The 54,091-nt window shown below is 60.8% G+C and carries 59 protein-coding genes and 1 pseudogene (2 of these 60 cut by a window edge); 41 read left to right on the plus strand and 19 right to left on the minus strand.

Translation table 11 applies throughout. From position 1 onward, the window contains the following. The 6 genes and pseudogenes from ACSBPU_RS17480 to ACSBPU_RS17505 all read right to left on the minus strand — a co-directional run. Positions 1 to 693, minus strand: the 5' portion of a protein-coding gene (locus ACSBPU_RS17480; RefSeq protein WP_125902098.1) for a lytic transglycosylase domain-containing protein. It extends 240 nt beyond the left edge of the window; the window shows 693 of its 933 coding nt (coding positions 1-693); the start codon lies at positions 691 to 693; its stop codon lies beyond the left edge, outside the window. Next, positions 690 to 1,025, minus strand: a complete 336-nt coding sequence (locus tag ACSBPU_RS17485; protein WP_029076831.1) for a DUF736 domain-containing protein — start codon at positions 1,023 to 1,025, stop codon at positions 690 to 692. The genes ACSBPU_RS17480 and ACSBPU_RS17485 overlap by 4 nt, the downstream gene beginning before the upstream one ends. 34 nt (positions 1,026 to 1,059) lie before the next feature. Next, positions 1,060 to 1,632, minus strand: a complete 573-nt coding sequence (locus ACSBPU_RS17490; RefSeq protein ID WP_442593125.1) for a S26 family signal peptidase — start codon at positions 1,630 to 1,632, stop codon at positions 1,060 to 1,062. After that, positions 1,602 to 2,120, minus strand: a complete 519-nt coding sequence (locus tag ACSBPU_RS17495; protein WP_125902099.1) for a DUF2840 domain-containing protein — start codon at positions 2,118 to 2,120, stop codon at positions 1,602 to 1,604. Before ACSBPU_RS17495 ends, ACSBPU_RS17490 begins: the two co-directional genes overlap by 31 nt. Before the next feature lie 301 nt (positions 2,121 to 2,421). Next, positions 2,422 to 3,255, minus strand: a pseudogene (locus ACSBPU_RS17500) (replication initiator protein A); the annotation flags it as partial. Then, on the minus strand, positions 3,256 to 3,525 hold the full coding sequence (locus tag ACSBPU_RS17505; RefSeq protein ID WP_018426335.1) for a helix-turn-helix transcriptional regulator: 270 nt from the start codon (positions 3,523 to 3,525) through the stop codon (positions 3,256 to 3,258). A gap of 455 nt (positions 3,526 to 3,980) precedes the next feature. Between ACSBPU_RS17505 and ACSBPU_RS17510 the strand changes: the two genes are divergently transcribed. Beyond that, entirely contained in the window at positions 3,981 to 4,274 is a 294-nt protein-coding gene (locus tag ACSBPU_RS17510) for a DNA -binding domain-containing protein (RefSeq protein ID WP_442593126.1), read from the plus strand. Positions 4,275 to 4,292: 18 nt separating this feature from the next. On the opposite strand, the gene ACSBPU_RS17515 is transcribed toward ACSBPU_RS17510, so the two are convergent. The 3 genes from ACSBPU_RS17515 to ACSBPU_RS17525 all read right to left on the minus strand — a co-directional run bounded on the left by ACSBPU_RS17515 (position 4,293) and on the right by ACSBPU_RS17525 (position 5,800). Next, positions 4,293 to 4,928: a DUF2285 domain-containing protein gene (locus ACSBPU_RS17515; protein ID WP_244519412.1), complete on the minus strand. Its 636-nt coding sequence runs from the start codon at positions 4,926 to 4,928 to the stop codon at positions 4,293 to 4,295. Then, positions 4,861 to 5,181, minus strand: coding sequence for a transcriptional regulator domain-containing protein (locus tag ACSBPU_RS17520; protein WP_342665076.1), 321 nt, complete (start codon positions 5,179 to 5,181; stop codon positions 4,861 to 4,863). The genes ACSBPU_RS17515 and ACSBPU_RS17520 overlap by 68 nt, the downstream gene beginning before the upstream one ends. A 91-nt stretch (positions 5,182 to 5,272) precedes the next feature. Next, positions 5,273 to 5,800, minus strand: coding sequence for an antirestriction protein ArdA (locus ACSBPU_RS17525; protein ID WP_029076836.1), 528 nt, complete (start codon positions 5,798 to 5,800; stop codon positions 5,273 to 5,275). A 701-nt stretch (positions 5,801 to 6,501) separates the two neighbouring features. Between ACSBPU_RS17525 and ACSBPU_RS17530 the strand changes: the two genes are divergently transcribed. The 8 genes from ACSBPU_RS17530 (at position 6,502) to ACSBPU_RS17565 (ending at position 12,456) form a co-directional block, all read left to right on the plus strand. Further along, the gene (locus ACSBPU_RS17530) at positions 6,502 to 8,040 is read left to right on the plus strand and encodes an ATP-dependent nuclease (RefSeq protein ID WP_243637709.1); all 1,539 of its coding nucleotides are present in this window, start codon (positions 6,502 to 6,504) and stop codon (positions 8,038 to 8,040) included. After that, a complete protein-coding gene (locus tag ACSBPU_RS17535; RefSeq protein WP_442593127.1) occupies positions 8,027 to 8,437 on the plus strand; it encodes a hypothetical protein in 411 nt (136 codons plus the stop codon). The genes ACSBPU_RS17530 and ACSBPU_RS17535 overlap by 14 nt, the downstream gene beginning before the upstream one ends. An 88-nt stretch (positions 8,438 to 8,525) precedes the next feature. Continuing rightward, positions 8,526 to 8,864: an IS66-like element accessory protein TnpA gene (tnpA, locus tag ACSBPU_RS17540; RefSeq protein ID WP_138141849.1), complete on the plus strand. Its 339-nt coding sequence runs from the start codon at positions 8,526 to 8,528 to the stop codon at positions 8,862 to 8,864. Between the two features lie 5 nt (positions 8,865 to 8,869). Then, on the plus strand, positions 8,870 to 9,208 hold the full coding sequence (gene tnpB / locus ACSBPU_RS17545) for an IS66 family insertion sequence element accessory protein TnpB (RefSeq protein ID WP_442593128.1): 339 nt from the start codon (positions 8,870 to 8,872) through the stop codon (positions 9,206 to 9,208). A gap of 79 nt (positions 9,209 to 9,287) precedes the next feature. After that, positions 9,288 to 10,997: an IS66 family transposase gene (tnpC, locus tag ACSBPU_RS17550; protein WP_442598399.1), complete on the plus strand. Its 1,710-nt coding sequence runs from the start codon at positions 9,288 to 9,290 to the stop codon at positions 10,995 to 10,997. Next, positions 10,997 to 11,362: a DUF3024 domain-containing protein gene (locus tag ACSBPU_RS17555; protein ID WP_442593129.1), complete on the plus strand. Its 366-nt coding sequence runs from the start codon at positions 10,997 to 10,999 to the stop codon at positions 11,360 to 11,362. Before tnpC ends, ACSBPU_RS17555 begins: the two co-directional genes overlap by 1 nt. Before the next feature lie 48 nt (positions 11,363 to 11,410). Continuing rightward, positions 11,411 to 11,659 carry a UvrD-helicase domain-containing protein gene (locus ACSBPU_RS17560; RefSeq protein ID WP_442598401.1) on the plus strand — a complete coding sequence of 83 codons (249 nt, stop codon included), beginning with the start codon at positions 11,411 to 11,413 and terminating at the stop codon, positions 11,657 to 11,659. A 32-nt stretch (positions 11,660 to 11,691) separates the two neighbouring features. Continuing rightward, positions 11,692 to 12,456: an IS6-like element IS6100 family transposase gene (locus ACSBPU_RS17565; RefSeq protein ID WP_001389365.1), complete on the plus strand. Its 765-nt coding sequence runs from the start codon at positions 11,692 to 11,694 to the stop codon at positions 12,454 to 12,456. Between the two features lie 450 nt (positions 12,457 to 12,906). Here the strand turns inward: ACSBPU_RS17565 and intI1 are convergent, their stop codons facing one another. Then, positions 12,907 to 13,920 carry a class 1 integron integrase IntI1 gene (gene intI1, locus ACSBPU_RS17570; RefSeq protein ID WP_000845048.1) on the minus strand — a complete coding sequence of 338 codons (1,014 nt, stop codon included), beginning with the start codon at positions 13,918 to 13,920 and terminating at the stop codon, positions 12,907 to 12,909. 250 nt (positions 13,921 to 14,170) lie between these two features. Between intI1 and ACSBPU_RS17575 the strand changes: the two genes are divergently transcribed. The 14 genes from ACSBPU_RS17575 (at position 14,171) to ACSBPU_RS17640 (ending at position 24,895) form a co-directional block, all read left to right on the plus strand. After that, a complete protein-coding gene (locus tag ACSBPU_RS17575; protein WP_032492097.1) occupies positions 14,171 to 14,503 on the plus strand; it encodes a quaternary ammonium compound efflux SMR transporter QacF in 333 nt (110 codons plus the stop codon). Between the two features lie 88 nt (positions 14,504 to 14,591). Next, a complete protein-coding gene (gene aac(6')-Ib, locus ACSBPU_RS17580; protein ID WP_012695458.1) occupies positions 14,592 to 15,146 on the plus strand; it encodes an AAC(6')-Ib family aminoglycoside 6'-N-acetyltransferase in 555 nt (184 codons plus the stop codon). Between the two features lie 69 nt (positions 15,147 to 15,215). Next, entirely contained in the window at positions 15,216 to 16,007 is a 792-nt protein-coding gene (locus ACSBPU_RS17585) for an ANT(3'')-Ia family aminoglycoside nucleotidyltransferase AadA2 (RefSeq protein ID WP_001206356.1), read from the plus strand. A 163-nt stretch (positions 16,008 to 16,170) separates the two neighbouring features. Beyond that, positions 16,171 to 16,518, plus strand: a complete 348-nt coding sequence (locus ACSBPU_RS17590; protein WP_000679427.1) for a quaternary ammonium compound efflux SMR transporter QacE delta 1 — start codon at positions 16,171 to 16,173, stop codon at positions 16,516 to 16,518. Continuing rightward, positions 16,512 to 17,351, plus strand: a complete 840-nt coding sequence (sul1, locus tag ACSBPU_RS17595; RefSeq protein WP_000259031.1) for a sulfonamide-resistant dihydropteroate synthase Sul1 — start codon at positions 16,512 to 16,514, stop codon at positions 17,349 to 17,351. The genes ACSBPU_RS17590 and sul1 overlap by 7 nt, the downstream gene beginning before the upstream one ends. Positions 17,352 to 17,478: 127 nt before the next feature. Further along, complete coding sequence (locus ACSBPU_RS17600) at positions 17,479 to 17,979, plus strand: GNAT family N-acetyltransferase (protein WP_000376623.1); 501 nt, start codon at positions 17,479 to 17,481, stop codon at positions 17,977 to 17,979. Between the two features lie 355 nt (positions 17,980 to 18,334). Then, positions 18,335 to 19,099, plus strand: coding sequence for an IS6-like element IS6100 family transposase (locus ACSBPU_RS17605; protein WP_001389365.1), 765 nt, complete (start codon positions 18,335 to 18,337; stop codon positions 19,097 to 19,099). A 196-nt stretch (positions 19,100 to 19,295) separates the two neighbouring features. Next, positions 19,296 to 19,616, plus strand: a complete 321-nt coding sequence (locus ACSBPU_RS17610) for a hypothetical protein (protein WP_210319217.1) — start codon at positions 19,296 to 19,298, stop codon at positions 19,614 to 19,616. Beyond that, positions 19,616 to 20,194, plus strand: a complete 579-nt coding sequence (locus tag ACSBPU_RS17615) for a hypothetical protein (RefSeq protein WP_156912080.1) — start codon at positions 19,616 to 19,618, stop codon at positions 20,192 to 20,194. The genes ACSBPU_RS17610 and ACSBPU_RS17615 overlap by 1 nt, the downstream gene beginning before the upstream one ends. After that, complete coding sequence (locus ACSBPU_RS17620; protein ID WP_029076839.1) at positions 20,191 to 21,882, plus strand: hypothetical protein; 1,692 nt, start codon at positions 20,191 to 20,193, stop codon at positions 21,880 to 21,882. The genes ACSBPU_RS17615 and ACSBPU_RS17620 overlap by 4 nt, the downstream gene beginning before the upstream one ends. Before the next feature lie 254 nt (positions 21,883 to 22,136). Beyond that, positions 22,137 to 23,174, plus strand: a complete 1,038-nt coding sequence (locus ACSBPU_RS17625) for a hypothetical protein (protein ID WP_139208202.1) — start codon at positions 22,137 to 22,139, stop codon at positions 23,172 to 23,174. Positions 23,175 to 23,236: 62 nt separating this feature from the next. Beyond that, the gene (locus ACSBPU_RS17630; RefSeq protein ID WP_029076841.1) at positions 23,237 to 23,953 is read left to right on the plus strand and encodes a toll/interleukin-1 receptor domain-containing protein; all 717 of its coding nucleotides are present in this window, start codon (positions 23,237 to 23,239) and stop codon (positions 23,951 to 23,953) included. Positions 23,954 to 24,323: 370 nt separating this feature from the next. After that, the gene (locus tag ACSBPU_RS17635) at positions 24,324 to 24,602 is read left to right on the plus strand and encodes a type II toxin-antitoxin system RelE/ParE family toxin (protein WP_442593130.1); all 279 of its coding nucleotides are present in this window, start codon (positions 24,324 to 24,326) and stop codon (positions 24,600 to 24,602) included. After that, entirely contained in the window at positions 24,602 to 24,895 is a 294-nt protein-coding gene (locus tag ACSBPU_RS17640) for a HigA family addiction module antitoxin (protein WP_442593131.1), read from the plus strand. The genes ACSBPU_RS17635 and ACSBPU_RS17640 overlap by 1 nt, the downstream gene beginning before the upstream one ends. A 306-nt stretch (positions 24,896 to 25,201) precedes the next feature. On the opposite strand, the gene ACSBPU_RS17645 is transcribed toward ACSBPU_RS17640, so the two are convergent. After that, positions 25,202 to 25,522, minus strand: a complete 321-nt coding sequence (locus ACSBPU_RS17645; protein WP_442593132.1) for a DUF1330 domain-containing protein — start codon at positions 25,520 to 25,522, stop codon at positions 25,202 to 25,204. A 321-nt stretch (positions 25,523 to 25,843) separates the two neighbouring features. On the opposite strand from ACSBPU_RS17645, the gene ACSBPU_RS17650 reads away from it, so the two are divergent. After that, entirely contained in the window at positions 25,844 to 26,224 is a 381-nt protein-coding gene (locus ACSBPU_RS17650) for a nuclear transport factor 2 family protein (RefSeq protein ID WP_442593133.1), read from the plus strand. Positions 26,225 to 26,266: 42 nt separating this feature from the next. Then, a complete protein-coding gene (locus ACSBPU_RS17655; RefSeq protein ID WP_442593134.1) occupies positions 26,267 to 27,130 on the plus strand; it encodes a helix-turn-helix domain-containing protein in 864 nt (287 codons plus the stop codon). A 576-nt stretch (positions 27,131 to 27,706) separates the two neighbouring features. On the opposite strand, the gene ACSBPU_RS17660 is transcribed toward ACSBPU_RS17655, so the two are convergent. After that, the gene (locus tag ACSBPU_RS17660) at positions 27,707 to 28,963 is read right to left on the minus strand and encodes a glycosyltransferase (protein ID WP_442593135.1); all 1,257 of its coding nucleotides are present in this window, start codon (positions 28,961 to 28,963) and stop codon (positions 27,707 to 27,709) included. Between the two features lie 71 nt (positions 28,964 to 29,034). On the opposite strand from ACSBPU_RS17660, the gene ACSBPU_RS17665 reads away from it, so the two are divergent. From ACSBPU_RS17665 to ACSBPU_RS17675, 3 genes are all read left to right on the plus strand, one after another. Then, entirely contained in the window at positions 29,035 to 29,625 is a 591-nt protein-coding gene (locus tag ACSBPU_RS17665) for a helix-turn-helix domain-containing protein (protein WP_442593136.1), read from the plus strand. A 180-nt stretch (positions 29,626 to 29,805) separates the two neighbouring features. Then, positions 29,806 to 32,751, plus strand: a complete 2,946-nt coding sequence (locus tag ACSBPU_RS17670) for an MHYT domain-containing protein (protein WP_442593137.1) — start codon at positions 29,806 to 29,808, stop codon at positions 32,749 to 32,751. 11 nt (positions 32,752 to 32,762) lie between these two features. Beyond that, positions 32,763 to 33,797: an HD domain-containing phosphohydrolase gene (locus ACSBPU_RS17675; protein WP_442593138.1), complete on the plus strand. Its 1,035-nt coding sequence runs from the start codon at positions 32,763 to 32,765 to the stop codon at positions 33,795 to 33,797. Here ACSBPU_RS17675 and ACSBPU_RS17680 read toward each other — a convergent pair. Then, on the minus strand, positions 33,787 to 36,147 hold the full coding sequence (locus ACSBPU_RS17680; protein ID WP_442593139.1) for an NADP-dependent malic enzyme: 2,361 nt from the start codon (positions 36,145 to 36,147) through the stop codon (positions 33,787 to 33,789). The genes ACSBPU_RS17675 and ACSBPU_RS17680 overlap by 11 nt on opposite strands. 132 nt (positions 36,148 to 36,279) lie before the next feature. On the opposite strand from ACSBPU_RS17680, the gene ACSBPU_RS17685 reads away from it, so the two are divergent. The 3 genes from ACSBPU_RS17685 to ACSBPU_RS17695 all read left to right on the plus strand — a co-directional run bounded on the left by ACSBPU_RS17685 (position 36,280) and on the right by ACSBPU_RS17695 (position 39,329). After that, on the plus strand, positions 36,280 to 37,254 hold the full coding sequence (locus ACSBPU_RS17685) for a LysR substrate-binding domain-containing protein (RefSeq protein WP_442593140.1): 975 nt from the start codon (positions 36,280 to 36,282) through the stop codon (positions 37,252 to 37,254). 236 nt (positions 37,255 to 37,490) lie between these two features. Continuing rightward, a complete protein-coding gene (gene bioB / locus ACSBPU_RS17690; RefSeq protein ID WP_442593141.1) occupies positions 37,491 to 38,474 on the plus strand; it encodes a biotin synthase BioB in 984 nt (327 codons plus the stop codon). Between the two features lie 6 nt (positions 38,475 to 38,480). Further along, complete coding sequence (locus tag ACSBPU_RS17695) at positions 38,481 to 39,329, plus strand: EamA/RhaT family transporter (protein WP_442593142.1); 849 nt, start codon at positions 38,481 to 38,483, stop codon at positions 39,327 to 39,329. On the opposite strand, the gene ACSBPU_RS17700 is transcribed toward ACSBPU_RS17695, so the two are convergent. Beyond that, the gene (locus tag ACSBPU_RS17700; protein WP_180066633.1) at positions 39,261 to 40,607 is read right to left on the minus strand and encodes an MFS transporter; all 1,347 of its coding nucleotides are present in this window, start codon (positions 40,605 to 40,607) and stop codon (positions 39,261 to 39,263) included. The two genes, ACSBPU_RS17695 and ACSBPU_RS17700, sit on opposite strands and share 69 nt — an antisense overlap. A 45-nt stretch (positions 40,608 to 40,652) precedes the next feature. Continuing rightward, positions 40,653 to 41,159: a peroxiredoxin gene (locus tag ACSBPU_RS17705; RefSeq protein WP_442593143.1), complete on the minus strand. Its 507-nt coding sequence runs from the start codon at positions 41,157 to 41,159 to the stop codon at positions 40,653 to 40,655. Between the two features lie 303 nt (positions 41,160 to 41,462). On the opposite strand from ACSBPU_RS17705, the gene moaC reads away from it, so the two are divergent. The 5 genes from moaC to ACSBPU_RS17730 are packed head-to-tail and all read left to right on the plus strand — an operon-like array spanning position 41,463 to position 44,391. Then, positions 41,463 to 41,960 carry a cyclic pyranopterin monophosphate synthase MoaC gene (gene moaC / locus ACSBPU_RS17710; protein WP_442593144.1) on the plus strand — a complete coding sequence of 166 codons (498 nt, stop codon included), beginning with the start codon at positions 41,463 to 41,465 and terminating at the stop codon, positions 41,958 to 41,960. Beyond that, positions 41,953 to 42,192, plus strand: coding sequence for a MoaD/ThiS family protein (locus ACSBPU_RS17715; RefSeq protein ID WP_442593145.1), 240 nt, complete (start codon positions 41,953 to 41,955; stop codon positions 42,190 to 42,192). Before moaC ends, ACSBPU_RS17715 begins: the two co-directional genes overlap by 8 nt. Positions 42,193 to 42,195: 3 nt before the next feature. Then, positions 42,196 to 42,681 (plus strand): molybdenum cofactor biosynthesis protein MoaE, encoded by a 486-nt coding sequence (locus ACSBPU_RS17720; protein ID WP_442593146.1) that lies wholly within the window; start codon positions 42,196 to 42,198, stop codon positions 42,679 to 42,681. Next, a complete protein-coding gene (gene moaB / locus ACSBPU_RS17725) occupies positions 42,678 to 43,196 on the plus strand; it encodes a molybdenum cofactor biosynthesis protein B (RefSeq protein WP_442593147.1) in 519 nt (172 codons plus the stop codon). Before ACSBPU_RS17720 ends, moaB begins: the two co-directional genes overlap by 4 nt. Further along, on the plus strand, positions 43,189 to 44,391 hold the full coding sequence (locus tag ACSBPU_RS17730) for a molybdopterin molybdotransferase MoeA (RefSeq protein WP_442593148.1): 1,203 nt from the start codon (positions 43,189 to 43,191) through the stop codon (positions 44,389 to 44,391). The genes moaB and ACSBPU_RS17730 overlap by 8 nt, the downstream gene beginning before the upstream one ends. 145 nt (positions 44,392 to 44,536) lie before the next feature. Here ACSBPU_RS17730 and mobA read toward each other — a convergent pair whose 3' ends face one another. Genes mobA through ACSBPU_RS17745 form a run of 3 tightly spaced genes read right to left on the minus strand, consistent with a single transcriptional unit; the run spans position 44,537 to position 47,456 of the window. Beyond that, the gene (mobA, locus tag ACSBPU_RS17735; protein WP_442593149.1) at positions 44,537 to 45,250 is read right to left on the minus strand and encodes a molybdenum cofactor guanylyltransferase MobA; all 714 of its coding nucleotides are present in this window, start codon (positions 45,248 to 45,250) and stop codon (positions 44,537 to 44,539) included. Next, positions 45,247 to 46,332, minus strand: coding sequence for a GTP 3',8-cyclase MoaA (gene moaA / locus ACSBPU_RS17740; RefSeq protein WP_442593150.1), 1,086 nt, complete (start codon positions 46,330 to 46,332; stop codon positions 45,247 to 45,249). Before moaA ends, mobA begins: the two co-directional genes overlap by 4 nt. Positions 46,333 to 46,349: 17 nt before the next feature. Further along, entirely contained in the window at positions 46,350 to 47,456 is a 1,107-nt protein-coding gene (locus ACSBPU_RS17745) for a substrate-binding domain-containing protein (RefSeq protein WP_442593151.1), read from the minus strand. Between the two features lie 187 nt (positions 47,457 to 47,643). Between ACSBPU_RS17745 and ACSBPU_RS17750 the strand changes: the two genes are divergently transcribed. The 5 genes from ACSBPU_RS17750 to ACSBPU_RS17770 are packed head-to-tail and all read left to right on the plus strand — an operon-like array spanning position 47,644 to position 53,784. Continuing rightward, a complete protein-coding gene (locus ACSBPU_RS17750; RefSeq protein WP_442593152.1) occupies positions 47,644 to 48,150 on the plus strand; it encodes a formate dehydrogenase subunit gamma in 507 nt (168 codons plus the stop codon). After that, the gene (locus tag ACSBPU_RS17755) at positions 48,147 to 49,718 is read left to right on the plus strand and encodes a formate dehydrogenase beta subunit (RefSeq protein ID WP_442593153.1); all 1,572 of its coding nucleotides are present in this window, start codon (positions 48,147 to 48,149) and stop codon (positions 49,716 to 49,718) included. The genes ACSBPU_RS17750 and ACSBPU_RS17755 overlap by 4 nt, the downstream gene beginning before the upstream one ends. Positions 49,719 to 49,729: 11 nt before the next feature. After that, positions 49,730 to 52,654: a formate dehydrogenase subunit alpha gene (gene fdhF / locus ACSBPU_RS17760; protein WP_442593154.1), complete on the plus strand. Its 2,925-nt coding sequence runs from the start codon at positions 49,730 to 49,732 to the stop codon at positions 52,652 to 52,654. Positions 52,655 to 52,660: 6 nt separating this feature from the next. After that, complete coding sequence (fdhD, locus tag ACSBPU_RS17765) at positions 52,661 to 53,530, plus strand: formate dehydrogenase accessory sulfurtransferase FdhD (RefSeq protein WP_442593155.1); 870 nt, start codon at positions 52,661 to 52,663, stop codon at positions 53,528 to 53,530. Beyond that, positions 53,527 to 53,784: a formate dehydrogenase subunit delta gene (locus tag ACSBPU_RS17770; protein WP_442593156.1), complete on the plus strand. Its 258-nt coding sequence runs from the start codon at positions 53,527 to 53,529 to the stop codon at positions 53,782 to 53,784. The genes fdhD and ACSBPU_RS17770 overlap by 4 nt, the downstream gene beginning before the upstream one ends. Positions 53,785 to 53,823: 39 nt before the next feature. Here the strand turns inward: ACSBPU_RS17770 and ACSBPU_RS17775 are convergent, their stop codons facing one another. Continuing rightward, positions 53,824 to 54,091: the 3' portion of a universal stress protein gene (locus tag ACSBPU_RS17775; protein ID WP_180066665.1), read on the minus strand. The gene runs 194 nt beyond the window's last position; only the last 268 of its 462 coding nucleotides appear in the window; its start codon lies off the right edge, out of view; it ends in the stop codon at positions 53,824 to 53,826.

The raw sequence follows: 54,091 nt of genomic DNA on the forward strand, positions 1-54,091 counted from the left end.
CGGGGCGAGCGCGGCGACATAGGCGCGTGTCTCGGCGGGAAGCGGTCGGCCCGTCGCGTGGTGCTCGTCGTAGCGGCCGGGACCGGCATTGTAGGCCGCAAGCATCGCGCCGACATTGCCGTAGCGGTCGAACATCTCGCGCAGATAGGCCGTGCCTGCCATGATGTTGTCGCGCGGGTCGTAGGGATCACGGCCGAGGCCATGGCGGACGCGCAGGCCCGCCCATGTGTCGGGCATCACCTGCATCAATCCCATGGCCCCGGCCGACGAAATCGCGCGCACGTCGCCCGCGCTCTCGGCGCGCAGCACCGCGCGAATCCAGTGCTCGGGGATGCCGAAACGCTGCGACGCCTCGGCGATGTGCGCCGCATAGGGATGGGCGGCGGCCGGGCGCTCGACCGACGCGGATTGCGCGACAGCGACGCCCGATCCGATGCAGACGGAAAGCGCCCCCGCCAGCAGCAGGACGGCATAATGCCATGCCGGCCTGTCTCCGCTTCGCCGCCAGCCTGCCAGCGTGCTCGCTGCGGTCAAGGGCAAGGCGCAAGCGCCGGCCGATGGCCGCCCCTGACCTTCGCTGCGCGCGCCGGCCGTCTGGTCGCCGAGCGGGACGAAGGGATGAGACGGCTTTTCCGCGAACAAAGGGATGCCGATCTTTGACCGGATGACGGGCCGGACGCGCGCGGCCGTCATTCCTCATCCTCGATCTTCCGGGCGTGCTTCCAACGCAGGGTCCAGACCGAAGGATTGTCGTTGGACTGGAACAGTTTGGCGCGGATGGGGAACGGGAAAACCGGCCCCTCCAACCGCATCGACACGAAGTCGCCAGCGTTGTCGCTGGAGTCTTTCCATGCGGGGCCGGCGTCAGGGCCGTCCTCGCTATCGAGGCGCACGCGGTAGTCGGGCGCGTTTTTCACATCGCTCGGTTTGGCCGGGACGATGAACAGCTTTTCGTGGAGGCCGAACGAATGAAGCTCCCCCGCATAGCCGGTTTCGGTGCGGGTGAAGGTGCCTATCTCTGCCATGGAAATCTCCTGCGGTTGGTTTTTTTTGGGGGGGTCAGTACGTCGGCACGCGCCACTCGTAGCGGCCGACGCCTTCCTCATCGGTCCAGAGCGGAACCGCTCGGCCGATGACGGAATCTGCGGGGATGGGTCCGAAATAACGGCCGTCGAGGCTGTCGCGGACTTCCCAATTCATGAGGAAAAGCTGGTCGCCGCCGATGACGCGGCAGCCCTTCCAGACGGGCAGATCGCGACCGAGGCTGTCGCGCTCCAGCGCCTCGCCCATCTCGATCCCGTCAACCGTGATCGTGCGGCCGGCTCGGCAAACCCGCTGTCCGGGCAGGCCCAAGACGCGCTTCAAGAGCGGGACGCCTCGCGCGATATAGCCGCGCTCGACCATGAAGCTGGCGAGCGGTTCGGGCGGCATGATGGCGACCAGCTCGGGCACGTCGATCCGGTCTGCCGGCTCGACGGTGTAGAACCCGACTGGCGCGCTGGCGGTGGCGTTCCATATGAGTTTCGTCGGCGTCTTGACCGCGCTTGCGGCGGCGATGCCGATCACCGCCAGCGCCGTCACCGTAAGGGTGCGGCGGCGCGTCATGGCTCGATCCTTCGACGGTGAAGCCAAGCGGCATGTCGCTCAGGCGTGTAGGCGTGCGGTTCCAGATTGGCGGTCAAACGGTTGTGGACGTGCCGCCAGTGATCCGGCGAGGCGTCGGCCGGATCGAGGCCGAGCGCATCCACGGCGTCGATAGCTACAAGCGCACGCTGCACCTTGGGCCAGCCGTCGAGGCGCAACAGGATTTCGCCACCGGGGCGCACGAAGGGCAATGTCTGGAACGGCTCGCCGCGCCCGATGGCGCGCACAATGTCGATGCGCGAAATGACAGTGCCGTGCTCGCCAGATGCCCAACGGACGAAGGCGAAGACGCTGCCCGGCGCGAAGCCGACGACGCTGCGGCGGCGGTCGATGATCTGCTCGTAGCTCTTGCGGCCGAAGCGTATCCAGTGCTCGACCTTGCGTTTCTCGAAGGTCAGCTCGACCAATGTGGTGAAGGGCGCAGGTCCGTCCGGCAGCGGACGGCCGTGCGCGCTGCGGTGGGCGCGACGGGTCATTGTTCGTCTCCGGGGATGTGCTGGGGGCTGCGCGGGCACAGCGCGTCGAGCGCGGCCCTCATGGCTCGCCCCTTCGGGCAGAACCGGCACCACGCTTCGCCTGCGCGCGCGTCAAAGAAAAAGAGTTAGATTCTCTGTTAGATAAGTTAGCGGTCGGATTCCGCGTTTCAGGCCAAAGCGTTAGCTGCGGTTCGTGCGCCTGATCTGCCGATAGTGCTGCGCCTGATGTGCCGATACCCCGTGCGCCTGATCTGCCGATGGCATTAACAGGGTTATCAACAGTGCCTGTTGATGAGCTTTCGGGGCGGATGCGCAGCAGTTCGCGGTCGTCTTCCCGCTCGATCTGGAGCAGGTAGCCGGGAAGTTGCTGGCGGGCCGCGATCCGGCGCAGGTCGAGCGCGAAGTCGGACGGCCGGGCGAGGCTGCCGGATTTCTGGTGGAGGTGCGCGACCTCGAAAACCCAGCCGTGGCGCTGGTGCCCGGCGTGCTTTCGGGCGACGCGGTAAAGCCATCGCTCGATGCCGCCAGTCAGGCGGAAATAGGCCGGGTCGATGGTCAGGACCAGCGAACGGTCGATGACGCTGTTGTAGAACCATTCGGGCAGGACGAACTCCATGCCCTCGACGCGGCCGGCGCGCGTCGTCATTTCCTCCCACTCGTTGATCCATGAGAATTGCCGGCGACGCCAATGCGGGCCGTTGCGGATGGTGGTGGCGATGACGGTCGATTGCAGCCGCGCCAGCGCGGCTTTCAGAAGCCGGTATTGATGATTGCCGGTCGGCCGCCCGATGGCGCGCAACAGATGGTAAGGCGTAAACCGGACAAAGCGCGAAGTGGTGAGGCCGTTGTTCTCGGCCGCAACGATCTGCGAGGCCGCCCATATCAGCACATCGGCGTCCCATATGGTCGCCATGCCGTGCTCGGGCATCCCGAACACCTGCACCTCTATGTCGGCGGCCTTGTAAAGAATCGGCTTGGTGCGCGGGGTCTTCGCCAGCGAGAAGAACGGCCGTTCCATCAAGTCGCGCTGGTCGCGCGGCGGCGCGTCGCCGGTTGCGACCACGAAGGGGTCTAGGCGGCTACGCTCGCTGTCCTCGGTCGGCTGTGCGGGATCGTGGTCGTCCTCGCGCAGCATCTAGCAGTCGCCCCGTTCTTCGGGCGTAAGCGGACGCGCGGGAAAGACGGTGCCGGCGGTCTTGTCGCGGGTGGATTTGCGCTCGCCCGCCGCGCTCCAGTCTTCCAGATCGCGGACGGTGTAGAGGACGCGACCGCCGACTTTGCGATAGGTCGGCCCGGTGCCATAGGTGCGATGCTTCTCAAGGGTGCGGATGGATATGCCGAGGAAGCGCGCGGCTTCCTTGGTGCGCAACAGGCGCGGCGGCAGGCCCGCAAGTGGGTTGGGCATGGATCACCTCCAGTCGGGATTGGGCTGCCGGGGGCGGCAGCGGACTGTGGCGAACCATGGCGAGGGATCGGCGGCGCGTAGCGTGCCGCATTTGCGCCTATGCGCTGGCGGCACCCCCTTCGGGGCGGTGCGCGGCCAATAGATGAGGGATTTCAGCGGCTCATTGCCTGCTGCGCCGAAAAGCCAGAGACATTCCCACGCGGTTCGGTTAAGAATCGCAGCGGAGCAGACGCGCTGCTCTGGGGCGTAGTAACCCCTCACGAATGGCCGGTGCCAGCCAGAACGGCACCAACTCCTTGACCTATGGTCGGGGAGCCTGTGGCGTATACAACAGGCTTTCCGAGCTAAAGGCCATGGGGCCGTTTCGTGACGGTTACTAACTCCCCGATCACCAAGAGTCAGAGAGAATCGTTTGCGGGGGCGCACCGCAGACAAAGCTCTCTCGGATACGGGGAATGACTATGCGGGTTCCCGTCGAACTCGATCCAGATGTGGACGATGAAGCGCCGACCGGCGACACCATAACCGTCTATGACGAACAACATTACGTCACATATCTGCGTTTGCTGGATGCGAAGGCCGAGGGCGCGGACTGGAAGGAAGTCGCGCGGATCGTGCTGCACCGTGATCCGGCCGCTGAGGAACTGCTGACCCGCCGTTGCTGGCAAAGCCATCTCGAACGCGCGCAATGGCTATCGCGTGAAGGCTATCGGAAGATTCTGGAGCAGGCGGCAGCCAATAGGGCGTGAGGTCGATGGCCGTGCCCATCAACGCTTGTCGGGCTTGATCGGATAGTGGAGCAGAAGGCGATAGCCCCCGCGCATCATCTTGATGCCGTGCGCGACCAGGCGGCGGGCTTTGTTCTTGCGCGGATCGCTCTCGAAATCCTCCTTCGTGCCGCGAAAGCCGAGCAGGACTTCAGCGATGGTGCGATAGCTTTCGCCGCGCAACCGCGCGTCAAGCGCGCGCAGGGTCAAGATATGCCATTGCCGGAGTTGGGCAGGCACGGCTCGGAAATCAGGACCGGGCGCGCGACCGTTGAGGGACCGCCAAAATCGGCGGGCCGCGTGAGCACGCAGTTCCAGAAACGAATCCATCGGCAACGTGACGGCGTAGAATGCGGCGGCATCGGGCACGGCATCGGGCAGCCAGAATTGATGCGCGACGCCATCCACCTGCCAGATGCCGTGCCAACCATCGGCGGCGCGGCGCAAGTCAAGGCCATCGAGATGCGCCAGCGTCAATATTGGTTCGGTATCGCCGTTCTTGTGATCGACCGGCGACAACATCACCGCTTGCGGGTGAAGATTCGGATTCCAGATCGGCGATTGCGGGTCATGCTGCGCGTCGGGATCGCACGGGAAATCGCAAGCCCCAGCGATGTGCAAACATTTCGAGGTCACTGCCGGTCGGTTCCCCGGTCCTAGCGATGGTCTCGAAGTCCTGACGATAATCGTCATTCCGGCGCAGGTATTCCCAAGCGAAACCGGCGGCCGGAATTTGCTTCGCGTGTCTGTATGCCGCCGGCAAACGCCAGTCGATGCTTAGCATGGCGTCACCTCTCAAAGCCGGGGCGCGCGAGGCTGCGCCCGGACAAGAGAGATTCAAGTATCTATTCAAGTAATATAAGATGCTCAAAGCAGATATATTGATCATCTAACGCGATCAATATTGGTTATTTTCTTCTTAACACTATCTCGTTGAGTTTTACAGTCGTCGCCCGCATGTGCGAGCAAGCGACCGGCCTTCATCTGCTGGAAAACACATGGACCTCATCATGTGCGGTCTCTACGGTGAAAAGGTCGCCACTCATTTCAGCGTCTCGCGCCATTGCCTGCCAATCGACATAGTAGCGTAGCGCCTCGGGAATCGTGATGCTCTCGGTGGTCAGTTCCTCCATGTAATCGGCGAGACTGCCAAACTGACCATGATAGCAGTCCTGCAAGGCGGTTTCGGCTTGGTCCATGTCGCCGATGAACTGCTCCAGCAAGCCCGCGCCGAGTGCGCCATGCTCTGAGATGAAAGCGCCTATACGCGCCACGGTGTCGATGCCGGCATATTCGCTGATCGTGATGCCCTCGAAGCCTTCAAAGTCGTGGATGGCGTATTCCTCTGCGTGCGCGATGGGGGACCGTGCCAGCATGGTCACAATCTTATCCCTGATTTGGTCCGCGTCCTGATCCGCGTCGATCCAAGCCCCATGCAGATAGCCGCTATTGTAGGCGGCAAGGCAGGCCACATAGATGCGGGGGCTGCTCTCGGATATGTTGGTCATGTCTCTGATCCTCGGGTCTGAAGGTCAGCGAAGCGGAACGCCGCGCCTGACCTTCTGGCCGTCGCCGAGACTGGGGTAGCAACGAGCAAGGGCGACCGGGGTGGAGGGGGATCACCCGGCATGCACAAGCCCCTCGGGGTGCGGAAGGCTGGGGATGCCGCCCCGGACGGTTCCACTTACCTTGCTGGCGCGAGGGCAAGGCCCTTAGCAAAATTGTTGAGGATCGCGCGGCGGCGGCCGTGCCGGCCCGGAGGCGAACGCGCTTCCACATTGCGCTGTAGAGAGCCGGAGGGCAGCGAGTGGCAAAGCCACGCCACCACCTTTTCTCCGTCGCAAACATCCTGCAACAGACTGAACAGAAAGGATATTTCAGCGGTTCAAACGGCATCGAGCCAGTTCCGCGCCAATGGGGAGACTTCGGCCCTCCCCAAATCCCATCGACAAGGAAGCGTTCCTGCTCCCATTGACCCATAACCGAGGAGCTTTCGAGCTCCTCTGGACACTCCCGGTCAACCCTGAGCGGATTGGATGCCTTCAGGAGTTTCGCGCTCTGAACCATGGCCGAGCAACCAACAGGCGGATATTGACCTTTTGCTTCAGGGAGTCTCGATGCTATTCTAGGACACAGGGGGAGTGTCAAAGTGTTCATACATCGCGTCGTTATTCAAAATTACCGCTGCCTAAAAGCAGCGGATGTCATAATGAACGACAATCTAAACGTGATCGTCGGAAACAACGAATGCGGAAAATCTACGCTTCTTGAAGCCGTTCACCTCGCGTTGTCCGGTCAGCTCAATGGCCGACCGCTTGTGGTGGAGATGCACCCGTATCTGTTCAATCTCGACCTTGTACGCAAATACATCGATAGTCTAGCAGCAGGCGAGAAACCACACCCCCCGCACATCCTCCTTGAGGTTTATCTCGCCGACGACCCGAACCTGACTAAGCTCAAGGGCGATCACAATTCGCTTAAAATAGACCGCCCCGGCGTATCGCTCAGCATTGAGCTTAATCCATCACATGCCGAAGACTTCATTCAGTATGTCAGCGATCCCGCAGAAATTCGCACCGTTCCGATTGAATATTATCGTATCGTATGGCGCAACTTTGCAGGCAACGACATTGCCCACTCTCGCGACATTCCACTTCACGCGAGCCTCATCGACGCCAGCACGCTCAAGAACAATGCTGCCGCAAGCAGGTATGTCGTGGACATTGTTAAAGAGAGCCTGTCGGCACAAGAAAAAGTCGATCTTGCTCTCACTTATCGTCTGATGAAGGACCGCTTTCTGGAGCAGCCCAAGGTCAAAACAATCAATGACGCGCTTGCTCTAAAAAAAGGGAAGATCAGCGAGAAAACCATATCTGTTTCGCTCGACACGTCGGCCCGTGCGAGTTGGGAGGCAGGGGTAATGCCCCACCTCGACGACATTCCGCTCACGCTTGTCGGCAAGGGTGAGCAGAACGCCGTCAAGATCAAGCTCGCGATGGAGACGTCCGCCAAGTCCCACATCATCCTGATCGAAGAGGCGGAAAACCATCTCTCCTACGCCAGCCTCAACGAGTTGATCGGGCATATTTCCGCGAACGCGGGCACGAGACAGATTTTTATTACGACCCATAGCAGCTTTGTGCTGAACAAACTGGGCGTAGAGTCGGTGCTCCTGTTCCAGCGAGGCAGCGGCGTTCGGCTTTCTGATTTAGCAAATACGTCAACACAAGACTATTTCATGAAGCTGCCGGGCCACGACACGCTGCGTCTTATTCTCGCTAAGCGGTCCATTTTGGTCGAAGGCCCATCCGACGAGCTGATTGTGCAGCGCGGCTACCAAAAAAAGCACGGAAAGATGCCACTGGAAGATGGAGTCGACGTGATTTCCGTCAACTCCCTCGCCTTTAAACGCTTTCTCGAAATTGCGGTTCTGCTAAAAACCGAGACCGATGTCGTGACCGACAATGATGGCAGCGTGGCCGGGCTGCTGGCGAAATATGCTAATTACCTCACCTCGGATGTTGTCAAAATCCGGTACGACACGGACGAGACGGCCAAGACCCTTGAGCCACAGCTCGTCAAAAAGAACGGGCTGACAACCATAAATGCGGTACTCGGCAAGACTTTCACCGACGAAGCGAGCGCCATCGAATACATGGTCAAGAACAAGGCAGATGTAGCCTTGAGGTTCTTCGAGACCACCGTGGATTGGTCCGTGCCGGACTATATAGCCGATGCCATCCGCTAGCCGCATCGTTATAGCCGCCGCCGGCGGCGGCAAGACCACCCGCGTCGTCGATCAGGCGCTAGGTGCTGACACAGGCATTACGGCGCTTGTGACATACACGCGGAATAATATCCGCGAGATCGGGCTCAAGATGCATGAACGCTCAAGGGCGATCCCTCCGCATGTCGAGGTGATTTCGTGGTACACGTTCCTCTTGCATGAACTGGCCCGCCCCTACCAGTCAGCAATGCACTCCCGCAGGATCGATGGATTTTTTTGGACCGAAGGAAAGTCGGTCATTTATGCGCCGGAGGCCAACACGGCAGCACATTATTTTTCCGATGGCCGCCTAATCTACTCCGATAAAATCTCGAAGTTCATCTGCGCGTGCGACGCCAAATCCGTACCCCTCCGGTGAAGGCCGCCTTGTTCGGCTGAGCCCATCGGCGATCCTGGACTCTTAAGTGCGGTCTTAAGACCGGTCATAAGAGCAGGCGTGAGAGCGGATGAGCCAGATCACCCTCCTGACAGGTCCGGAGCGGCGACGTCGCTGGACGGATGAGGATAAGCGCCAGATCCTGGAGGAGGCTTTCGGGCCAGGCGGCAATGTCGTCGATGCAGCGCGCCGACATGATGTCTCGAGCGGGCTGATCTACACTTGGCGCGCCAAGGCGCGGGCATCGATGATCCCAGGCTTCGTCGAGGCGGTCATCGCCGAGGAGTCCGTGGTGACCGACGCCGGCGGGGGAGCGGTGATCCAGGTCGAGCTGGCTTCGGCGCGGGTGAGCATCAGCGGAACGGCGTCGCCGGTCCTGGTCGACGTGGTGCTGCGGGCCCTGCGATGATCCCGATGCGATCTGGCGTGCGGGTATGGCTCGCCACCGGCCATACGGACATGCGCAAAGGCATGCAGGGCCTGACCTTGCTCGTTCAGGAGCACCTCAAGCGCGATCCTCATGGCGGAGATCTCTACGTCTTCAGGGGGCGTGGCGGTGGCCTGGTGAAGATCGTCTGGCACGACGGCATCGGCCTGTCGCTCTACGCCAAGCGGCTGGAGCGAGGGCGTTTCATCTGGCCGGCGACCGAGGGCGGGGCCGTGTCGCTGACGATGGGCCAGCTCGGCTATTTGCTCGAAGGGATCGACTGGCGAAATCCCCAGCATAGCTGGCGTCCGACGAGCGCCGGCTGAGTGAAAAAAGATTGGCGAGACTGCATTTTGGGGCGCCACAAGCGACGCAAATTATGATTCAATTCTCGCCATGGAAGTCATGGCCGCCCCCGTTCCGGACGACGTCGCAGCGCTGAAAAGGGCGCTGGCGGCGGCCGAGCTGCGGGCCGACCAGGCTGAGGCAGGGGCTGTCCGAGCGGAAGAGAAAGCGACCCGAGCGGAAGAGAAAGCCGCCCTGGCCGTCGCCGAGGCGGCGGCCGCCAAGGCCGACCGCGCCGAGGACCAGGCGCTGATCGCCCACCTGCAACTGCAGATCGCCAAGCTGAAGCGTGAACGCTTCGGCGTCACGTCAGAGCGCAGCAGCCGGCTGCTGGACCAGCTCGAGCTGCAGCTGGAGGAACTGGAAGCTTCGGCGACCGAGGACGAACTGGCGGCCGAGAAAGCCGTCGCCCGCGCGACCACGACGGTGAAGGGGTTCGAGCGCAAGAAGCCTTCCCGCCAACCCTTCCCGGAACACCTGCCGCGCGAGCGGGTCGTGATCGAGGCGCCCACGGCCTGCGCCTGCTGCGGCGGGTCGCGCCTGTCGAAGCTGGGCGAGGACGTGACCGAGACGCTGGAAGTGATCCCGCGCCAGTGGAAGGTGATCCAGACCGTGCGGGAGAAGTTTTCCTGCCGCGACTGCGAGACCATGGCCCAGGCCCCGGCGCCCTTCCATGTCCTGCCGCGGGGTTGGGGCGGACCGAACCTTCTGGCCATGATCATGTTCGAGAAGTTCGGCCAGCATCAGCCGCTGAACCGCCAGGCCGAGCGCTACGCCCGCGAAGGCGTGCCGCTGAGCCTGTCCACCCTGGCCGATCAGGTCGGCGGCGTCACCGCATTGATGGCGCCGCTGTTCCACCGCCTCGAGATCCATGGCTTCGCCGCCGAGCGGTTGCATGCCGACGACACGACCGTGCCGATTCTGGCCAAGGGCAAGACCGACATCGGTCGGCTCTGGACCTATGTGCTGGACGACGCGCCGTTTGGCGGGACGGGGCCGCGGATCGCGCTTTTCTACTATTCGCGCGACCGCAAAGGCCTTCACCCCCAGGGCCACCTCAAGAACTGGAGCGGCGTGCTGCAGGCCGACGCCTATGGCGGCTACAACGAGCTCTACAAGCAGGGGCGGCCGCCCGGCCCTATCCTGGAGGCGGGCTGTTGGGCGCACGCCCGACGAAAGTTCTTCATTCTGGCCGATCTCGAGGCCGCCGCGCGTAAAAAGGCGCGCGGCGAGAAGCCCCAGGCCGTCTATCCCAAGGCCCTGGAAGCGGTGCGTTTGATTGACGCCCTGTTCGCCATCGAACGCGAGATCAACGGCAAGTCGCCGCTGGAACGTCTGGCTGTCCGCCAGGCGAAGAGCGCGCCGATTATCGCCGAGCTCGAAGTCTGGCTGCAGGAGACGCGCGCCCAGCTCACCCGCGACCACGACATCGTCAAGGCCGTCAACTATCTCACGCGGCGCTGGCCCTCCTTCACGCGTTTCCTCGAGGACGGCCGGGTCTGCCTGTCGAACAACGCCGCCGAACGCGCCCTCAGGGGCGTCGCTCTGGGTCGTAAGGCCTGGCTGTTCTGCGGCTCGGACCGGGGCGGGCAACGGGCCGCGGCCATGTACAGCTTCATCGTCAGCTGCAAGCTCAACGACGTCGACCCCCAGGCCTGGTTCGCCGACGTCCTGGCCCGCATCAACGATCTGCCGGCCAGTCGCCTCGATGAGCTGTTGCCGTGGAACTGGCGTCCCAAGGGCGTCAGCCTGGTCACGGCAGCGGTCTGATGGACGGTCCCCTTCCGCAAGAAAAGGCGCTCATCACCGCAGCCTGCCAACAGTTCATTGACGACGTACTGAAGCCGAGATTTCTTCGCGTCGTGCGCGCCACCGAGTTTAACTACCCGGTCGATATCCAGGGCAAATGGCACGGTGCCCGCTATCGCTTCATCCAGCGATATCGCTCTGGCTCAAGCGACAGTCTGGGAGCAGAGTTCGATGCCGCCTTCGTCCGTCTGGATTGGACTGGTCCCGACCGTTTCGACATCCAATGGCGTCGCCATACCGGATCCTGGATTCGCCTTTACCGTGGCAAGACGCTGGCCCAGGCCCTCAAGCAAATCGAGACCGACGAGATCCTGCAGCCGCTTTAGCTCGCCGCGGTCCTCACCGGATGGCTACCCAAATCCGGCGGTTCGGTGATGCGAAGGTTGCGGCAGCGGTTTGCCCATATCATCATCGACGAAATTCAGGACATGGCGGGCTACGACCTAGATTTGCTGGAGCTGATGCTCAGGTCGAACGTCAGGGTGACGTTCGTCGGCGATCACCGCCAAGCCACCTTTGCCACCAACAATGCTCCGAAGAACAAGGCTTTCCGAGGCCCGGCTATCATCAATAAGTTCGAAGCATGGAAGAAGGGGCTCTGTTGCAAAAATCGTGAAGCTTGAGCATGCTTGGCGGAGATTGGACGGACGGAACGATGACGGATTTCAAGTGGCGCCATTTCCAGGGTGATGTGATCCTGTGGGCGGTGCGCTGGTATTGTCGCTATCCGATCAGCTATCGCGACCTTGAGGAAATGCTGGCGGAACGCGGCATTTCGGTCGACCATACGACGATCTATCGCTGGGTCCAGTGCTACGCCCCGGAGATGGAGAAGCGGCTGCGCTGGTTCTGGCGGCGTGGCTTTGATCCGAGCTGGCGCCTGGATGAAACCTACGTCAAGGTGCGGGGCAAGTGGACCTACCTGTACCGGGCAGTCGACAAGCGGGGCGACACGATCGATTTCTACCTGTCGCCGACCCGCAGCGCCAAGGCAGCGAAGCGGTTCCTGGGCAAGGCCCTGCGAGGCCTGAAGCACTGGGAAAAGCCTGCCACGCTCAATACCGACAAAGCGCCGAGCTATGGTGCAGCGATCACCGAATTGAAGCGCGAAGGAAAGCTGGACCGGGAGACGGCCCACCGGCAGGTGAAGTATCTCAATAACGTGATCGAGGCCGATCACGGAAAGCTCAAGATACTGATCAAGCCGGTGCGCGGTTTCAAATCGATCCCCACGGCCTATGCCACGATCAAGGGATTCGAAGTCATGCGAGCCCTGCGCAAAGGACAGGCTCGCCCCTGGTGCCTGCAGCCCGGCATCAGGGGCGAGGTGCGCCTTGTGGAGAGAGCTTTTGGCATTGGGCCCTCGGCGCTGACGGAGGCCATGGGCATGCTCAACCACCATTTCGCAGCAGCCGCCTGATCGGCGCAGAGCGACAGCCTACCTCTGACTGCCGCCAATCTTTGCAACAGAGCCTCCGTCGCCATGCTCACCTCGCTTTGGTGCACACGAGTATTGAGCATAGTCGAGATTGGTGCAGATCACTTCTGATATTGAACTGTCAGGAGCTGGCTGCACAACAGCCATTACGCCCAATCAACTGGTGCAGTCGTCTTCTGAAAATGACATGCAGGGCGTGTCGCAAAACTTAGGACTTATGCGACGCTTACTGTCGTTTTCAGAAGACGGCTGCACTGAACGTCAGAAGCCGACTGCACTATAGCAGCGGAGGGGTTGGATCCATCAGGCAACGACGGGCTGCTGCCGGCCATCAGCGGACGCAGGGAGGACTTTCCGCAACCGGCCGTTCGATGCGGCACCGATGGCCTTCGCGCAGGGGTAGTGAATCCGCCAGGATTGACTTGCGCTGCCCTACCTCTCACTAGTGAGGGGCGGCAGCGCATCAAGCGGTGAGCGCACTCCGGCACCGCCAACTTTCAGCACATGCGTGTAAATCATCGTCGTAGAGACGTCGGAATGGCCGAGCAGATCCTGCACGGTTCGAATGTCGTAACCGCTGCGGAGCAAGGCCGTCGCGAACGAGTGGCGGAGGGTGTGCGGTGTGGCGGGCTTCGTGATGCCTGCTTGTTCTACGGCACGTTTGAAGGCGCGCTGAAAGGTCTGGTCATACATGTGATGGCGACGCACGACACCGCTCCGTGGATCGGTCGAATGCGTGTGCTGCGCAAAAACCCAGAACCACGGCCAGGAATGCCCGGCGCGCGGATACTTCCGCTCAAGGGCGTCGGGAAGCGCAACGCCGCTGCGGCCCTCGGCCTGGTCCTTCAGCCACCATGCCCGTGCACGCGACAGCTGCTCGCGCAGGCTGGGTGCCAAGCTCTCGGGTAACATCAAGGCCCGATCCTTGGAGCCCTTGCCCTCCCGCACGATGATCGTGCCGTGATCGAAATCCAGATCCTTGACCCGCAGTTGCAAACCCTCACTGATCCGCATGCCCGTTCCATACAGAAGCTGGGCGAACAAACGATGCTCGCCTTCCAGAAAACCGAGGATGCGAACCACTTCATCCGGGGTCAGCACCACCGGCAAGCGCCGCGACGGCCGAGGTCTTCCGATCTCCTGAAGCCAGGGCAGATCCGTGCACAGCACCTTGCCGTAGAAGAACAGCAAGGCCGCCAATGCCTGACGATGCGTGGAGACCGAAACCTTGCGCTCGTTCGCCAGCCAGGACAGAAATGCCTCGACTTCGCTGCTGCCCAAGGTTGCCGGGTGACGCACACCGTGGAAACGGATGAAGGCACGAACCCAGTGGACATAAGCCTGTTCGGTTCGTAAGCTGTAATGCAAGTAGCGTATGCGCTCACGCAACTGGTCCAGAACCTTGACCGAACGCAGCGGTGGTAACGGCGCAGTGGCGGTTTTCATGGCTTGTTATGACTGTTTTTTTGTACAGTCTATGCCTCGGGCATCCAAGCAGCAAGCGCGTTACGCCGTGGGTCGATGTTTGATGTTATGGAGCAGCAACGATGTTACGCAGCAGGGCAGTCGCCCTAAAACAAAGTTAGATGCCAGATTTGGCGTTGCGTATGCTCACAGAAAATCGATAGCCGCAAGACTGTTTTTGGCAACTCATAGCCACTACAATTTCTCCTTCATACCGTAGAGGAGATTGCGCGTGAAGAACTGGATATTTCTGGCTGTTGCAATCTTTGGCGAGGTCATCGCAACTTCCGCACTGAAGTCTAGCCATGGATTCACTAGGTTAGTTCCTTCCGTTGTAGTTGTGGCTGGCTACGGGCTTGCGTTCTATTTCTTGTCTCTCGCGCTCAAGTCCATTCCGGTCGGTATTGCTTACGCTGTATGGGCTGGGCTTGGCATCGTGCTTGTGGCAGCTATTGCTTGGATTTTCCATGGCCAAAAACTAGACTTCTGGGCGTTCATTGGCATAGGACTTATCGTCAGTGGCGTCGCCGTTCTAAACCTGCTATCCAAGGTCAGCGCACATTGACCGGGTTGGCATCTAACAATTCATTCAAGCCGACGCCGCTTCGCGGCGCGGCTTAATTCAGGCGTTAGGCATCACAAAGTACAGCATCGTGACCAACAGCACCGATTCCGTCACACTGCGCCTCATGACTGAGCATGACCTTGCGATGCTCTATGAGTGGCTAAATCGATCTCATATCGTCGAGTGGTGGGGCGGAGAAGAAGCACGCCCGACACTTGCTGACGTACAGGAACAGTACTTGCCAAGCGTTTTAGCGCAAGAGTCCGTCACTCCATACATTGCAATGCTGAATGGAGAGCCGATTGGGTATGCCCAGTCGTACGTTGCTCTTGGAAGCGGGGACGGATGGTGGGAAGAAGAAACCGATCCAGGAGTACGCGGAATAGACCAGTCACTGGCGAATGCATCACAACTGGGCAAAGGCTTGGGAACCAAGCTGGTTCGAGCTCTGGTTGAGTTGCTGTTCAATGATCCCGAGGTCACCAAGATCCAAACGGACCCGTCGCCGAGCAACTTGCGAGCGATCCGATGCTACGAGAAAGCGGGGTTTGAGAGGCAAGGTACCGTAACCACCCCAGATGGTCCAGCCGTGTACATGGTTCAAACACGCCAGGCATTCGAGCGAACACGCAGTGATGCCTAACCCTTCCATCGAGGGGGACGTCCAAGGGCTGGCGCCCTTGGCCGCCCCTCATGTCAAACGTTAGACATCATGAGGGAAGCGGTGACCATCGAAATTTCGAACCAACTATCAGAGGTGCTAAGCGTCATTGAGCGCCATCTGGAATCAACGTTGCTGGCCGTGCATTTGTACGGCTCCGCAGTGGATGGCGGCCTGAAGCCATACAGCGATATTGATTTGTTGGTTACTGTGGCCGTAAAGCTTGATGAAACGACGCGGCGAGCATTGCTCAATGATCTTATGGAGGCTTCGGCTTTCCCTGGCGAGAGCGAGACGCTCCGCGCTATAGAAGTCACCCTTGTCGTGCATGACGACATCATCCCGTGGCGTTATCCGGCTAAGCGCGAGCTGCAATTTGGAGAATGGCAGCGCAATGACATTCTTGCGGGTATCTTCGAGCCAGCCATGATCGACATTGATCTAGCTATCCTGCTTACAAAAGCAAGAGAACATAGCGTTGCCTTGGTAGGTCCGGCAGCGGAGGAATTCTTTGACCCGGTTCCTGAACAGGATCTATTCGAGGCGCTGAGGGAAACCTTGAAGCTATGGAACTCGCAGCCCGACTGGGCCGGCGATGAGCGAAATGTAGTGCTTACGTTGTCCCGCATTTGGTACAGCGCAATAACCGGCAAAATCGCGCCGAAGGATGTCGCTGCCGACTGGGCAATAAAACGCCTACCTGCCCAGTATCAGCCCGTCTTACTTGAAGCTAAGCAAGCTTATCTGGGACAAAAAGAAGATCACTTGGCCTCACGCGCAGATCACTTGGAAGAATTTATTCGCTTTGTGAAAGGCGAGATCATCAAGTCAGTTGGTAAATGATGTCTAACAATTCGTTCAAGCCGACCGCGCTACGCGCGGCGGCTTAACTCCGGCGTTAGATGCACTAAGCACATAATTGCTCACAGCCAAACTATCAGGTCAAGTCTGCTTTTATTATTTTTAAGCGTGCATAATAAGCCCTACACAAATTGGGAGATATATCATGAAAGGCTGGCTTTTTCTTGTTATCGCAATAGTTGGCGAAGTAATCGCAACATCCGCATTAAAATCTAGCGAGGGCTTTACTAAGCTTGCCCCTTCCGCCGTTGTCATAATCGGTTATGGCATCGCATTTTATTTTCTTTCTCTGGTTCTGAAATCCATCCCTGTCGGTGTTGCTTATGCAGTCTGGTCGGGACTCGGCGTCGTCATAATTACAGCCATTGCCTGGTTGCTTCATGGGCAAAAGCTTGATGCGTGGGGCTTTGTAGGTATGGGGCTCATAATTGCTGCCTTTTTGCTCGCCCGATCCCCATCGTGGAAGTCGCTGCGGAGGCCGACGCCATGGTGACGGTGTTCGGCATTCTGAATCTCACCGAGGACTCCTTCTTCGATGAGAGCCGGCGGCTAGACCCCGCCGGCGCTGTCACCGCGGCGATCGAAATGCTGCGAGTCGGATCAGACGTCGTGGATGTCGGACCGGCCGCCAGCCATCCGGACGCGAGGCCTGTATCGCCGGCCGATGAGATCAGACGTATTGCGCCGCTCTTAGACGCCCTGTCCGATCAGATGCACCGTGTTTCAATCGACAGCTTCCAACCGGAAACCCAGCGCTATGCGCTCAAGCGCGGCGTGGGCTACCTGAACGATATCCAAGGATTTCCTGACCCTGCGCTCTATCCCGATATTGCTGAGGCGGACTGCAGGCTGGTGGTTATGCACTCAGCGCAGCGGGATGGCATCGCCACCCGCACCGGTCACCTTCGACCCGAAGACGCGCTCGACGAGATTGTGCGGTTCTTCGAGGCGCGGGTTTCCGCCTTGCGACGGAGCGGGGTCGCTGCCGACCGGCTCATCCTCGATCCGGGGATGGGATTTTTCTTGAGCCCCGCACCGGAAACATCGCTGCACGTGCTGTCGAACCTTCAAAAGCTGAAGTCGGCGTTGGGGCTTCCGCTATTGGTCTCGGTGTCGCGGAAATCCTTCTTGGGCGCCACCGTTGGCCTTCCTGTAAAGGATCTGGGTCCAGCGAGCCTTGCGGCGGAACTTCACGCGATCGGCAATGGCGCTGACTACGTCCGCACCCACGCGCCTGGAGATCTGCGAAGCGCAATCACCTTCTCGGAAACCCTCGCGAAATTTCGCAGTCGCGACGCCAGAGACCGAGGGTTAGATCATGCCTAGCATTCACCTTCCGGCCGCCCGCTAGCGGACCCTGGTCAGGTTCCGCGAAGGTGGGCGCAGACATGCTGGGCTCGTCAGGATCAAACTGCACTATGAGGCGGCGGTTCATACCGCGCCAGGGGAGCGAATGGACAGCGAGGAGCCTCCGAACGTTCGGGTCGCCTGCTCGGGTGATATCGACGAGGTTGTGCGGCTGATGCACGACGCTGCGGCGTGGATGTCCGCCAAGGGAACGCCCGCCTGGGACGTCGCGCGGATCGACCGGACATTCGCGGAGACCTTCGTCCTGAGATCCGAGCTCCTAGTCGCGAGTTGCAGCGACGGCATCGTCGGCTGTTGCACCTTGTCGGCCGAGGATCCCGAGTTCTGGCCCGACGCCCTCAAGGGGGAGGCCGCATATCTGCACAAGCTCGCGGTGCGACGGACACATGCGGGCCGGGGTGTCAGCTCCGCGCTGATCGAGGCTTGCCGCCATGCCGCGCGAACGCAGGGGTGCGCCAAGCTGCGGCTCGACTGCCACCCGAACCTGCGTGGCCTATACGAGCGGCTCGGATTCACCCACGTCGACACTTTCAATCCCGGCTGGGATCCAACCTTCATCGCAGAACGCCTAGAACTCGAAATCTAACGTCCGTTCGGGCATCGAGGTCCATGTCGGGGTGGGACGGGCCCGTGGCTTCAAGATCACTTGCAGTCCGACCGCGATGTCTTGGTTGCGCGAGAGGTTGTCGATATCCTCCACTTCCATCATCAACCCTGGATAATGCCGCCGCCGTCATCGCCGCCGACGCCCGTGCCGGGCTTTTCGGGCCTGTCAGGCTTGCTCGGCCTTCAGCCTGCCTGGGCGAGATCTCCGGCGGACGGATTAACGGCGGAGCTTCGCCGCCTTTCGTGCGTGTGAAGGCCGAAGATAGTTCTCTCAGGCTCTGTTGCAAAAATCGTGAAGCTTGAGCATGCTTGGCGGAGATTGGACGGACGGAACGATGACGGATTTCAAGTGGCGCCATTTCCAGGGTGATGTGATCCTGTGGGCGGTGCGCTGGTATTGTCGCTATCCGATCAGCTATCGCGACCTTGAGGAAATGCTGGCGGAACGCGGCATTTCGGTCGACCATACGACGATCTATCGCTGGGTCCAGTGCTACGCCCCGGAGATGGAGAAGCGGCTGCGCTGGTTCTGGCGGCGTGGCTTTGATCCGAGCTGGCGCCTGGATGAAACCTACGTCAAGGTGCGGGGCAAGTGGACCTACCTGTACCGGGCAGTCGACAAGCGGGGCGACACGATCGATTTCTACCTGTCGCCGACCCGCAGCGCCAAGGCAGCGAAGCGGTTCCTGGGCAAGGCCCTGCGAGGCCTGAAGCACTGGGAAAAGCCTGCCACGCTCAATACCGACAAAGCGCCGAGCTATGGTGCAGCGATCACCGAATTGAAGCGCGAAGGAAAGCTGGACCGGGAGACGGCCCACCGGCAGGTGAAGTATCTCAATAACGTGATCGAGGCCGATCACGGAAAGCTCAAGATACTGATCAAGCCGGTGCGCGGTTTCAAATCGATCCCCACGGCCTATGCCACGATCAAGGGATTCGAAGTCATGCGAGCCCTGCGCAAAGGACAGGCTCGCCCCTGGTGCCTGCAGCCCGGCATCAGGGGCGAGGTGCGCCTTGTGGAGAGAGCTTTTGGCATTGGGCCCTCGGCGCTGACGGAGGCCATGGGCATGCTCAACCACCATTTCGCAGCAGCCGCCTGATCGGCGCAGAGCGACAGCCTACCTCTGACTGCCGCCAATCTTTGCAACAGAGCCGAAGAAGGCAGGACTAGTCTCGATTGACTACGAGAGCGAAACTTACCGCTGCAATCAGGCGCTTGCTAATCTTGGCGACAGCTTCTTCCCGAACGAGCCGAAAACGAAATCACTCAATGGCACGATCACAGGACACGACGGCGTGTTCCTCGTCAAAAGTGCCGACGTGGACGCCTACATGCATCAGTTCGCGCCGCAGGCTCTACGCTACTCCGCAGCAACGAACTGCGAGCTTCCCGGAGTCATGAATTTTGGAGAATCGAAAGGGCTCACGTTCGACCGCGTCATGATCTACCCGCACGGACTTGCTAAGAAATGGCTGAAAACCGGAGACCTCACTCATGTAGCTAAGTCGGTGGCGAAGATGTATGTTGCATCAACACGCGCGCGGTATAGTGTCGCGTTTGTCTATGACGGCGCGACCTGTGCTATCCCCGCCACTCGGTGGATGGCAGTCGTCTGATGGGCAACATCAAAACCAACTCAGCACCTAAAATCGCCTGTATCGGCTGGGGTTCGCTCATATGGGAGCCGCGTGATTTGCCTATAATTGGCGATTGGCATTCTAACGGGCCTAGCCTTCCGGTGGAGTTTGCTCGGCAATCCTCCGCAGATCATATCACACTCGTCATAGTTGAAAGCGATCATCGCGTTCCCACGCTGTGGGCCGAGTTGAATGTGGAGACCGTCGCTCAAGCCGTTGAGGCGCTCAGGGTAAGGGAGGGCGTGCCCTATGAAAGTTCAATCGGCCGTTGGCCTAACGATACTCAAAAAGAATATCTATCGAGCGATGCTATAGCCGAGTGGGCAACAGCGAATGGAGTGCAGGCAGTTGTATGGACCGCGCTGCTGCCGGGAATGAAGGGAAATAGGGGTTCGATTCCAACCCTGGACGAATTAACCGTCCACCTCGCAAAGCTGGAAGGCTCAGCTCTCTCAAAAGCCAAAATCTACATAGCGAATGCGCCGTCTCAGATAGCCACGCCTTATCGGCAAGACCTTGCCAAGGCTTGCGAAACCTCGTCGAGCGATACGCTATGACAGATGGCGGCCGTAAGTTTTCTGAGCTGCGTCACGACCTGCTTGATCCACAAGCGGACCACTATGAGGTGCCTTTGACATTCGCCGCGACGCTGCGTGCGCACGGTTCATATGAGACCACGCGCTTCGTGCTGCGCCTCAGCCCGAAAAATCATGAGCTGGTGGATAAGCTTGAGGTAAACGCATACGGCGACGGTCCCATCCCTTGGGAAGCGATACAGGCTTACTCGACCTACATTCACGAGACCATACACTGGTGGCAGCATGTGGGCTCGACGTCAGGACTGCTGCTGAGCCTGAGCTATTTCTCGCAGCTACATTCGACAATGGACGAGCTTCGGGAATGCCTGAAAAGGTTTGGCCCGATCAAATCGCTGAAACGATATACCGATGAGGTGTTGCTGGACGAAGGATGGGAGGCTCAGGAAAAGCTCGCTCCAGCAAACTTTGCTGTAAATAATGCGCTCGATATATTCTACTATAAATCATACGCTCTTCGCCCAAGGCAGGCAATACAATGGATGATTAAAGATAATCATTTCGAAGACATTGGATATATGTATAGCATCGTTTACGGACAGCTTATCGGCTTGGTTTCAGGTGCTATCGATCCAGAATTCCAATTTTTGCCAAGCCTAGAGCGCCTCAGCGAAGAAACTCTTCGCTTACATACAGAAGGCCATGAGGGGTTTGTAAAAAACTCAAACGTGCATCTTCCTTATGTTGGACTTCACGCGATTTACGAAGGGCAGGCACGTTTCATTCAGCTTGATTTTCTTAATCGCGCGCGGGACGAGCCGTTGACCTGCGAGGAGTGGCGAACCGAGGGCTATCTCTCAGGCATATACGTTGAGGCTTTTGAAAGCTTCCTGAAGCATACGGAAACGGAATGGCCCTCTTCTCTTTCCGACCCGATTGTCCCGCTTTTCCTTTTGGTGTGCGATCTCGCGATCAATCCTACGCGCGGGCTCCCGTTTGATTTCGGCCATTTGGAAAACTTGATCCACCACGTCGATGTAGGAATACGGTTTGCCGAATTTTGCTTCGCGATCAAAGACGCACCGAATTTGAAATCCGCGATAAAGAAATTATCTTTAGAGGAATATGTTGAGGTTTCAAGCGAGCTTTGTAAAGCGCGCCATTACGACCATCCAATGGCAGCTTTGGAAGAGGTAGTGCGATGGGCGGAGGAATATCCGCTTGTTCAGCGGCTTATGGAGGAGCACCGGACATTCAAATTCAACCCTGAGAACCTGAATATCAGAGTCTTTCTTTCGCACTACATTTCGATGTGTAAAGACAAGTACGAACATCCGCACTTTTTCTGCTGGCCGGGGGCATATATGGCAGGTCATCCGAGCGAGGTGGATTTCCGACAAGTATGGTTGCGCCACTTGTCGCTGTTTAGCGACAAGGCCGACAAGGACGGGGTATACCCCCGAAAATGGCCCGACCGCTCTGAAAAGGCTGTGATGGAAACCTTCAATCGCTTTTATGGCACGATGGCGCTCTATGAATTAACCGAGCAATGGATTTTGCGCGATGGGCCGTTCAATTGTGATTTTAGCTGGATGTCTGACAATTACGATGAACAGTCTTTCAGAGGCTGGGCAAATGACAGTTTCAGAAAGGCTTTCGGGGCTGATCTTTCCGCGTTCAAAATTCTAGGCTCCAAGCCGCAGACGTAAATGGCAGGGGCGAAGTCCATCCAAACGTTGAATGCGCGCGGCAATGTCATGCTTTAGGTCACGTGCGACTATTTTAGAAAGCCGCCGATTCTAAGCTATGACCCGATATTCTGGTAGCGGCACACGGCAGCTTCCCACTCCATTCCCGACAAAACTACCACTGATTGTCACCTCTACTTGGAATACTTCCATTTCGGTTCTTGCTTGATCATTCTCGGCCCCGTACGCTCTTCGTCGCAGCGGGGGGCTGAACAATGGCAAAGCGTTTTCCATGGAAAAGAAATTACCTTATAATTCCGCCGTTTGTGCAGAGCGCACTTAATGACATTGACGGCGACTTCATCGCTGTCGCTGCGACAAAGAAAATCAAACGTGAAGATATTGAAGCGGGGCAGTATAGTCACGCTGGATTAAGCATAGACGGCTCCTTCATCATCGCCGTTGGTCCAACCCACCCCCCTGCCGATGCAGGAAAGTGGTCTGAGCGGAACGCTTATGGCTGGGACCGTAAGCGTGAGGATTGGCCGATGGTCCAGAAGACATGGACCTTCGAGTCACCCAACTTCGGGGACGGCGCGCGCAACGGCTGGACAATGCGTTCTTGGACAAAAGACGTTTACCAGCACCAAATTTTTGAACCGCAGGGCATGACCATCGAAGCGAGTGTACTTGAAGATAGAGGCGGCGAGCAGGTGGTAGTCAAATTTGCTCTCGCGCCCATGCTTAGCCGAAGCGCAGCCGAGTTCGACTTAATGCTGCTTTGGGCGATCAACGTCCTGCAAGAGAATACGGGCGTCACGGGCGTGTTCGCGAGCGACGCGACGCGCGAAGAATACATTTCAACCGTCGCGCTGGACTGGCAAATTTTCCCGCCGGGCAACGCTGACGAAGTTGTTGCTCGCTTGTTGGGATCGGCCGATCCGACGAACGCCGCCGACTTTGAGAAGCATGTTCGCGAGCGGGTGCGACTGTTCGAGGGTTTCGAGCCGAGGGCCTACATACGCGGTCAGGGCGGCTTCGGCTCATATTTCGGAGCACAGTTTGCTGACGATTTAGTCGTGTTCGAGAACCTTAGATACGGCAACGCGGTCTATTTGCTGTATCAAGATTGGAATGAAGCATCGCAACGGTCGCGGCTCGATCTTCTCCGCGATCAGGACGCACACTTTGATCGCGTAGTGCATACTGATGGATGGCAAGATAGGCTTGTATCACTGTTGCACGATAAGCTCTTTGAACGCGGCCTACGGCGGCGGCGGAGTGGCTACCGGTCAAAACGTAGCGGCCGCTGACTTGCTGGAAAACAACTTCAACGTTCCGACAGAACAGTGGATGAGCAGGAGGGGGAGAGCATATGGCTAGATGTACTGCACCAGTAAGGGGACACCGCTCGGCGGCGGCGGCAGCCGACTGCCCCGCATGCGGAGGGCGTTATGGTCGCTCGGGGGGGTATGGCAGCTACGGCAGTTACAGTGATTATAGTAGCTATCGGCCATCTCCCACCCCTTCTTCGTCGGTTAACCGGGGCGGTGGCAGTTCGGGGCAGCGCAGCTCAAAGCCGCGCTGGTCCCCATCGAGTTCCGGGGTGTGGTACACGACTGAAGAAGTGAGGACACTTACTCCTGTCCGTGAATCTGTCGAAAGCCTCGCAGTTTCGCAGCCTGATCTCCGAGACGTTTTCCTGTGCCACGCGTGGGATGACCGACAGGGGGCCGCGAAAGACCTTCATGACCTTCTCGAAGCGCGCGGTGTTCGCGTGTGGTTTAGCGAAAAGGACCTCGGCCTTGGGGTGCCAATGATGCGGGCGATTGACAAGGGCTTGGTGAACTCTCGCGTAGGTATCGTGCTGGTTACGCCGGCCATGTTGCGTCGCCTACCGGCAGAAGGTGTCGCGGACAAAGAGCTTTCAGCGCTTCTTCGACGTGAGCGGCTCGTGCCAGTTGTACACGGAACGACGTACGAGGAACTTGAGAAGGTCAGCCTTCTACTAGCGTCTCGGGCTGGGTTGAACACTGCCGAAGAATCTATGGCGGCAGTTGCGGCTAAGATTGCCGAGTTGGTCGCGGCTTAGGAAAATCGGGTGATAAGCGGGTTGAGCGTCCGAACTCGGGACTAGGTGCCACCAGATCGCGATTGTGCCTGAAAGGCGGGTTTCATGGAATGTCCGCTGGAACCCGCTACTCCGCTTCGCACCCCATTTTAGCCATTCGTTCTTGCTTCAATTTAGAGGGCTATAGCGTAGGTGTAGTTCTCCGTTTCGTCGGCTTCGGCCCGCCAAAGAATTCAAAAGCCTGATCGCTCAATGAGCCATCAGGCTTTTTTTATGGCTCTTCGCCAAGACTCGCCATCTGGTAGCTCTTGAAATTCCTCGCTAGCGGCATACCGTCTCCCCAAGCCTTCATTTTATTGATTCGCGATGCGCAACACGCTACAATCAGGCCATGATCAAGAGTTTTCGGCACAAGGGCCTTCGTCGTTTATTCGAGACTGGCAGCGCAGCCGGCGTCCAGGCAAGCCACGCCAAACGCCTTCGCCTGCAACTGTCCGCCCTCGATACCGCTCAAGCTATCGAAGACATGGATATCCCAGGATTCAGGCTCCACCCTCTCAAAGGCGCAATGAAAAACCGCTGGTCAATTACCGTCAACGGAAGCTGGCGCATCACCTTTGAATTTGAAAACGGAAATGCCTTTGTCCTGGATTACGAGGACTATCATTGATGAACATGCACAACCCACCCCATCCCGGCGAATTTATATCCGGCATCTACCTCGAGCCCAACAATATCAGTGGGCGCGAGCTTGCCAAAGCGCTTGGTGTAGCGGCCTCCACACTAAGCCGAGTACTCAGCGGTGCGTCTCGCATTACGCCTGAAATGGCGCTTCGCCTCTCCAAAGCGCTCGGACGTAGCCCAGAAAGCTGGCTGGCCATGCAGGACGCTCACGACTTGTGGCTCGCCCGCCAACATGTCGATTTGCAAAATGTCGACGAATTGCAATTTGCCATCACCTAACATGGGGTCTGCAATCTTCACGAGGGACGCACTGTACCTAAGCTAGTAGGATCCCTCCCCCTGCTTCGCATTACTGCCCATCAAGCATTATCAAGAAAATGACAACAGCTTCTAGCATTGGGTCGTATTCAAGCGGGAGAATGGTCAATCGTTCGTATCGAACTCAGCCAGTTTTCTTTCACCCAATATTCGCTACGATTTTGATGCCATGCAGCCCGAATGGCTTATCGAGGTCAAGCCGGTACGTTAATCGTTCATGGAATGGCCACTACCGGTTGCGGATTCAACCGATGTTGGTGCACCCGCTCAAGCAAGAATGTCCATAGCGCGGTGGCCTGCCGGCACACCTTGGACGAGAAACACTGTCCCAACGCTGTTTGCCGTCCTTAATGGTTTTATCGCTTGGTAGGCCGGTGAATCATACCAGCGCGACGCACGCTCCAGATCGGGAAACTCGACGACGATCAGGTCTGCCGTCGGCTCGTCCTCCAACGAAAGATACGGCCCGCCGTGGATGATGAACCGGCCTGCGAACGGCTGGAGTGTCGAGTCGATTTGCTCGAGATAGGCGCGGATCTCGTCGTTCAGGCGCGTTTCGGAAATGATGGCGACGGCATAAGCTGGCATGAATGACTCCTGAAATGACGGCGTTGATAGGTGCGCAACCATGCAATGTGTTGCGGCGATGTCATGCCATTGTCGACCGGGTGATCCTGTGCGTCGATGACGTCGGAGGTAATCGCGTCGTGTGCCATCCGCTGGCATATTTCCAATCGCGCAAGCGACCGAGGATACCCGTTGCCGGTCCTGCCGGTTTCTACGTCAAGCGCGAAACAGCGCCATTACCTTGCATGTAATCGACCGGGACCGCACGCTGCAGCAGAATCACGCTGTTGCATTCGACAAGCTTGTCCGCAACAACCCAACCATTTTTCCAAGGAGATTCCCATGACCGAAAATACCCGTCCAAGCATCCCGGCCCAAATTGCCGCACAATATGTTGGCATTTGGAACGAAAACAATCCGGCACGCCGCCGCACGCTAATCGAACAGACATTTACGGCGCAGGCCAGTTACCTCGACCCGGGCATGCAGGCGGCTGGGCACGATGGCCTCGATGCGATGATCAGTGCCGCCCAAGCGCAATTTGCCGGCTTACGCTTTCACGTGTCCGGAACGCCGGATGGACATCATGACGTCATTCGCTTTTCGTGGTCCCTTGGTGCAGACGATGCCGAACACCTGGCGGCTGGCACCGATATTGCCGTTGTAGCGCCGGACGGACGCATCGAACGGATCACGGGTTTCCTTGACAAGATGCCTTCCTGAAGCCGGACGTGTCGTGTGGCAGCTATTCAGCATGGAGACAGCATGGAACAACAAGAGCATGTCCGGCAGAGTGAGCGCGACAGCCGCTACTTTGCCGATTTCGCTACGGCACTGCGCTACTGGCGCGACAAGCGTGGCTATACCCAGCTTCGGCTGTCGAGCGAGAGCGGTATCTCGCAACGACACATCAGCTTCCTTGAAAGCGGCCGCTCGCGGGCGAGCCGCGAGATGGTTCTGAAACTTGGAATCGTCCTCGACATCCCGCTGCGCGAGCGCAACGTGATGCTGCTGGCGGCCGGCTATGCGCCGGCCTACCGGGAACGCCGCTTGTCCGATCCGGAACTGGCCGCAGTGAAGCAGGCATTGGACTTCATGCTGGCCCAGCAAGCCCCGTATCCGGCGCTGGTGGTCGATCGGCTATGGAATCTTGTAATGGCCAATGCGCCGGCGGCAATGATGATGCGCTGGCTGCTCGAGATGCCGAACGGCGCCCCCCTGCCAAGCGAGGGCGTCAATGTGCTGAAACTGATGCTCGATCCGAACGGTGTTCGCAAGCACCTGCAGAACTGGGAAGATGTCTGCGCTGACCTGCTGCATTGGATCCAGCGTGAAGCGATGAGCGACGGCCTCGGGAGCGAGGCCGCGAACTTGCTCGGTGAATTGGCCGCATTGCCAGGGATCAGCGAGACGACCCGCTTGGCCAACCTCGATGCGCGCGCGCTGCCCTTCCTACCGATGCAGATTCGCAAGGATGGTGTCGCGCTGAACTTGTTCACTTCAATTGCCACCATGGGCACTCCGCACGACGTGACGGTGCACGAGTTGCGGATCGAATCGTTCTTTCCGGCTGACGAGCCCACGGCCCGCTGGTTCCGTGAGCGCGCAGCGATGTCGGAACCAGCATGAAGGAGACGGGCGTACCCGAAGGTCGTAAATCTGCAGTGGCCGTGTCAGCTTGCACTGCCTCCCGAGCCTACTTCCGCTTAGGGTCGATAACCTGAGATGGGGTCAGACCCCGTACTGAGATCTGGGGTCAGACCCCGTACGGGGTCTGACCCCAGATTGCGAGTACGACGAGCTGACCGTGTTCGGTAAGCAAAAATCCCACCAGAATGCTTAGGGCAGTGCCATTTAGACTTGACCCGCCAATTGGTATCCCCTACGCTGCTGAAAAATACATAACGAGTTTTCGCAAGCGATCATTTGCGCAGTATCCGGCAGCATGATCAACTGGCAACAAAAAACCAAACCAAAAAGAGGAAGACAATGAACCAAGCAGCCGTACACGAGCCCAGCCTTTACAAACTTATTATTCTTGTTGCCTGCATAGTGGTTGCAATGTTCTTTGCAACAGCCCTGGTGGCGCTTGTATTCATGCCAAACCAGCTTATTTCAAGCATGCTGTTTGAAGATGTAGCGTTTCTCCTGCCTATGGCCTTATCCACCCTTTGCAGCGCAAGCGTCTTGGCGTGGTATGTTCAATCACATAGGTCCAGATTCAAGAGCTAACGGGTAACACTGGTTCGAGACAGCCGCAGCAAGCCTTTCGATCATCATCACGCCTGTAGACAGGCCGTCTTCGCGAGACATGGCCTGCCCTACGGCGGCGGCGCGAGCGATGACGGATGGCCTCTCCACGAACGCAAGAGCATCCGCGAGAGCCGCCGTATTCAAGCGACCGGGATGCAGCGGAGGTGGCGCCACGCCCAGCCGGTGCAGTCGGTCCGCCCAGAAGGGCTGGTCTCCTGCAAATGGCATGACGATGGATGGAACGCCCGCGCCCGCAGCCGAGTGCGAGGTTCCCGAGCCTCCGTGGTGGATCACGGCGGCCATTCTGGGAAATAGCCAGTCATGCGGCGTGGCATCGATGCGAAGCAGGTTTTCCGGAAGCGCCACCCTTCCGAGGTCGCTCCAGCCCGGCCAGACCACGGCACGGCGGGGGCCCAGTGCCTTGATGACGATTTCGAGCATGTGCGGCAGATCGACGCCGGCCATGCTGCCAAAGCCTATGTAGACCGGCGCCGGACCGGCGGCAAGGAACCGGGCCAATTCCGGTGACGGGACGAAATCGGTATCGAGCGACGGCACCCATTGGCCACACATTACCGCATTGGCCGGCCAGTCCTTGGGCTGCGGCAATAGGGTTGGCGAGATACCGTACAGCATAGGATGATTGGTCCAAAGCGCTGTCCTGGGCGGCAAGCCGAGCACTTCGGCCCTGGCGCGGTTGAGCGCTTTCCTAAGTCCTCGCCAGAGCAGCTGGTTGGTAAGCTCCATACTGGCTCGGTTGAGCCGGGCGGGAATCCAGGCCGGTGGCAGAAAGGGTGAAGGGAGTTCTCTTGATGGCGTCAGCGGGATCATGCCGGCCCCGATTGCCGGGACACCCAGGCGCTCTGCGACCGAAAGCCCGACAAAGCCAGCCAGCCCCGATGACACGATTGCGTCGCAACCCTCGGATACCGCCAGCGTTTGCGCCATCCACGCCGCAGCGTTCGCATTGGTCAGCTCCACGAGCGCCTTGGCTGTGCCTCGGGCTCCAGACCGGCTCCACCTAGCGAATAGCGCACGGATATCCCGCGCCAAGGGCGCAGCCGGAATCCCCAGTCGCTGCGCCAAGCCCAGCGACTGGGCCTCCCCCAGCAAGAAAACCTGGTGCCCCGCCTTGGCCGAGGCGCGGCTCAATGCGACCAGTGGGCGTGTATCCCCTTCCGTGCCATAAGTCAGGACAACGAGTTTCATGGGCACTCTACAATTAAGTAAACGTCGTATACTTTATCATATCGTTCCTTGCCCACCCTTATTACCGAAGCATGCCAGACCGCTCCCCACGGCCTCGTCGCCGCGCAGAGATTCCCGCGCACATCCAGGAGGTTGCTCGAAACCTGTTTGAGTCGAAAGGCTATGCGGGTGTGACCATGGAACAGATCGCCGGCCAGGCCGCCGTTTCCAAACGCACCTTGTACAAATACTTTCCGGTTAAAGAGACGCTGCTCGAGCGTCTGCTGGAAGAAAAACTGGCGATGGATCTCGCGCAACGGGATTTCCGCATTGATCACCAGGCCGGCTTTCGCGACAGCGTTTTGCGCTTGCTTCATGGGTCCGCACAGTGGTGCGAGCAACATGCCGATTACTTGCTGCCCTACATACGTTACAAGTTCGCGACCTTCGACCCCGGCGCGGCGGCTGGGGAAGACAAAGGCCTCCTTCCCGTCTGGGCGATGCTGATCGCCTCAGCGCAGGAACGCGGAGAACTGCGCTCCGCCCGTCCGGCCCGGCAGCTTGGAACCTATTTCCATTATCTGTATCTTGGCGCCCTGATGCGCTGGCTCACCGAGCCGCGGCTTGATCTGCGCCGGGAGTTCGACATGGTGGTTGATCTCTTCATCGATGGCGCAGCGTGAGGCTGCGCCATCGAGGCCGACCGCCTCGGGATCCGCTCGGCCTTCTTCAAGCCGGCAGTCGCGCCCCGAACCTAAATTCGAGGCGCCCGATGCCGTTAGCTGTCTGGAAGCGGGCGACCGCGGCTCGCCCCTTCTTTTAACCGCCTGGAGAGATCGATCCATATGTGGGAAAATGGAAAGATGTTCATAGATCCGTCCCTGGATCTTCCCTATATCGACGGAAGCCATAATCTCGGGCTGGTAGCGCTGTCGGTACTCGTGGCCGTATTTTGCTCCGTCATGTCGATGCTCACCGCCAGGGTGGCGCGCGACTCGGATCTCATGCTGCATCGCCAGGTGGCCATCGGCACCGGCGCGATCGCACTGGGCGGCGGCATCTGGACCATGCATTTCATCGGCATGCTTTCCTTCGAGCTGTGCGCCGCCATCACCTACGATCCGGCCACGACGATACTGTCGGTGCTGCCCAGCCTGGCCGCATCCTGGATTGCCTTGCAGATCTTGTCCCGCAAGGGGGTGCGTGGCTGGCAATTGATCGCGGGAGGTGTCCTGGTCGGGTTGGGCATAGTGACGATGCACTACAACGGAATGGCCGCAATGCGGATGACGCCCATCCTGCGCTACGATCCGTTCGTGTTCACGATGTCGATCGTGCTGGCGATCGGCCTGGCCATCCTGGCCTTGTGGGTGCACTTCGGGCTGCGCCTGGCTCGCCTGCATCCCATGCTGCGGCTCATCCTCAGCGGAACCGTGATGGGCGCCGCGATTTCGGGCATGCACTACACGGGCATGGCGGCCGCGCACTTCATCGGCACACCGGAAGACGCGCAAAACACGGTGTTGCTCAACAATACCTTTGCGTCCTTGTGGCTGTCGACCTTTACCATCACCCTGACGGTGCTCGTGACCTCTCTCAATGCCCTTATCCGCTACCGCCAGCTCTACCGCAAGATGGAGGACAGCGAATCGAGCATCCGGGCCATTGTCGACACCGCGGTCGACGGCATCATCACCATCGACCATCACGGCCTGATCCGCGCATTCAATCAATCCGCGGAACGGCTGTTCGGCTGGAAAGAATCCGAAGTCATGGGCCGGAACATCAAGATGCTCATGCCCGAACCGTATCAGTCCGAGCATGACGGCTATTTGCACAACTACATGAGCTCGGGGAAGCCGAAGATCATCGGTTCGGGCCGCGAGGTCACCGGCCTGCGCAAGGACGGCAGCCTGATGCCCATGCGACTGGCGGTAGGACAGGTCAATCTGCCCGGCGCGCCCCTGTTCGTCGGGTTCGTGACCGACATCACTGCGCAGCGCGAACTGGAGTCTTCCCTGAGGGAAGCGGCGGAGCGTGCCAAGCAGGCGGCGTCCGCCAAGACCGCCTTCCTGGCCAATATGAGCCACGAGATCCGCACGCCGATGAACTCCATCATCGGCTTCACCGAGCTGTTGCTCAAGGACACGCTCACGGCCGAACAACGCGGCTACCTGAATATCGTGCGCAAGTCCTCGCACTCGCTGCTGGGCTTGCTCAACAACATCCTGGATACCATCAAGCTGGAAAAAGCCGCGGTCAACGTGGAAAGCATCGATTTTTCGATGAAGGAGCTGGCCACCCAGATCGTCAATTCGCTGAGCCTGAGCGCGTCGGCGAAAGGCCTGCTGCTGAGCCTGGACTATCCCGACGAGATGGAGGAATACTTCGTCGGCGACCCCTTGCGCGTCCAGCAGGTCCTGATCAACCTGATCGGCAACGCCATCAAGTTCACCGAACAAGGCTCCGTCACCGTCGAGTTCAAGCATGAGGCCGGCACGGTCCACATCGCGGTCCGGGACACCGGCATCGGCATGAGCGCCGAACAAGTGGAAAGCATTTTCGATCCCTTCACACAGGCAGATGTCTCGATCAGCCGGCGCTTTGGCGGCACGGGGCTGGGCACCACCATCTCGCGCCAGCTCGTGAAGCTGATGCGCGGCACCATCCATGTGGACAGCGCACCCGGCCAGGGCAGTGTGTTCCATATCCGCCTGCCTTTGCCGGCGGGCCGCCGGCCCGACCCCGTCGCGCCCAGCGCCGGCGCACCTGCACTGCCGCCCTTGAACATCCTGATCGCGGACGATGTGGAGCAAAACCTGGAGCTGCTGACGCTCATCCTGCTCAAAGACGGACACAACGTAACGTCGGCCCGGGACGGGGAAGAGGTCCTGGAAAAATTCAAGCAGAAACGCTACCACGTCGCACTGATCGACATCCATATGCCACGCGTGGATGGCCTGACGGCAACGCGGCATATCCGCGAGCTTGAGCGTCAGCAAGCGCTGTCGGCCACTCCCATCATCGCCCTGACGGCGAGCGTGATGGACGCGGATCGACGTGCCGCGCGAGCGGCCGGCATGGACGGATTTGCCATCAAGCCGCTGGACGCCGTCGGCTTGCTGTCGGAAATCGCACGGGTCCTGAACCTGGGACCCGGCCAGGAAGCGCCTCATGCAGAAAGCGATGAGGACTCGCCGGATGCACAGATGGACTGGGCAGCCGGTATTGCGCTTTGGGGCAGCGAACAGAATCTGATGAGCGCCGCGGAAGGTTTTCTGGCCACTGTCGATCAGCGCCACCCCCTGCCGGACGAAGCGGCGCCCGCCGGGGAAGACTGGTCGGCGGTTCGGGCCAGCCTGCACGGCATACGCGGTGCCGCGGGCAATCTTTCCATGAAGGGCATTGCCCAGCAGGCGGCTATTCTGGAAGACGCCCTGCGCAATGGACGCGTGGACGGCCTGCGTCCAAAGATCGCGCACCTCAAGCGCATGCTTGAGATGGCATCGCTCGAACTGCAGGACCGACGGTCCTCGCGGCAGGCCCCCGCGCCAAAAAGCCAATCCGCGCCGCAGGCCGCTTCCCGCCATGAAATGGCGGCGTTCGTGGAACGCGCGCTCGCGCAGCTCGAACGCCACGAGATCGACGATGCCTCTCTCCAGCCCATTCTCGCGGACCTGGACAATCAAGGGGAAGCACAATTGCGCGCTCAGTTGGTCAATGCGTTGGACTCCTTCGATTTCGACCACGCCCGGATACTGCTGCACGAGGCCGCCGCCCTCTTGCCGGCGCGGTCTACCGAAAATTGAACAGCAATGAAATGGAAAGCATGAAAGGCAATCGCAGGACAATATTGCTGGTGGACGACGAACCCACCAATTTGCAGATTCTCCGCCATACGCTACAAAGCGACTATCGTCTGCTCTTTGCCAAAGACGGCCTCAAGGCAATGGAGATCGCGTGCGCCGAAACCCCCGACCTGATCCTGATGGACATCATGATGCCGGGCATGTCGGGCTACGAGGCTTGCCGCAAGCTGAAGCGCAATCCCGCCACCGCCCCCATTCCGGTCATCTTCGTCACCGCGCTGTCGGACGCGGCGGACGAGCAAAGCGGCTTCGACCTGGGCGCCGTCGACTACATCACCAAGCCCTTCAGCCCTTTGATCGTAAAGGCCCGGGTCCGCACGCATCTGTCCCTGGTACAGGCCGAAACCCTGCGCCGCACGCGCCTGCAGATCGTTCAATGCCTGGGCATGGCGGCGGAATACAAGGACAATGAGACCGGCATGCACGTGATCCGCATGAGCCATTACGCCAGGACCATCGCCCTTGCCGCGGGCTATAGCGAAGAGGCCGCCGACGACCTGCTGCACGCCGCACCCATGCACGACGTCGGCAAGATCGGCATTCCCGACGCCATTCTGCAAAAGCCGGGCAAGCTGACGCCGGCGGAATGGGAGATCATGAAGGACCACACCGAGATCGGCGGACGAATCATAGGCAGGCACGCAGACGGCCTGCTGGCCATGGCTCGCATCATTGCCTTGAGCCATCACGAAAAATGGGACGGCAGCGGCTATCCCAATGGGCTCGTGGCAGAAGAAATACCCCATGTGGCGCGTATCGTCGCCATCGCCGACGTCTTCGACGCCCTGACCAGCGTGCGCCCTTACAAGCCGGCGTGGACGGTGGAGGACGCCGTCGAACTGATCCAGCGCGAAAGCGGCCGGCACTTCGACCCCGACCTGGTCGACTGCTTCATGGACTGCCTGCCCGAGATCCTGAAGATCAAGGAGCGCTGGATGGACCAGGAAGGCGCGCCCGCCGCCGCGGACGCCTTCGCTAGACGTTGACCAGCTGCTGTGCCGCCAGCCCCTGGACCAAGGCTTCGACGGCGGGATCGGACGACACGCCAGCGCCGTTGGTGTTGGCGTCGATCACCGTCAGGGCAGCCATATTGACGATGCGCCGTACAGTGGAACTGGATGTGAGGATATGCACCGGCGCATTGGCGCCCAGCAGGAAAGGTCCCACGGCCACATTGCTGCCCGCCGCCGTCTTCAACAGGTTGTAGGCGATGTTGCCCGAGTCGACGTTGGGGCAGACCAGCAGGTTGGCGGCGCCCTTCAGACGGGACGACGGCAGGATGCGCAGCCGCAGCGCCTCATCGAGCGCGCAATCGCCATGCATCTCGCCATCGATCTCGAGGTCGGGTGCCCGAGCCAATACCATGTCCAGCGCCTCGCGCATCTTGGAGCCCGACGCGGAACTGCCCGAACCGAAATTGGACCGCGACAGCATGGCTACCTTGGGCACCAGATCCAGCCATTTCATTTGTTCTGCGGCGGCAATGGTGAACTCGGCGATCTGCTCGGCGCTCGGATCGTCGTTGACATGCGTATCGACCAGCGCCACGGTACGTTCGTCGAGCAGCAGGATATTCATGGCCGCATAGGTCTTCGCACCCGGCTTCAGCCCGATGACTTGGTCGACGAAGCGCAGATGCTCGTGGTAGCTGCCCACGGTTCCGCAGATCATGCCGTCGGCATCGCCGAGCTTCACCATCATGGCGCCGATCAGGGTCAGCCGCCTGCGCATTTCGACGCGGGCCATTTCCTTCGTGATGCCGTTGCGGCACATGAGCTCCCAATAGGTGGTCCAGTACTGGTGGAAGCGGACGTCGTTCTCGGGGTTGGTGACTTCGACGTCCTCGCCCAGGCGCAGGCGCAAGCCGTATTTTTCGATGCGGGACATCAGGACTTGCGGGCGCCCGACCAGGATGGGATGCGCGAGTTTTTCATCCACCACCACCTGCACCGCGCGCAGCACGCGCTCGTCCTCGCCCTCGGTGAAGACGATGCGGGTCTTGCCGCCATCGCGCACCTGTTGGCGTGCCATGGAGAACAGCGGCTTCATGAAAGCACCGGAGTGATAGACGAAATGCTCGAGCTGCTCGGCATACGAGGCCAGATCAGGCAGCGGGCGGGTCGCCACGCCGCTTTCCATGGCTGCCTTGGCCACCGCGGGCGCGATGCGCACAATGAGGCGCGGATCGAAGGGCTTGGGAATCAGATACAGCGGCCCGAACGACAAGTCGTAGGTGCCATAGGCCGCCGCAACCACTTCGTTCTGTTCTTCTTCCGCGAGCCCGGCGATGGCATGGACGGCTGCCATTTCCATTTCGCGTGTGATGGTTGTTGCACCGACATCCAGGGCGCCCCGAAATATGTACGGAAAGCACAGCACGTTGTTGACCTGGTTTGGGTAGTCGGAGCGGCCCGTGGCCATGATGACGTCGTCCCGCACGGCGTGCGCATCCTCGGGCAGGATCTCGGGATGGGGATTGGCCAGCGCCAGGATGAGCGGCCGCGCCGCCATGCGCGCGACCATTTCGGGCTTGAGCACGCCGCCGGCCGACAGGCCCAGGAATACGTCGGCTCCGTCGATGATCTCGGCCAGCGTCCTGTGCTTGGTTTTTTGCGCGTAGCGTTCTTTCTTTGGATCCATCAGCTTCTTGCGACCCTGATAGACCACGCCTTCGATGTCGGACACCCAGATGTTTTCCAGCGGCAGGCCCAGATCGACGATGAGATCCAGACAGGCAAGCGCCGCCGCGCCGGCGCCCGACACCACCACCTTGACCTTGCCGATGTCCTTGCCCGCCACTTTCAGGCCATTGATGAACGCGGCAGACACGCAGATGGCCGTGCCGTGCTGATCGTCGTGGAACACCGGGATGTTCATGCGCTCGCGCAGCTTGCTTTCGACATGGAAGCATTCGGGCGACTTGATGTCTTCGAGGTTGATGCCGCCGAAGGTGGGTTCCAGCCCGGCGATGATGTCGACCAGCTTGTCCGGGTCGGTTTCGTTGATCTCGATATCGAAGACGTCGATGCCGGCGAACTTCTTGAACAGCACCGCCTTGCCTTCCATCACGGGCTTGGAGGCCAGCGCGCCGATGTTGCCCAGGCCCAGCACCGCCGTGCCGTTGGTGATGACACCCACCAGATTGCCGCGCGCCGTGTACCGGACGGCGTTCATGGGGTCGCTCACGATTTCCTCGCATGCGGCCGCCACGCCGGGGGTATAGGCCAGCCCCAGGTCCCGTTGCGTCACCAGCGGCTTGCTGGCGTTCACCGCGATTTTTCCGGGGGTGGGGAATTCGTGATAGCGGAGCGCCGCTTCTCGGTCCGTCATGCTCATGTCAGGTCCTCTTTATTCAGGTCGCGCGATTTTCGCGTCTCTTCGTCATGCAAGCCATTCTACGCAGTAAACATAACTGGACCATTCTTAATAAATATGATTCCATAACCATTTGAATATGGAAGAGGAACGATGAAGCGTTTTGACGCCGAGCAGGTCGCCCACAAGCTCGCTTCCCGGCTGCGCATTCGCCATCTGACGCTGCTGCTGCGCATCCATGAATACGGCTCGCTGACCCGCGTGGCCGAAATCATGGCCACCAGCCAGCCGGCCGTCACGAAGGCCTTGCTGGAACTGGAGGACATTTTCGGCGCCCAGCTGTTCGAGCGCTCGGTGCGCGGCATGACCGCCACGCCGCTCGGCCTATTGGCCATTGCCCGCGCCGAAGCCATGATCCATGACCTCGAGCATCTGGCACGCGACATGGAGGCCAGCCTCAGCGGCTATGCCGCCCACCTGCATATCGGCGTCGTGCCCTTCGTTTCCGGCAAACTGCTGTCGGCGGCCATCCAGCGTACATTTCCCGATGGCGGCAAGCGTCTTACGGTGACCATACACGAGGGCGCCAGCGACCAATTGCTGCAGCAATTGCGCGACCATACGCTGGACCTGGTGATCGGGCAGGCTTCCGCCGAAGCCGACACCAAGGAACTCGCCTTCGAGGTGCTGTACAGCCAGCAACCGCGCCTTATTGCCAGCCGCCGCCTCGCCGCGCAGCTGACGCGCCACAAGCTGGACTGGCAGCAGCTCAATGATCTGGACTGGATACTCGGTGCGCCCCAGACTCCCATTCGCGACCAGGTCAGCGCGCTGTTCCTGGGCGCCGGGCTGATTCCCCCGGCGCCCATCGTGGAAAGCTATTCCAGCAAGCTCATCGGCGAAATGATCGTCGACAGCGACTCGGCGGTCTCCATCGTCCCGGCCGACATCGCCGACGAACTGGTGCGCGTGGCTGGCGTTGCCATCGTGCCTTATCGATTTGCCTGGTCTTTGCCCCCTGTCGCGCTGTTCAGCCGGGCCGAAGGCAGGAAGCGGGAGGCGGAAACCATGTTCGCGCGGGCTTTGCACCTGGTCTGCCAGCAGACCGCGCCTTACCCCTTGCCCTGAGACAGCCAGGCGCGCCACGGTACAGTGGAATGATTCCTTGTTGAAATATTTTGTTTCAAAATCGTCGATATGGCTCGGATCTGCCCTCCGACGCAGCGTTGTCCGAAATTGACACAAATTCTCAGAAAAGCCCATCAATTTCGTGTAAATGTTTTGATACATAACGGAAATCGCTGTTGCCGCCCTGCTTCGCCCCTCCTACCATGACGGCTCTTGACCGCAGAAGGAAGATTGTCATGGTGATCGAAGAATTGGTCCGAAGCACGCCTGCAACGGCCGCCAGCCACCCGGGTTGGACTATTGAAGGCATCCTGGAACTCTATGCCCTGCCCTTCATGGATCTGATGCACCAGGCGCAGCGGGTGCACCGCCGGCATCACGATCCGAATCGCATCCAGCTCGCGAGCCTGCTGTCGATCAAGACGGGAAGCTGTCCGGAAGACTGCGCCTACTGTCCGCAATCGTCGCGGCATGACACGGGACTGGAAAGCGAGAACCTGATGCCGATCGAGGAAGTCCTTGCGGCGGCACGCAAGGCCAAGGCCGATGGCGCCCAGCGCTTCTGCATGGGGGCTGCCTGGCGGTCTCCCACCGCCAGGCAGCTCGATTCCGTTGCAAGCCTTGTCGCCGAAGTCAAGGCCCTGGGCCTGGAAACCTGCGTAACGCTGGGCATGCTCAAGCCGGGCCAGGCAGAGCAATTGCACGACGCCGGGCTGGACTACTACAACCACAATCTCGATACCTCGCCCGAGTTCTACGGCAGCATCATCACCACGCGGCAGTACCAGGACAGGCTGGACACGCTCGGCCGTGCTCAAGCGGCCGGCCTGAAGGTATGCTGCGGCGGCATCGTGGGCATGGGCGAATCGCGGCGCGACCGTGCGGGGCTCATCGCCCAGCTGGCCAATCTTTCGCCCTATCCTGAGTCCGTACCCATCAACAATCTCGTGAAAGTGCCGGGCACTCCACTGGACGGCGCGCCGGACATCGATGCTTTCGAATTCGTGCGCACCATCGCAATCGCCCGCATCACCATGCCCCTGGCCGCCGTCAGGCTGTCCGCAGGCAGGGAAACCATGGACGAGGCCTTGCAGGCGCTCTGTTTCCTGGCCGGCGCCAATTCCATTTTCTATGGCGACCAGCTCCTGACCACACCCAACCCTCAAACCGGCCGGGACGCGATGCTGTTCGAGCGCCTGGGCCTGAATACCGGAGCTTGACCGCAGATGTACACCCTGATCCTCAGCATTGCCTCCAGCGTCGCCGTCTCGGTACTGCTCAAGCTCGCGCGCAAGCACGACATACAGGTGGACCAGGCGATTGCCGTCAACTATGTCGTGGCGGCGAGCCTGTGCCTGTTGCTGCTTCGGCCTCAACCCGCGGCTTTCCTGGCGTCCGGCACGTCGTGGTGGGTATTGGCCGCCCTGGGCGTGCTGCTGCCCACCATTTTCCTGGCGATGGCCGGCGCCGTCCGCCATGCGGGCATCGTGCTGAGCGACGCCGCGCAGAGGCTTTCGCTATTCATTCCCTTGATCGCTTCCTTCGTCATCTTTCACGAAACGCTGTCGGGCGGAAAGCTGGGCGGGATCGCCGTCGCGCTGATTGCCCTGGGATGCCTGCTGTATCGGCCGGGCGGCAAAGAGGGCAGCGGTGAGACGGGCAAAACCATTCTCTTCCTGCTCGCCGTCTGGGTCGGATACGGAACGATAGATATCCTCTTCAAGCAAATGGCCAAGAGCGGCGCGGCATTCTCGAGCAGCCTGTTCGCGTCTTTCGTGCTGGCGGGCATCCTGATCTTCGCCTATCTGATTGTCCGGCGCAGTGTCTGGACCAGGCGCAATGTCGCCGCGGGCGTCCTGCTGGGCTTGCTGAACTTCAGCAATATCTATTTCTATATCCGGGCACACCAGGTTTTCCCGGACAATCCCACCCTGGTGTTTTCGGCCATGAACATCGGCGTGATTTCTTTGGGAACCCTGGTGGGTGCCGGCTTCTTCAAGGAAAAACTACGCTGGGTCAACGCGCTTGGCATCGTCCTGGCCATTTCCGCCATCGTGATTCTCATCCCCCGCTGAGGACTCCTCCGGGGGGTCGACAGGCTGGTGCGACACATCGCTCTCGGGATGCACCCGAGGATCGAGGACGGCGACGACATTGGAGCTTTCCAGGCTGTCGCCCATCGGAACGAACTGCGTGGGCGCGTCTTCGCTCAGATTGGCGCCCGTGACACGCTGCGGCCTGACCGACGCAACCAGCACCAGCGCGCAGACCGACACGAACACGAAGTAGGTGCCCGGATGCAGTTCGCGCATCAGGTAGCCGGCGATCAATGGCCCTGCACAGGCACCCAGGCCATAGACCATGTACAGGATGGCGCTGAGCCCGACCCGCCGATCGGGATCCACGTTATCGTTGGCGAACGCCGCGCCCAGGGGGTACAGCGTGAACTGGAGAATGCCGAACGCACAGGAAAACACCAGCAGGGCCCAATAGGGAAAGGTCCACCAGCCCCAAAGCGGAATGGCCAGCGCGGCAAGCACCATGGCGTTGATGCGTATCAGGCCCACCCGCGGCATGCGGTCGGCCAGCCAGCCCAGTGGCCATTGGGCGAACACCCCGGTTGCGACCGATACCGCCAGGAAGACGGCGACCTGGCTGTTGGTCAGCCCCTGCTTGAGCGCATACACCGGCGCAAGGCCGTAGAACGCGCCGATGATCAAGCCGGCAACGAACAACACGGTCAGGGAAATCGGCACGCGCGCGACGTAATACTTGGCATGCAAGGGCGCGGGCATTTGCAGGGCAGGATGCAGGCGGCGCGTCAGTGCCACCGGAACCAGGCATAGTGCCGAACAGACGGCGGCAAAGACGAGCGGCTCGTAATTGAGCTGTGGAAACATCGACAGCGACAACTGCCCCAATACCGTTCCGACACTGGAGAACACCATGTAAAACGCGAACACGCGCCCGCGCTGATGGTTTTCGGTCTGCTCGTTCAGCCAGCTTTCCAGCACCATGAACTGGGTGACCATGGCGATGCCCGCCAGGAAGCGGAAGCCCAGCCAGATCCAAAGATTGTCGAGCAGGACCAGCGCCAGCATGGTGACTGTGACGATGGCGGCGGTGGCCGCATACGCACGGATGTGGCCGACGCGGATGATGACCTTGTGGCCGATGCGCGCGCCGAAAACCAGGCCGAGGTAATAGATCGCGATCAGGCCGCCTACCCATACCTCGGAGACGTTCTGCGCCGTCAGGCGCAGGCCGAGGTAGGTATTGAAGAGCCCCGAACCGACGAGCAACAATAAGGTTGCGAGATAAAGCGAAGAAAAAGCAGCTACCGTCTGAACCATTGAACCTGCGGCATGTTAGGGCTGGGGAAGCAAAAAGGGAGGGCGCTAGCCGATTTGCTTGAGCAGCGTCCCGGCATCGCTGACTTCGAAACCGCCACCTTGCTCTAAATTGAGCTGGGTGACGACGCCGTCTTCGATGAGAGCGGAATAGCGCTTGGAGCGTACGCCCATGCCGCGCGCGGACAGATCCTGATCCAGGCCCATCGCCCGCGTCCAGTTGGCGCTGCCGTCGGCCAGCATGCGCACCCGGCCGTTTACCTGACAATCGCGCCCCCAGGCACCCATGACGAAGGGATCGTTGACGGACACGCACCAGATTTCATCGATGCCCTTGGACATGAGCTGGTCGTAGAGTTCGATATACCCGGGCAGATGCTTGGCGGAGCAAGTGGGCGTGAAGGCGCCCGGCAAGGCGAACAGGGCTATCTTCTTGCCCTTGACCATGTCCGACACCTGGAAATTATTGGGCCCCACCGCGCAAGTGTCGGTCGCCGTTTCGATAAACTCACCCAGGGTGCCGTCAGGTACCCGATCACCAACTTTTATAGACATAGCGTTCTCCGCGAGCGATTCAGAAAAGCATCATCATACGCCGCGATCGAGCGGACCTCCAAGCCGGTGACCGTCTTTGAGGGGTCGGACCCCGCATGGGGTCTCACCCTGTTCACATCTGTGGGGTCAGACCCTTGGGTCTGACCCCCGGCGTAGGAAGAGGACTGGGGTCCGACCCCGTACGGGGTCCGGCCCCGTTTACATCTATGGGGTCAGACCCCATGCGGGGTCTGACCCCCCGACTGCAATTGCGTATATGATTAATGGCATCATTCCAACGTTTCAACTCAAGATACACCTGCCATGAGCTTTTCTTCCAATGCCGGACCGGTACTCAGTCATGTCGACGAATCGGGGCAAGTCCGGATGGTCGACGTCAGCGGAAAGGCGTCGACGCAGCGCAGCGCCGTCGCCGAAGGCCGCGTACGCATGAGCGCGGCTGCGTACAAGCTGCTGTCCTCCCAGGAAAACGCCAAGGGCGAAGTCCTGAACACCGCGAGAATCGCCGGCGTGCTGGCGTCCAAGCGCTGCGCCGAACTGATTCCACTGTGCCACAGCCTGCCGCTCAGCTTCGTGGGCATTGAATTCTTTCCCGACGACGCCGCGTCGGCGATCACCGTGCGCGCCACCTGCCGCACCGACTACAAGACCGGCGTCGAAATGGAAGCCATGACGGCGTGCAGCGTGGCCGCCCTGACCATCTACGATATGTGCAAGGCCGCCGACAAAGGTATCGTGCTTGAAGAGATCAGGCTGCGCTACAAGTCCGGCGGCAAAAGTGGAGAATGGCGCAATGATTAAAGTCCTGTATTTTGCGCAAGTGGCCGAATTGACCAAGACCCGGCAGGAAGACTGGCAGCTCGATGCGCCCGTCAGCGGCGCCCAATGGCTGAAGTCCCTGATCGAACGCTATCCCGACCTCGCGCCCGGCTCCCGTCTCAAGCTGGCCATCAACCAGGAGCATGCGCCGCTGGACGCACTGATCCACCCCGGCGACGAGGTGGCCGTCTTCGAGCCCGTGACCGGAGGCTGACCCATGGTCATCGTTCAAGAGGCCGATTTCGATGCGGCCGCCCTCCAGCATCAGCTCCGGCAGCGCACGGCCACCAAGGCCGGCGCCATCGTGACGTTCACGGGCTACGTGCGCGACTATGCCACCGATGCCGCCACCCGCAGCCTTTTTCTTGAACACTATCCGGGCATGTGCGAGCGTGAAATCGAGTCGCTGTGCGACGACGCCAGATCACGCTGGGATATCGAAGACTGCCTGGTCGTGCATCGTGTCGGCGAACTGGCGAACGCCGAGCAGATCGTCTTCGTGGCTGTTGCCGGCGCTCACCGCGGAGAGGCCTTCCGGGCCTGCGAATATCTCATCGATGCCCTGAAAACCCGTGCGCCCTTCTGGAAACGCGAAACCCTGGCCGACGGGAAGAAATTCTGGGTGGAACAGCGCCAGTCCGATCACGAAAAGACCGAGCAGTGGAATTCACTCTCATCATCAGAAGAGCCAGGCAATCCATGAGCAAAGCCGATCCCAGCAAGCCCCCTGTTTCCCTGAAATGCGCCGTCCTGACCATCTCGGGCACACGCGACGCCAACAGTGATACCTCCGGCGACTACCTGTCGCAGAGCCTGACCGAAGCGGGACATGCCTGCGTACGGCGCGATCTCTGCAATGGCAATCTTTACCAGATCCGGAAAATCATCAGCGACTGGATCGCCGATGACGGCATCCAGGTGATATTGACCAACGGCGGCACCGGCTTTTCCCACAGCAAGTCCACGGCGGCGGCGGTCATGCCGCTGCTCGACCAGGTCATTACCGGCTTCGGCGAGCTTTTCCGCCATCTTTCCTTCCTCGACATCGGCAGCTCCACGCTTCAATCCGACGCCTTCGCGGGAGCCGCCAACAATACGCTGGTCTTCTGCATGCCGGGCTCGACCGGCGCCTGCAAGACCGCGTGGGAAGGCATCATCCGCGAACAGCTGGACAGCACCCATCGACCCTGTAATTTCGGTACCCACTACCATGCTTGAGTTCGACGTCGCACAATCCCGCCTGGCCACCGCGGGCAGCCCGCCCAGCATCGCAGAGGCCTGCCCGCTCGCCGAGGCCCGTGGCCGCATCCTGGCCCAGACCATCTTCGCCACCAGCGATCTGCCGCCCGCCGACAACAGCGCGATGGACGGCTACGCCATCCGCTACGCCGATTACGCCGCGGGCAAGCGCCTGCCTGTTCAGCAGCGTTGCTTTGCCGGCGAGGCTCCGCAGCCGCTGCAAGCCGGCAAAGCCATCCGTCTTTTCACCGGCAGCCTCATTCCCGAGGGAGCCGACACGGTTGTCATGCAAGAGGACGGCAATGAAAACGACGATGGCTTCGAGATCCAGCGCCCCCCGGTGCAGGGCGCTCACGTGCGGCGACGAGGGGAAGATGTGCTCAAGGGCAATCAACTGCTCGCAAAGGGATGCCTTATCGGCCCAGGCGAGATCGCGTTGCTGGCCTCGCAGGGCTATGCCGAAATCAGCGTGTACTCGCGCCTGAAAATAGGCATACTCACCACCGGCGACGAACTGCTGAATCCCGGCCAACCCCGAAGCGACGAACAGATCTACAACTCCAACGGCCCCATGCTCACCGCAATGGCCGAAGCAATGGGGGCAACCGTCGTACATTGCCTGCACGCCGTGGACACCTCGGAATCGCTACGCGAAGCCTTCGCTATCCTGCTCGCGGATTGCGATCTGGTCGTTACGGTGGGGGGCGTCTCGGTCGGCGAAAAAGACCTGGTCAAGCCTACGATAGAAGAGCTGGGCGGCACCCTCGATCTCTGGCGAGTCTGCATGAAACCCGGCAAGCCGGTCGCACTGGCGCAGATCCGCGGCAAGCCCGTGGTGTGCCTGCCCGGAAATCCCGTCTCGGCCTTCGTCGTGTTCGGCCTGCTGGTCACTCCCTTGCTGCGCACCATGCAGGGCCGCACCCAAGTCATTCCGGATGTCCAGTACGGCTGCCTGGCCATCGACCGGCGCCTCAAGGAAAACCGCGACGAATTCCTGAGGGTGCGGGCCGACTATTCATCCAGAGGGGTGACTCTCTCTCCCTATCCTCAGCAAGGGTCCGGCATCATCAGCTCGCTGCCCTGGGCCGGCGCACTGGCGCGCATTCCGGCGAACATGGAAGTCCATGACGGCGATACCGTTGCCTTCTATGATTTGCGTCACTGGCTGCGATAGCGGTGGATGGGGTCAGACCCCGTACGGGGTCTGACCCCGGGCCATACTGACGAAGGGTCAGACCCTGTTTTGGGTCTGACCCAGAGCCATACTGATGAAGGGTCAGACCCGATTCCGGGTCTGACCCCGGCGCTGAGGAAGGGGGTCAGACCCCATTCGGGGTCTGACCCCTCAAATCCAGCGGCGTATTGATATTCCTGAACGCGTCCTCGCCATCCTCGAAGCAGACGCGCAATGCTCCGTTCCGTTCCAGCCACGACATTACCCTTCTCTCGCCCGCCTCAAGAAAGGCGCGCAAGTCCGTCTGCAAATCCGTGCGAAGCAGCATGCACAAGGGATGGTCCCGTCCGGCATCCCCTTGGCGTGTCGACGCGAAGGCCACGCGCGCGTGGCCTCCCTGGCGCAGCGCGGCGGCCAATCTGATGAACAGATCCCGGGGAGGATGGGGAACGTCGACGGGCAGGACGGCCAGCCAGGGAGTCTGCACACGCGTCAGCGCACTGGCGATCCCGGCCAGCGGGCCTTGTGCTTCGCCCAGATCCGGGTCGTCGCCGAACACGTCGCCATATTGGGCGTAGAGGCCCAGATAGCGGTTCGCGCTGATGAGCAGGCGCGCGGTTTGCGGAGCCAGGAAGCGCCGCGCATGCTGCACCAACGGCTCTCCGTCCAGAAGCATCAAACCCTTGTCCCACCCCTGCCAGTCGGCGCGGCATTGCGGCGGCATGAGCGAGTCGGCTGCACTGCCGAACTGCTCACCCGCCGCCTGCATCCGGCGGGCCTGTCCTCCCGCCAGAATCAGGCCGGTGACGGATGTCGGCGCGGCAGGGCCGGTTTCGGTCGATACAGGCCGATCCGTCATCCGCCGATGTAGCTCATTTCGATCTTGCCGAGCCTGGCGGCCTCTTCGCCGCGCAGTTCGGAATAGCGATCGCCGCGCACGGACCAGATGCCCGCCATGACGGCGGCAAGCTGGTCGTCGCTGCCGCCCCGCCGGATCAATTCACGCAGGTCGTGGCCCTGGTTGGCAAAAAGACAGAGGAACAGACGGCCTTCGGGGGACAGGCGCCCCCGCGTACAGTCGCCGCAGAACGGCTGGGAAACACTGGTGATTAGGCCGATTTCACCGCCTCCGTCGGTATAGCGCCAACGAGCGGCGACTTCGCCCCGGTAGTTCGCGCGCGCAGGCTCCAGGGAAAACTCCTGGCGCAAGCGGTCCAGGATCTGGGTGCCCGTCAGCACCTCGTCCATGTTCCAGCCGTTGGTGTTGCCGACGTCCATGAATTCGATGAAGCGCAGCACGTGCCCGGAATGCCGAAAATGGCGCGCCATGGGAAGTATCTGGTCGTCGTTCAGGCCTTTGCGCACCACCATGTTGACTTTGACCGGCGCCAGGCCGACACGTCCGGCCTCGTCGATGCCCCGCAAGACCGTCGCCACGTTCACGCCGCTGTCGCTCATGCTTGCGAACTTGCTCTCGTCCAGCGCATCGAGACTGACCGTTACCCTGCGCAGGCCGGCGTCCTTCAAGGCGCGCGCTTTTTTTTGCAGCAGCGTGCCGTTGGTGGTCAGCGTCAGCTCGATGGGGTCGCCTTCGGGTGTCCGCAAGGACGACAGCATTTCGACGAGGGCCTCGATGTTCCTGCGCAACAAGGGCTCGCCCCCCGTGAGCCGGACCTTCTGCACCCCCAGTCGCGCGGCCACCGCCGCGACCCTGGTGATTTCCTCGAAGCTGAGCAGCTCGGAATGGCGCATGAATGTATAGTCGGCGCCGAACACTTCGCGGGGCATGCAGTACGTGCAGCGGAAGTTGCAGCGGTCCGTGACGGAAATGCGCAGATCGCGCAGCGGCCGGCGGCGCGCGTCCAGCAGCGGGCCGCCGTGCCAGCCGGCCTTCGCAGCCTCCGCACCGGAGTCCAAGCTGTGAAAAATGACTTTGCTCATACTTTGCGTCCCACGCGTCATGACCGAAGCGCGACCGTCACGGCCGGGCCGAAGGCTTCCTCGACCGTTTGCACCTGGCCCATATGCCGGGCATCATAACCTGTGAGTTGCCGAACGTAGCTACGATACTGCTCGCTGTTCATCAAGTTTAGCAAGCGCTGCATTCGCGCGGTTGCCAGTGTGTCGCGATGCACGGCGAAAAAATAGCGTTCCTGGACCAGGGGCAGGAAAGCCAGGCCGCAACGCCATGCGGCCGTCTCGACACCGATTCCGGCATCCGCCATGCCGCTGGCAATGTGCGCCGCGATCGCCATGTGCGTGAACTCGCTGGTTTCGAAACCCTGCACCCGCGCCGTGTCGATGTTCAGGCGCTCCAGCATCAGGCTGATCAGGAATCGCGTGCTGGATCCTATCTGACGATTGACGAAACGCACATCGGGATTCACGAGATCGGCAATCGAACGTATGTTCTTGGGATTGTCCGGACGCAGGAACATGCCGGTATTGCGTACGGCCAGATGCACCAGGCGATGCTTGTCCGGATCCAGCCATGGCGCATAGCGCAGCAGAATGGGCAGTTCGAAATCGCCTTGTGGCACCTGGAAACCGGCCAGGTCGCAATCTCCGCCGTCCAGAGACGCCAGCGCCTCGATTGCCGTGCGGTACCGCAGTTCCAGAGGCGCCATGTCCATGCCGTTGGCCATCTGCATCAGCCCTTCCACCGCGAAACCGTGGCTGGCGTGCAGGCGCAGCCGCGGCTGGCTCTCGGGGAACAGACGTTCGAGCTCTTCCTGCAATTCGGACGCCATGCTTTCCAGCGTCGGCGTCAAGCGCGCATCGACGCGCCGGTTGGCCCAGATCAGATGCTGGCCGAAAGGCGTCAGCTTGGTGCCCTGCCTCCGCGAGGTCTCGATGAGGGCTGTCTCGAATTCCTGCTCCGCCTTGCGCAAGATGCCCCATGCATGGCGATAGGACAGCCCGCATGCCTTGCATGCCCCGGAAATATGCCCCGTTGCGTCGATGGCGGACAGCAACCGCAATACCTCGCTCAATGACAGCAAGCTGCCATCCGGCCGCTCCAGCATCCATTCCGAGTTCAAACGCGCCCTGAATTTATGACCCATGCCTGCCAGCTTCCTTGCCAATGCGGCCGCGGTGGCGGCTTGAGCGCGGAAGATCTCCTTATATGTCTTTAATTTCCTATTGAACAGCTTAGCTTTACTGTGTAGATTACATGAAATTGCCAATCAACATATGAAAATTAAAACATATAGGCTGACTTAAGCCACAGCCAGACCAAGGAAGTCCAACATGCATACGCCGACACACGCGGGCGAGTTCGAACCATCGGCCTCGACTGTGGAAGCCATCACCCGGCAAGCCATTGCACGCTACGAGGGAGTGCGGGGAAATCTGCTGCCCGTCCTGCATGCCATCCAGCATGCCCTGGGCTGTATTCCGGCCAGTGCCGTTCCGGTGCTGGCCCAGGCCCTCCAATTGTCCCGGGCGGAAGTCCACGGCGTCATCCGTTTCTATCCCCATTTCCGACAGACGCCCGCGGCACCGGTCAGGCTGGAAATCTGCCGGGCCGAGTCCTGTCAGGCCATGGGCGCCAATGCGCTTGCCGACCACGCCCGCCAGCGGCTGGCTTGCGGCTTCAACGAAACCTCGCCGGACGGCAAGGTCACTCTTGAGCCCGTTTACTGCCTGGGCTTGTGCGCCCAGTCGCCCGCCATCATGATCAATGGGCAGCCGCATGCCCGGGTCACCCCTCAGAAGCTGGACCGCCTCCTGGGAGCGCAAGGATGCCGACCATGAGCACCGCCATCACCGTCTTCGTACCCATGGATACCGCCGCGGTCGCGGTGGGCGCCAACGACGTCGCCCTTGCCCTGCAGGCGGAAGCCGACACGCGCGGGCAGCGCATCAAGCTGGTGCGCAATGGCTCGCGCGGCCTGCTGTGGCTGGAGCCGCTGGTGGAGATCGACACGCCGCAGGGGCGCATGGCCTATGGCCCCGTCGATCCCGACGACATTCCCGGCCTGTTCGACGCAGGCTGGCTGCAAGGACACGATCATCCTCTTGCACACGGCCTGACCGAAGACATTCCCTACCTGAAGAACCAGGAGCGCCTGACGTTTGCACGGGTCGGCATCACCGACCCTCTGTCGCTGGACGACTATCGCGCCATGGGCGGATACGACGGCCTGCAGAAAGCACTCGGCATGGCCCCTGAAGCCATCGTCGCTGAAGTGACCGACTCGGGCCTGCGCGGCCGCGGCGGCGCGGCCTTTCCCACGGGCATCAAATGGAAGACCGTGCTGGAAACGGCGGCGCCGCAGAAGTACATCGTCTGCAATGCGGATGAGGGCGATTCCGGCACCTTCTCCGATCGGATGCTGATGGAAGGCGACCCCTATGCGCTCATCGAAGGCATGACCATCGCGGGGCTGGCCGTGCAAGCCACGCATGGCTACATCTATGTGCGTTCCGAATACCCCATCGCCATCGCCGTGCTTGAAGCCGCCATACAGCGGGCGCGGCAGGCGGGCTGGCTGGGCACCGACATCCAGGGCTCCGGCCGCGGCTTCGATCTTGAAGTGCGCTGCGGCGCGGGCGCGTATATCTGCGGCGAAGAAACCTCCCTGCTCGAAAGCCTGGAGGGCAAGCGCGGCCTGGTGCGCGCCAAACCGCCGCTGCCCGCCATCGCGGGGCTGTTCGGCCAACCCACCGTCGTCAACAATGTGATCTCGCTGGCCACGGTCCCGGTCATCCTGGCGCGCGGCGCCGGCTACTATCGCGACTTCGGCATGGGCCGCTCGCGAGGCACGCTGCCATTTCAACTGGCCGGCAACATACGGCATGGCGGCCTGGTCGAAAAGGCCTTCGGCATCACGCTGCGCGAACTGCTCCACGAGTACGGTGCCGGCAGCGCAAGCGGCAGGCCGTTGCGGGCGGTACAGGTCGGCGGCCCGCTGGGCGCCTACCTGCCCGAATCCCTATGGGACGCACCGCTGGATTACGAAAGCTATGCGGCGGTCTCGGCCATGGTGGGCCATGGCGGCATCGTGGCATTCGACGATGCGGTCGACATGGCCGAAATGGCCGAATACGCCATGGAATTCTGTGCCATCGAATCCTGCGGCAAATGCACGCCGTGCCGCATCGGATCGACTCGCGGCGTCGAGGTCATCCACCGCATACGCAACAATGAACAGCGCAGCGAACAGCTCATGCTGCTGCGCGACCTCTGCGACACCATGCTGGCGGGCTCGCTCTGTGCCCTGGGCGGAATGACGCCCTACCCCGTGCTGTCCGCACTGGACCATTTTCCCGAAGATTTCGGCCTGCCCGCATCCGCGGCCTCAACGACACAGCCCGCCTGACGGAGACACCCATGCTGGAAACCATCTTGAAACGCGAACGCGATCTCGGCACGCCACCCTCGACGGATACCCGCCTGGTGCGCATCGTCCTGGACGGCCATGAGCTGGATGTCCCGCAAGGCACATCCGTCATGCGTGCCGCCGCCGAGGCCGGCGTCAATATTCCCAAGCTGTGCGCGTCAGACAACCTCGAAGCCTTCGGCTCATGCCGGCTTTGCCTTGTGCAGATAGAAGGCCGGCGGGGCTATCCCGCATCCTGTACCACTCCGGTGGAAGACGGCATGGTGGTATGGACGGAAACACCCAAGCTGCGCGAATTGCGGCGCGGCGTCATGGAACTGTACATATCGGACCACCCGCTGGATTGCCTCACCTGCCCGGCCAATGGCGACTGCGAACTCCAGGACATGGCTGGCGTGGTCGGCCTGCGCAATGTGCGCTACGGCTACGACGGCGCCAATCATCTCGATGACGCCATCGATGATTCCAATCCTTATTTCACCTACGATCCGTCCAAGTGCATCGTATGCAGCCGCTGTGTCCGCGCCTGCGAAGAAGTGCAAGGCACTTTCGCGCTGACGATCGCCGGGCGCGGATTCGACTCCCGCGTCGCAGCGGGCCAGGAAGACGATTTCATGTCCAGCGACTGCGTGTCCTGCGGCGCCTGCGTACAGGCCTGCCCCACGTCGACGCTCATCGAGAAATCCGTGATCGAAATGGGGCAGGCCGAGCATGCCGTCGTCACGACCTGCGCCTATTGCGGCGTCGGCTGCGCCTTCAAGGCGGAAATGAAAGGCCAGGAAGTCGTGCGCATGGTTCCCTGGAAGGACGGCAAGGCCAACCACGGCCACTCCTGCGTCAAGGGCCGCTTTGCGTGGGGCTATGCCACGCACGAAGACCGCATGCTCAAGCCCATGATACGCAAGCACATCTCCGATCCATGGCAGGAAGTCAGCTGGGACGAAGCCATCTCTTACGCCGCTTCGGAAATCCGGCGCATCCAAGGTGCATACGGCCGCGACGCCGTGGGCGGCATCACGTCTTCCCGCTGCACGAACGAGGAAACCTATCTCGTGCAGAAGCTCGTGCGCGCCGCCTTTGGCACCAACAACGTCGACACCTGCGCCCGCGTCTGCCACTCGCCCACCGGCTATGGGCTCAAGACCACGCTGGGGGAATCCGCCGGCACGCAGACCTTCGATTCGGTCATGCACACCGACGTGGTGATCGTCATGGGCGCCAATCCCAGCGCGGCCCACCCCGTCTTTGCCTCGCGGCTGAAAAGCAGGCTCAGGCAAGGCGCCAGGCTGATCGTCATCGATCCGCGCCGGATCGAGCTGGTGGACTCGCCCCACATCAAGGCCGACTTCCACCTTCCCGTGCGGCCTGGCACCAACACCGCCCTGCTTACCTCCTTGGCGCACGTCATCGCGACCGAAGGCCTGATCGATGAAGCCTTCGTTGCAGAGCGGTGCGAAACCGCGGCCTTCCAGCAATGGCGCGATTTCGTCTCGCTGGCGGAGAACTCGCCGGAAGCCATGGAAACCATAACCGGCGTGCCCGCGAACGACGTGCGCGGCGCCGCCCGGCTCTTCGCCACGCAAGGCAACGGTGCCATCTACTACGGGCTGGGCGTCACCGAACACAGCCAGGGATCCACCACTGTCATGGCCATCGCCAACCTGGCCATGGCCACCGGCAATATCGGCCGCGAAGGCGTGGGTGTGAATCCCCTGCGCGGGCAGAACAACGTGCAAGGCTCTTGCGACATGGGGTCCTTCCCCCACGAGCTGCCGGGATACCGCCATATCTCGGACGACACCGTCCGGGCGCAATTCGACCAGGCCTGGGGCGTGCGCCTGCAGCCCGAGCCGGGGCTGCGCCTGCCCAATATGTTCGACGCCGCACTGAGCGGCTCCTTCAAGGGCATGTATTGCCAGGGCGAAGACATCGTCCAGTCCGACCCCAACACCCAGCACGTCGCGGCCGCCCTGGCGGCCATGGAATGCGTCATCGTCCAGGATATCTTCCTGAACGAAACCGCCAAGTATGCGCATGTCTTCCTGCCCGGCTCTTCTTTCCTGGAAAAGGACGGCACGTTCACCAATGCGGAAAGGCGCATCTCGCGCGTGCGCCAGGTCATGGAACCCAAAGCCGGCCTGGCTGACTGGGAGGTCACCTGCGCCCTGTCCAACGCCCTGGGCTACCCCATGGACTACGCGCACCCCAGCGAGATCATGGACGAGATCGCAAGGCTGACGCCCACTTTCGCCGGCGTCAGCTTCCGCAAGATAGACGAGCTTGGCGGCAGCCTACAATGGCCATGCAATGCCGATGCGCCGGATGGCACGCCCATCATGCACGTGGACGAATTCGTGCGCGGCAAGGGGCGCTTCATGATCACGAAATACGTGCCGAGCGACGAACGCAGCACCCGCAAGTATCCCTTGCTGCTGACGACCGGCCGCATCCTGTCGCAGTACAACGTGGGCGCCCAGACGCGCCGTACGCCCAACGTGATGTGGCATGGCGAAGACCTGCTGGAAATCCATCCCCACGACGCCGAGGACCGCGGCATCCGCAGCGGAGACCTGGTGGCCATCCAAAGCCGCGCCGGCGAAACAGCGCTGCGCGCCGAGGTCACCGACAGAGTCCAGCCCGGCGTGCTCTACACCACCTTCCATTTCCCCGAATCGGGCGCCAACGTCGTCACCACGGACAGCACCGACTGGGCAACCGACTGCCCGGAATACAAGGTCACCGCCGTTCAAGCGCGCAAGGTTGCCGAACCGTCCCGCTGGCAGCAGGGATGGACGCGTTTCGACGAGGTGCAGCGCCAACTGCTCGATGGCGGCCAGGATCAACAGCCGCCCCCGGTTTCGGCCTCGCCGGCTCAGGCCCCGCAGCCTGAGCCCGTACCCGCGGCGCAGGAATGAGCAGGCATGGACGCTGAACAAGCTTCTGCTCCCCAGGCCCGGCACGGCACCGAGGCCGGCGCGCACCGTGCGTATGAGGTCCGGCGCGGCTCCGCCAACGGGCTGGAGGCAGCCGAAACCGACCAGATCGCCGCCGAGGTTCCCATTGCGCTCGAATACAACGGCATCAGCCACGCCACGGTGCTGGCTTCGCCCTCCGACATCGAGGACTTTGCCTATGGTTTTTCCTTCACCGAGGGCGTGATTGCGCGCGCGTCGGATATCTACGATCTTGAGATCAGCCAGCGACCGGAAGGCATCGTGGTCCAGCTCGAGATCGCAAGCGCCCGCCTGCATGCGCTCAAGCAAAGACGCCGCAATCTCGCCGGTCGGACCGGTTGCGGACTGTGCGGGATAGAAAGCCTGAGCGAAGTCCGGCGGACGCTTGCCCCCCTTGAGCCCCCCGCCGCCACTTTGACCAGGCAGGCGGTCAACACGGCGGTCATGCAACTACGAAGCCGGCAACCGCTGCACGTGCTGACCGGCGCCAGCCACGCCGCCGCCTGGGCCGATTGGCAAGGCCGGCTGGACGATGTCCGTGAAGACGTGGGGCGGCACAATGCGCTGGACAAACTGATCGGCCATCTGCTCAGGAACGACCGCCTCGGTGCGCCGGGCATTGCCGTGATCACCAGCCGGGCAAGCTTTGAAATGGTGCAGAAGGCCGCTGCGGCAGGCTTGCGTGCGCTGGTTGCGATATCGGCCCCGACCAGTTATGCGATAGACGTGGCCAATGAGCTGAATGTGATGCTTGCCGGCTTTGCCCGAAACGAAGGCTTTACCGTCTACAGCCATCCTGAAATGCTGGACGACACAGACGCAGGGAGACTGACGTGAACAATATTGAACATCTTATCCGCTTGGCGAACCGGATCGGTGCGTTCTTCGAAGCCATGCCGAACCGTGCCGAAGGCCTGGAAGGCATCGCCAATCATATACAGAAATTCTGGGAGCCGCGCATGCGCATTGCCATGTTGAACTTCCTGGAAAGCACCCCGGATGGCCGGGCCGCCGGCACCGCCTTGAGCGACATAGCCCGCACGGCGATCGAGCAGAATAAGGAGCGCCTGCGCCCGCGGGCGCAGGCCTGATATGGGTTCAGACCCCGTGCGGGGCCTGACCCCGCCCGCCTATTCGACTTCCTTGACGCGATAGACCAGCACTGCGGTCTTGGCGAGGCTGAGCACCTTGTTGGTGACGCTGCCCAGCAGCAAGCGCGACAAGCCGCTACGGCCGTGGCTGCCGATGAAAATGAGTTCGCAGCCTTCTTCTTCGGCCGCCTGGACGATGCCGTCGGCGACATTGAAATTGGACACGGCCTTGCCCCTGGCCTTCACGCCCGCCGTATCGGCGCGATCGAGAACGGCCTTGAGGTATTTCTGGGCCTGTTCCTGCGCG

Origin of the sequence: Parapusillimonas sp. JC17, assembly GCF_052180245.1 — a bacterium.
Lineage (GTDB): Bacteria > Pseudomonadota > Gammaproteobacteria > Burkholderiales > Burkholderiaceae_B > Parapusillimonas.

What these genes read in the sequence shown, in the direction of transcription:
- ACSBPU_RS17535 (WP_442593127.1), top strand. Translation starts at nt 8,027, where the DNA reads ATGCCATCCGCTAGCCGCATCGTTATAGCCGCCGCCGGCGGCGGCAAG.
- ACSBPU_RS17755 (WP_442593153.1), top strand. Translation starts at nt 48,147, where the DNA reads ATGAGCACCGCCATCACCGTCTTCGTACCCATGGATACCGCCGCGGTC.
- ACSBPU_RS17685 (WP_442593140.1), top strand. Translation starts at nt 36,280, where the DNA reads ATGAAGCGTTTTGACGCCGAGCAGGTCGCCCACAAGCTCGCTTCCCGG.
- ACSBPU_RS17605 (WP_001389365.1), top strand. Translation starts at nt 18,335, where the DNA reads ATGACGGATTTCAAGTGGCGCCATTTCCAGGGTGATGTGATCCTGTGG.
- ACSBPU_RS17495 (WP_125902099.1), bottom strand. Translation starts at nt 2,120, where the DNA reads ATGACCCGTCGCGCCCACCGCAGCGCGCACGGCCGTCCGCTGCCGGAC.
- sul1 (WP_000259031.1), top strand. Translation starts at nt 16,512, where the DNA reads ATGGTGACGGTGTTCGGCATTCTGAATCTCACCGAGGACTCCTTCTTC.
- ACSBPU_RS17565 (WP_001389365.1), top strand. Translation starts at nt 11,692, where the DNA reads ATGACGGATTTCAAGTGGCGCCATTTCCAGGGTGATGTGATCCTGTGG.
- ACSBPU_RS17560 (WP_442598401.1), top strand. Translation starts at nt 11,411, where the DNA reads ATGCGAAGGTTGCGGCAGCGGTTTGCCCATATCATCATCGACGAAATT.
- ACSBPU_RS17700 (WP_180066633.1), bottom strand. Translation starts at nt 40,607, where the DNA reads ATGGTTCAGACGGTAGCTGCTTTTTCTTCGCTTTATCTCGCAACCTTA.
- tnpA (WP_138141849.1), top strand. Translation starts at nt 8,526, where the DNA reads ATGAGCCAGATCACCCTCCTGACAGGTCCGGAGCGGCGACGTCGCTGG.
- ACSBPU_RS17650 (WP_442593133.1), top strand. Translation starts at nt 25,844, where the DNA reads ATGACCGAAAATACCCGTCCAAGCATCCCGGCCCAAATTGCCGCACAA.
- ACSBPU_RS17665 (WP_442593136.1), top strand. Translation starts at nt 29,035, where the DNA reads ATGCCAGACCGCTCCCCACGGCCTCGTCGCCGCGCAGAGATTCCCGCG.
- ACSBPU_RS17675 (WP_442593138.1), top strand. Translation starts at nt 32,763, where the DNA reads ATGGAAAGCATGAAAGGCAATCGCAGGACAATATTGCTGGTGGACGAC.
- ACSBPU_RS17660 (WP_442593135.1), bottom strand. Translation starts at nt 28,963, where the DNA reads ATGAAACTCGTTGTCCTGACTTATGGCACGGAAGGGGATACACGCCCA.
- ACSBPU_RS17720 (WP_442593146.1), top strand. Translation starts at nt 42,196, where the DNA reads ATGGTCATCGTTCAAGAGGCCGATTTCGATGCGGCCGCCCTCCAGCAT.
- ACSBPU_RS17510 (WP_442593126.1), top strand. Translation starts at nt 3,981, where the DNA reads ATGACTATGCGGGTTCCCGTCGAACTCGATCCAGATGTGGACGATGAA.
- ACSBPU_RS17525 (WP_029076836.1), bottom strand. Translation starts at nt 5,800, where the DNA reads ATGACCAACATATCCGAGAGCAGCCCCCGCATCTATGTGGCCTGCCTT.
- ACSBPU_RS17695 (WP_442593142.1), top strand. Translation starts at nt 38,481, where the DNA reads ATGTACACCCTGATCCTCAGCATTGCCTCCAGCGTCGCCGTCTCGGTA.
- ACSBPU_RS17600 (WP_000376623.1), top strand. Translation starts at nt 17,479, where the DNA reads ATGGACAGCGAGGAGCCTCCGAACGTTCGGGTCGCCTGCTCGGGTGAT.
- moaC (WP_442593144.1), top strand. Translation starts at nt 41,463, where the DNA reads ATGAGCTTTTCTTCCAATGCCGGACCGGTACTCAGTCATGTCGACGAA.
- ACSBPU_RS17590 (WP_000679427.1), top strand. Translation starts at nt 16,171, where the DNA reads ATGAAAGGCTGGCTTTTTCTTGTTATCGCAATAGTTGGCGAAGTAATC.
- ACSBPU_RS17645 (WP_442593132.1), bottom strand. Translation starts at nt 25,522, where the DNA reads ATGCCAGCTTATGCCGTCGCCATCATTTCCGAAACGCGCCTGAACGAC.
- bioB (WP_442593141.1), top strand. Translation starts at nt 37,491, where the DNA reads ATGGTGATCGAAGAATTGGTCCGAAGCACGCCTGCAACGGCCGCCAGC.
- mobA (WP_442593149.1), bottom strand. Translation starts at nt 45,250, where the DNA reads ATGACGGATCGGCCTGTATCGACCGAAACCGGCCCTGCCGCGCCGACA.
- tnpB (WP_442593128.1), top strand. Translation starts at nt 8,870, where the DNA reads ATGCGATCTGGCGTGCGGGTATGGCTCGCCACCGGCCATACGGACATG.
- tnpC (WP_442598399.1), top strand. Translation starts at nt 9,288, where the DNA reads ATGGCCGCCCCCGTTCCGGACGACGTCGCAGCGCTGAAAAGGGCGCTG.
- fdhF (WP_442593154.1), top strand. Translation starts at nt 49,730, where the DNA reads ATGCTGGAAACCATCTTGAAACGCGAACGCGATCTCGGCACGCCACCC.
- ACSBPU_RS17640 (WP_442593131.1), top strand. Translation starts at nt 24,602, where the DNA reads ATGAACATGCACAACCCACCCCATCCCGGCGAATTTATATCCGGCATC.
- ACSBPU_RS17670 (WP_442593137.1), top strand. Translation starts at nt 29,806, where the DNA reads ATGTTCATAGATCCGTCCCTGGATCTTCCCTATATCGACGGAAGCCAT.
- ACSBPU_RS17750 (WP_442593152.1), top strand. Translation starts at nt 47,644, where the DNA reads ATGCATACGCCGACACACGCGGGCGAGTTCGAACCATCGGCCTCGACT.
- ACSBPU_RS17505 (WP_018426335.1), bottom strand. Translation starts at nt 3,525, where the DNA reads ATGCCCAACCCACTTGCGGGCCTGCCGCCGCGCCTGTTGCGCACCAAG.
- intI1 (WP_000845048.1), bottom strand. Translation starts at nt 13,920, where the DNA reads ATGAAAACCGCCACTGCGCCGTTACCACCGCTGCGTTCGGTCAAGGTT.
- ACSBPU_RS17530 (WP_243637709.1), top strand. Translation starts at nt 6,502, where the DNA reads ATGAACGACAATCTAAACGTGATCGTCGGAAACAACGAATGCGGAAAA.
- moaA (WP_442593150.1), bottom strand. Translation starts at nt 46,332, where the DNA reads ATGAGCAAAGTCATTTTTCACAGCTTGGACTCCGGTGCGGAGGCTGCG.
- ACSBPU_RS17635 (WP_442593130.1), top strand. Translation starts at nt 24,324, where the DNA reads ATGATCAAGAGTTTTCGGCACAAGGGCCTTCGTCGTTTATTCGAGACT.
- fdhD (WP_442593155.1), top strand. Translation starts at nt 52,661, where the DNA reads ATGGACGCTGAACAAGCTTCTGCTCCCCAGGCCCGGCACGGCACCGAG.
- ACSBPU_RS17485 (WP_029076831.1), bottom strand. Translation starts at nt 1,025, where the DNA reads ATGGCAGAGATAGGCACCTTCACCCGCACCGAAACCGGCTATGCGGGG.
- moaB (WP_442593147.1), top strand. Translation starts at nt 42,678, where the DNA reads ATGAGCAAAGCCGATCCCAGCAAGCCCCCTGTTTCCCTGAAATGCGCC.
- ACSBPU_RS17705 (WP_442593143.1), bottom strand. Translation starts at nt 41,159, where the DNA reads ATGTCTATAAAAGTTGGTGATCGGGTACCTGACGGCACCCTGGGTGAG.
- ACSBPU_RS17680 (WP_442593139.1), bottom strand. Translation starts at nt 36,147, where the DNA reads ATGAGCATGACGGACCGAGAAGCGGCGCTCCGCTATCACGAATTCCCC.
- ACSBPU_RS17715 (WP_442593145.1), top strand. Translation starts at nt 41,953, where the DNA reads ATGATTAAAGTCCTGTATTTTGCGCAAGTGGCCGAATTGACCAAGACC.
- ACSBPU_RS17745 (WP_442593151.1), bottom strand. Translation starts at nt 47,456, where the DNA reads ATGGGTCATAAATTCAGGGCGCGTTTGAACTCGGAATGGATGCTGGAG.
- ACSBPU_RS17620 (WP_029076839.1), top strand. Translation starts at nt 20,191, where the DNA reads ATGACAGATGGCGGCCGTAAGTTTTCTGAGCTGCGTCACGACCTGCTT.
- ACSBPU_RS17615 (WP_156912080.1), top strand. Translation starts at nt 19,616, where the DNA reads ATGGGCAACATCAAAACCAACTCAGCACCTAAAATCGCCTGTATCGGC.
- ACSBPU_RS17520 (WP_342665076.1), bottom strand. Translation starts at nt 5,181, where the DNA reads ATGATCAATATATCTGCTTTGAGCATCTTATATTACTTGAATAGATAC.
- ACSBPU_RS17585 (WP_001206356.1), top strand. Translation starts at nt 15,216, where the DNA reads ATGAGGGAAGCGGTGACCATCGAAATTTCGAACCAACTATCAGAGGTG.
- ACSBPU_RS17655 (WP_442593134.1), top strand. Translation starts at nt 26,267, where the DNA reads ATGGAACAACAAGAGCATGTCCGGCAGAGTGAGCGCGACAGCCGCTAC.
- ACSBPU_RS17730 (WP_442593148.1), top strand. Translation starts at nt 43,189, where the DNA reads ATGCTTGAGTTCGACGTCGCACAATCCCGCCTGGCCACCGCGGGCAGC.
- ACSBPU_RS17625 (WP_139208202.1), top strand. Translation starts at nt 22,137, where the DNA reads ATGGCAAAGCGTTTTCCATGGAAAAGAAATTACCTTATAATTCCGCCG.
- ACSBPU_RS17630 (WP_029076841.1), top strand. Translation starts at nt 23,237, where the DNA reads ATGGCTAGATGTACTGCACCAGTAAGGGGACACCGCTCGGCGGCGGCG.
- ACSBPU_RS17555 (WP_442593129.1), top strand. Translation starts at nt 10,997, where the DNA reads ATGGACGGTCCCCTTCCGCAAGAAAAGGCGCTCATCACCGCAGCCTGC.